54 protein-coding genes (1 of these 54 cut by a window edge) are annotated in these 56,644 nt (G+C 53.2%); 30 read left to right on the top strand and 24 right to left on the bottom strand.

Features of this window, described 5'->3' with window-relative positions; all coding sequences use genetic code 11:
- From ACLGL1_RS03765 to dnaA, 13 genes are all read right to left on the bottom strand, one after another.
- Positions 1–955, bottom strand: partial view of an NAD(P)/FAD-dependent oxidoreductase gene (locus ACLGL1_RS03765; protein ID WP_411007456.1) — the 5' portion only. The gene continues 284 nt to the left of window position 1, outside the view; the window shows 955 of its 1,239 coding nt (coding positions 1–955); its start codon is at positions 953–955; its stop codon lies beyond the left edge, outside the window.
- An 11-nt stretch (positions 956–966) separates the two neighbouring features.
- Positions 967–1,866 carry a ParB/RepB/Spo0J family partition protein gene (locus tag ACLGL1_RS03760; protein WP_411007455.1) on the bottom strand — a complete coding sequence of 300 codons (900 nt, stop codon included), beginning with the start codon at positions 1,864–1,866 and terminating at the stop codon, positions 967–969.
- Positions 1,853–2,614: a ParA family protein gene (locus ACLGL1_RS03755; protein WP_411007454.1), complete on the bottom strand. Its 762-nt coding sequence runs from the start codon at positions 2,612–2,614 to the stop codon at positions 1,853–1,855. Before ACLGL1_RS03755 ends, ACLGL1_RS03760 begins: the two co-directional genes overlap by 14 nt.
- A gap of 321 nt (positions 2,615–2,935) precedes the next feature.
- Entirely contained in the window at positions 2,936–3,808 is an 873-nt protein-coding gene (locus tag ACLGL1_RS03750; protein ID WP_411007453.1) for an NAD(P)/FAD-dependent oxidoreductase, read from the bottom strand.
- 227 nt (positions 3,809–4,035) lie between these two features.
- Complete coding sequence (gene rsmG, locus ACLGL1_RS03745) at positions 4,036–4,749, bottom strand: 16S rRNA (guanine(527)-N(7))-methyltransferase RsmG (protein ID WP_411007452.1); 714 nt, start codon at positions 4,747–4,749, stop codon at positions 4,036–4,038.
- Complete coding sequence (mnmG, locus tag ACLGL1_RS03740; RefSeq protein WP_411007498.1) at positions 4,739–6,628, bottom strand: tRNA uridine-5-carboxymethylaminomethyl(34) synthesis enzyme MnmG; 1,890 nt, start codon at positions 6,626–6,628, stop codon at positions 4,739–4,741. The genes rsmG and mnmG overlap by 11 nt, the downstream gene beginning before the upstream one ends.
- 14 nt (positions 6,629–6,642) lie before the next feature.
- A complete protein-coding gene (gene mnmE, locus ACLGL1_RS03735; protein ID WP_411007451.1) occupies positions 6,643–8,007 on the bottom strand; it encodes a tRNA uridine-5-carboxymethylaminomethyl(34) synthesis GTPase MnmE in 1,365 nt (454 codons plus the stop codon).
- 130 nt (positions 8,008–8,137) lie between these two features.
- Complete coding sequence (locus tag ACLGL1_RS03730; RefSeq protein ID WP_411007450.1) at positions 8,138–8,419, bottom strand: hypothetical protein; 282 nt, start codon at positions 8,417–8,419, stop codon at positions 8,138–8,140.
- Positions 8,419–10,848, bottom strand: coding sequence for a DNA gyrase subunit A (gene gyrA, locus ACLGL1_RS03725; RefSeq protein WP_411007449.1), 2,430 nt, complete (start codon positions 10,846–10,848; stop codon positions 8,419–8,421). The genes ACLGL1_RS03730 and gyrA overlap by 1 nt, the downstream gene beginning before the upstream one ends.
- A 30-nt stretch (positions 10,849–10,878) precedes the next feature.
- Complete coding sequence (gene gyrB, locus ACLGL1_RS03720; protein ID WP_411007448.1) at positions 10,879–12,801, bottom strand: DNA topoisomerase (ATP-hydrolyzing) subunit B; 1,923 nt, start codon at positions 12,799–12,801, stop codon at positions 10,879–10,881.
- Positions 12,802–12,997: 196 nt separating this feature from the next.
- Positions 12,998–14,119 carry a DNA replication/repair protein RecF gene (recF, locus tag ACLGL1_RS03715; RefSeq protein ID WP_411007447.1) on the bottom strand — a complete coding sequence of 374 codons (1,122 nt, stop codon included), beginning with the start codon at positions 14,117–14,119 and terminating at the stop codon, positions 12,998–13,000.
- Positions 14,119–15,231, bottom strand: coding sequence for a DNA polymerase III subunit beta (gene dnaN / locus ACLGL1_RS03710; protein WP_411007446.1), 1,113 nt, complete (start codon positions 15,229–15,231; stop codon positions 14,119–14,121). The genes recF and dnaN overlap by 1 nt, the downstream gene beginning before the upstream one ends.
- Positions 15,232–15,624: 393 nt before the next feature.
- Entirely contained in the window at positions 15,625–17,010 is a 1,386-nt protein-coding gene (dnaA, locus tag ACLGL1_RS03705; RefSeq protein ID WP_411007445.1) for a chromosomal replication initiator protein DnaA, read from the bottom strand.
- 635 nt (positions 17,011–17,645) lie between these two features.
- On the opposite strand from dnaA, the gene rpmH reads away from it, so the two are divergent.
- The 5 genes from rpmH (at position 17,646) to jag (ending at position 20,122) form a co-directional block, all read left to right on the top strand.
- Positions 17,646–17,780 (top strand): 50S ribosomal protein L34, encoded by a 135-nt coding sequence (rpmH, locus tag ACLGL1_RS03700; protein WP_411007444.1) that lies wholly within the window; start codon positions 17,646–17,648, stop codon positions 17,778–17,780.
- A gap of 80 nt (positions 17,781–17,860) precedes the next feature.
- Positions 17,861–18,223 carry a ribonuclease P protein component gene (gene rnpA / locus ACLGL1_RS03695; protein WP_411007443.1) on the top strand — a complete coding sequence of 121 codons (363 nt, stop codon included), beginning with the start codon at positions 17,861–17,863 and terminating at the stop codon, positions 18,221–18,223.
- Positions 18,195–18,431, top strand: coding sequence for a membrane protein insertion efficiency factor YidD (yidD, locus tag ACLGL1_RS03690; RefSeq protein WP_411007442.1), 237 nt, complete (start codon positions 18,195–18,197; stop codon positions 18,429–18,431). Before rnpA ends, yidD begins: the two co-directional genes overlap by 29 nt.
- A 24-nt stretch (positions 18,432–18,455) precedes the next feature.
- A complete protein-coding gene (gene yidC / locus ACLGL1_RS03685; RefSeq protein ID WP_411007441.1) occupies positions 18,456–19,337 on the top strand; it encodes a membrane protein insertase YidC in 882 nt (293 codons plus the stop codon).
- A gap of 29 nt (positions 19,338–19,366) precedes the next feature.
- On the top strand, positions 19,367–20,122 hold the full coding sequence (jag, locus tag ACLGL1_RS03680; protein ID WP_411007440.1) for an RNA-binding cell elongation regulator Jag/EloR: 756 nt from the start codon (positions 19,367–19,369) through the stop codon (positions 20,120–20,122).
- 91 nt (positions 20,123–20,213) lie between these two features.
- Here the strand turns inward: jag and ACLGL1_RS03675 are convergent, their stop codons facing one another.
- Positions 20,214–20,609, bottom strand: coding sequence for a helix-turn-helix domain-containing protein (locus ACLGL1_RS03675; RefSeq protein WP_411007439.1), 396 nt, complete (start codon positions 20,607–20,609; stop codon positions 20,214–20,216).
- A gap of 478 nt (positions 20,610–21,087) precedes the next feature.
- Between ACLGL1_RS03675 and ACLGL1_RS03670 the strand changes: the two genes are divergently transcribed.
- The 11 genes from ACLGL1_RS03670 to ACLGL1_RS03620 all read left to right on the top strand — a co-directional run bounded on the left by ACLGL1_RS03670 (position 21,088) and on the right by ACLGL1_RS03620 (position 32,209).
- Complete coding sequence (locus ACLGL1_RS03670) at positions 21,088–22,356, top strand: Glu/Leu/Phe/Val family dehydrogenase (RefSeq protein ID WP_411007438.1); 1,269 nt, start codon at positions 21,088–21,090, stop codon at positions 22,354–22,356.
- Between the two features lie 786 nt (positions 22,357–23,142).
- On the top strand, positions 23,143–23,892 hold the full coding sequence (locus tag ACLGL1_RS03665; protein WP_411007437.1) for an ABC transporter ATP-binding protein: 750 nt from the start codon (positions 23,143–23,145) through the stop codon (positions 23,890–23,892).
- Positions 23,893–23,922: 30 nt separating this feature from the next.
- Positions 23,923–25,029, top strand: a complete 1,107-nt coding sequence (locus ACLGL1_RS03660) for an ABC transporter substrate-binding protein (protein ID WP_411007436.1) — start codon at positions 23,923–23,925, stop codon at positions 25,027–25,029.
- A gap of 70 nt (positions 25,030–25,099) precedes the next feature.
- Positions 25,100–25,912, top strand: a complete 813-nt coding sequence (locus ACLGL1_RS03655) for an ABC transporter permease (RefSeq protein WP_411007435.1) — start codon at positions 25,100–25,102, stop codon at positions 25,910–25,912.
- A 12-nt stretch (positions 25,913–25,924) separates the two neighbouring features.
- On the top strand, positions 25,925–26,740 hold the full coding sequence (locus tag ACLGL1_RS03650; RefSeq protein WP_411007434.1) for an ABC transporter permease: 816 nt from the start codon (positions 25,925–25,927) through the stop codon (positions 26,738–26,740).
- A complete protein-coding gene (locus tag ACLGL1_RS03645) occupies positions 26,716–27,489 on the top strand; it encodes an ABC transporter ATP-binding protein (RefSeq protein ID WP_408977623.1) in 774 nt (257 codons plus the stop codon). The genes ACLGL1_RS03650 and ACLGL1_RS03645 overlap by 25 nt, the downstream gene beginning before the upstream one ends.
- The gene (locus ACLGL1_RS03640) at positions 27,489–27,626 is read left to right on the top strand and encodes a hypothetical protein (RefSeq protein WP_411007433.1); all 138 of its coding nucleotides are present in this window, start codon (positions 27,489–27,491) and stop codon (positions 27,624–27,626) included. The genes ACLGL1_RS03645 and ACLGL1_RS03640 overlap by 1 nt, the downstream gene beginning before the upstream one ends.
- A gap of 24 nt (positions 27,627–27,650) precedes the next feature.
- Positions 27,651–28,721 (top strand): ABC transporter substrate-binding protein, encoded by a 1,071-nt coding sequence (locus tag ACLGL1_RS03635; protein WP_411007432.1) that lies wholly within the window; start codon positions 27,651–27,653, stop codon positions 28,719–28,721.
- Between the two features lie 108 nt (positions 28,722–28,829).
- The gene (locus tag ACLGL1_RS03630; RefSeq protein ID WP_411007431.1) at positions 28,830–29,933 is read left to right on the top strand and encodes an ABC transporter substrate-binding protein; all 1,104 of its coding nucleotides are present in this window, start codon (positions 28,830–28,832) and stop codon (positions 29,931–29,933) included.
- Between the two features lie 392 nt (positions 29,934–30,325).
- Positions 30,326–31,402, top strand: a complete 1,077-nt coding sequence (locus ACLGL1_RS03625; RefSeq protein ID WP_411007430.1) for an ABC transporter substrate-binding protein — start codon at positions 30,326–30,328, stop codon at positions 31,400–31,402.
- Positions 31,403–31,468: 66 nt separating this feature from the next.
- Complete coding sequence (locus ACLGL1_RS03620) at positions 31,469–32,209, top strand: alpha/beta hydrolase (protein WP_411007429.1); 741 nt, start codon at positions 31,469–31,471, stop codon at positions 32,207–32,209.
- Positions 32,210–32,245: 36 nt separating this feature from the next.
- Here the strand turns inward: ACLGL1_RS03620 and ACLGL1_RS03615 are convergent, their stop codons facing one another.
- A complete protein-coding gene (locus ACLGL1_RS03615; protein ID WP_411007428.1) occupies positions 32,246–33,655 on the bottom strand; it encodes an alanine/glycine:cation symporter family protein in 1,410 nt (469 codons plus the stop codon).
- A gap of 261 nt (positions 33,656–33,916) precedes the next feature.
- Between ACLGL1_RS03615 and ACLGL1_RS03610 the strand changes: the two genes are divergently transcribed.
- The 3 genes from ACLGL1_RS03610 to ACLGL1_RS03600 are packed head-to-tail and all read left to right on the top strand — an operon-like array spanning position 33,917 to position 35,591.
- The gene (locus ACLGL1_RS03610) at positions 33,917–34,102 is read left to right on the top strand and encodes a hypothetical protein (RefSeq protein ID WP_411007427.1); all 186 of its coding nucleotides are present in this window, start codon (positions 33,917–33,919) and stop codon (positions 34,100–34,102) included.
- Positions 34,103–34,125: 23 nt separating this feature from the next.
- The gene (mscL, locus tag ACLGL1_RS03605; protein ID WP_411007426.1) at positions 34,126–34,581 is read left to right on the top strand and encodes a large-conductance mechanosensitive channel protein MscL; all 456 of its coding nucleotides are present in this window, start codon (positions 34,126–34,128) and stop codon (positions 34,579–34,581) included.
- On the top strand, positions 34,578–35,591 hold the full coding sequence (locus ACLGL1_RS03600; protein WP_411007425.1) for a copper amine oxidase N-terminal domain-containing protein: 1,014 nt from the start codon (positions 34,578–34,580) through the stop codon (positions 35,589–35,591). The genes mscL and ACLGL1_RS03600 overlap by 4 nt, the downstream gene beginning before the upstream one ends.
- Positions 35,592–35,752: 161 nt before the next feature.
- On the opposite strand, the gene rsmI is transcribed toward ACLGL1_RS03600, so the two are convergent.
- From rsmI to ACLGL1_RS03570, 6 genes are all read right to left on the bottom strand, one after another.
- Positions 35,753–36,586 carry a 16S rRNA (cytidine(1402)-2'-O)-methyltransferase gene (gene rsmI, locus ACLGL1_RS03595; RefSeq protein ID WP_411007424.1) on the bottom strand — a complete coding sequence of 278 codons (834 nt, stop codon included), beginning with the start codon at positions 36,584–36,586 and terminating at the stop codon, positions 35,753–35,755.
- 21 nt (positions 36,587–36,607) lie between these two features.
- Entirely contained in the window at positions 36,608–37,309 is a 702-nt protein-coding gene (locus tag ACLGL1_RS03590; protein ID WP_411007423.1) for a tRNA1(Val) (adenine(37)-N6)-methyltransferase, read from the bottom strand.
- Positions 37,293–38,438: a regulatory iron-sulfur-containing complex subunit RicT gene (gene ricT, locus ACLGL1_RS03585; RefSeq protein WP_411007422.1), complete on the bottom strand. Its 1,146-nt coding sequence runs from the start codon at positions 38,436–38,438 to the stop codon at positions 37,293–37,295. Before ricT ends, ACLGL1_RS03590 begins: the two co-directional genes overlap by 17 nt.
- A 68-nt stretch (positions 38,439–38,506) precedes the next feature.
- Entirely contained in the window at positions 38,507–39,532 is a 1,026-nt protein-coding gene (locus tag ACLGL1_RS03580; protein ID WP_411007421.1) for an ATP-binding protein, read from the bottom strand.
- Positions 39,533–39,585: 53 nt separating this feature from the next.
- Complete coding sequence (locus ACLGL1_RS03575) at positions 39,586–40,401, bottom strand: CPBP family intramembrane glutamic endopeptidase (RefSeq protein ID WP_411007420.1); 816 nt, start codon at positions 40,399–40,401, stop codon at positions 39,586–39,588.
- Positions 40,402–40,472: 71 nt separating this feature from the next.
- A complete protein-coding gene (locus tag ACLGL1_RS03570) occupies positions 40,473–41,828 on the bottom strand; it encodes a hypothetical protein (protein ID WP_411007419.1) in 1,356 nt (451 codons plus the stop codon).
- 118 nt (positions 41,829–41,946) lie between these two features.
- On the opposite strand from ACLGL1_RS03570, the gene ACLGL1_RS03565 reads away from it, so the two are divergent.
- The 3 genes from ACLGL1_RS03565 to ACLGL1_RS03555 all read left to right on the top strand — a co-directional run bounded on the left by ACLGL1_RS03565 (position 41,947) and on the right by ACLGL1_RS03555 (position 45,215).
- A complete protein-coding gene (locus ACLGL1_RS03565) occupies positions 41,947–42,498 on the top strand; it encodes a hypothetical protein (RefSeq protein ID WP_411007418.1) in 552 nt (183 codons plus the stop codon).
- Positions 42,491–44,086: a DNA alkylation repair protein gene (locus tag ACLGL1_RS03560; RefSeq protein ID WP_411007417.1), complete on the top strand. Its 1,596-nt coding sequence runs from the start codon at positions 42,491–42,493 to the stop codon at positions 44,084–44,086. Before ACLGL1_RS03565 ends, ACLGL1_RS03560 begins: the two co-directional genes overlap by 8 nt.
- Before the next feature lie 121 nt (positions 44,087–44,207).
- Positions 44,208–45,215, top strand: a complete 1,008-nt coding sequence (locus ACLGL1_RS03555; RefSeq protein ID WP_411007416.1) for a M23 family metallopeptidase — start codon at positions 44,208–44,210, stop codon at positions 45,213–45,215.
- Between the two features lie 104 nt (positions 45,216–45,319).
- On the opposite strand, the gene ACLGL1_RS03550 is transcribed toward ACLGL1_RS03555, so the two are convergent.
- Positions 45,320–46,687 (bottom strand): MATE family efflux transporter, encoded by a 1,368-nt coding sequence (locus tag ACLGL1_RS03550; RefSeq protein ID WP_411007415.1) that lies wholly within the window; start codon positions 46,685–46,687, stop codon positions 45,320–45,322.
- 137 nt (positions 46,688–46,824) lie between these two features.
- Here ACLGL1_RS03550 and ACLGL1_RS03545 point away from each other — a divergent pair, with 137 nt between their 5' ends.
- The 5 genes from ACLGL1_RS03545 (at position 46,825) to ACLGL1_RS03525 (ending at position 51,449) form a co-directional block, all read left to right on the top strand.
- Complete coding sequence (locus ACLGL1_RS03545) at positions 46,825–47,262, top strand: MarR family winged helix-turn-helix transcriptional regulator (RefSeq protein ID WP_411007414.1); 438 nt, start codon at positions 46,825–46,827, stop codon at positions 47,260–47,262.
- A 242-nt stretch (positions 47,263–47,504) separates the two neighbouring features.
- Positions 47,505–48,128 carry a TlpA family protein disulfide reductase gene (locus tag ACLGL1_RS03540; RefSeq protein ID WP_411007413.1) on the top strand — a complete coding sequence of 208 codons (624 nt, stop codon included), beginning with the start codon at positions 47,505–47,507 and terminating at the stop codon, positions 48,126–48,128.
- Entirely contained in the window at positions 48,125–48,274 is a 150-nt protein-coding gene (locus ACLGL1_RS03535) for a CD1871A family CXXC motif-containing protein (RefSeq protein ID WP_411007412.1), read from the top strand. The genes ACLGL1_RS03540 and ACLGL1_RS03535 overlap by 4 nt, the downstream gene beginning before the upstream one ends.
- Positions 48,267–49,154, top strand: a complete 888-nt coding sequence (locus ACLGL1_RS03530; protein ID WP_411007411.1) for a 4Fe-4S binding protein — start codon at positions 48,267–48,269, stop codon at positions 49,152–49,154. Before ACLGL1_RS03535 ends, ACLGL1_RS03530 begins: the two co-directional genes overlap by 8 nt.
- Before the next feature lie 24 nt (positions 49,155–49,178).
- Entirely contained in the window at positions 49,179–51,449 is a 2,271-nt protein-coding gene (locus ACLGL1_RS03525) for an S-layer homology domain-containing protein (RefSeq protein WP_411007410.1), read from the top strand.
- A gap of 70 nt (positions 51,450–51,519) precedes the next feature.
- On the opposite strand, the gene ACLGL1_RS03520 is transcribed toward ACLGL1_RS03525, so the two are convergent.
- Positions 51,520–52,086, bottom strand: a complete 567-nt coding sequence (locus ACLGL1_RS03520; protein ID WP_411007497.1) for a beta-class carbonic anhydrase — start codon at positions 52,084–52,086, stop codon at positions 51,520–51,522.
- A gap of 139 nt (positions 52,087–52,225) precedes the next feature.
- Here ACLGL1_RS03520 and ACLGL1_RS03515 point away from each other — a divergent pair, with 139 nt between their 5' ends.
- Positions 52,226–52,540, top strand: coding sequence for a hypothetical protein (locus tag ACLGL1_RS03515; protein ID WP_411007409.1), 315 nt, complete (start codon positions 52,226–52,228; stop codon positions 52,538–52,540).
- A gap of 56 nt (positions 52,541–52,596) precedes the next feature.
- Here the strand turns inward: ACLGL1_RS03515 and ACLGL1_RS03510 are convergent, their stop codons facing one another.
- Positions 52,597–53,982 carry an SLC13 family permease gene (locus tag ACLGL1_RS03510; RefSeq protein WP_411007408.1) on the bottom strand — a complete coding sequence of 462 codons (1,386 nt, stop codon included), beginning with the start codon at positions 53,980–53,982 and terminating at the stop codon, positions 52,597–52,599.
- Positions 53,983–54,103: 121 nt separating this feature from the next.
- Here ACLGL1_RS03510 and ACLGL1_RS03505 point away from each other — a divergent pair, with 121 nt between their 5' ends.
- Positions 54,104–54,793 (top strand): Crp/Fnr family transcriptional regulator, encoded by a 690-nt coding sequence (locus tag ACLGL1_RS03505; protein ID WP_411007407.1) that lies wholly within the window; start codon positions 54,104–54,106, stop codon positions 54,791–54,793.
- A 233-nt stretch (positions 54,794–55,026) separates the two neighbouring features.
- Positions 55,027–56,505, top strand: a complete 1,479-nt coding sequence (locus ACLGL1_RS03500) for an aldehyde dehydrogenase family protein (RefSeq protein ID WP_411007406.1) — start codon at positions 55,027–55,029, stop codon at positions 56,503–56,505.
- Positions 56,506–56,644: the final 139 nt, after the last annotated feature.

Below are 56,644 nucleotides of genomic sequence, written 5' to 3'. Positions count from 1 at the left end.
CAGGTAAAGCTGCGGCCGGGTCGGTCATTTTCCCCTGGACCAGCTGGCGCAGGAGGGGCAGGCCCAGAGGCTTGGGCATGAGGCCGGATAAAAAGTCCTCAATCGGCCGGAAGGCCAGGTTGGCCTGGCGGTCGGTCATATGGGCCAGGAGCCAGTCCCGGTCTACATCCGGCAAGAGATCCAGGACCAAGCTGCATTCACCGGGACCAGCTACACCAATTGCATAGGCTAAATCAAAGGCCAGGGGACCACTGAGCCCGTCTTCATTAAATAAAAACTCCCCATTGGCCAGCAGGTCCCTCCCGCCTGCCTGTAAATGGGCCTGGGCCCACCAGCGGACCCCCTGGCAGCCCCGGATGGGGTCTTTTTCCGTCAAAATGGGGCAGATGGCCGGGTGACGGGCCGTTGACCGGTGGCCAAAGCCTTCCAGGAGCCGGTAACCATCGCTGGTCCCCCCAAGCTGGGGCGCCGCTTCCCCGCCACAGGCCACCAGGGCTGTGGTCCCCTGGATGGCAAAGCCCTGGCCCCGGGCAGTAAAGGCTCCATATTGGCCCTCAAGGGCAGTGACCCGGCAGTCGGTCTTGATGGTCACCCCCAGCTGGAGGGCCCATTGACGGAGGGCATCGGTGACCATGGCGGCCTTCCGGGCATAGGGGTAGACCCGGTCCCGGTCATCAATATAAGGGGGAAGGCCCAGTTGGGTGAAAAAATCCATCACAGCTCCTTCGTCAAAGCCGGTCATAGCCGGCAGGAGGGCATAGGGGGCAGTGGTATGGTAGTGGTCCATGCTGATGGTCCGGTGGGTATAGTTGCACCGGCCATTGCCACTGGCGGCAATCTTCCGCCCAACCCGGGGGCCGGCCTCCAGGAGGCAGACCCCTGCCCCCTCCTGGCCGGCGGCAATGGCTGCCATCAGGCCTGAGGCCCCGGCCCCGATAATAATTAGATCTGGCATATGGCCGCCTCCTAGTGGATATCCTGTTGCAAGAGGTCCAGGATCCGGGTCAGGTCTTCCTCACTGTAAAACTCAATCTTTAATTCCCCCACCCGGCCCTTTTTCTGGATTTGGACCTTGGTTTGGAGAAAATCGCTCATTTGCCGGCTGACAGCCGGGTAGAGGTCCTTGCCGGGCGCGGTCTTGGCCTTTTTAGGCGCCGGCTGGGGAACCGGTTCTGAGTCTTCCTTGAGCCGGCGGGCCAGGTCTTCTACCTGGCGGACGGAATAGCCCAGCTGGGCTGCTTCCTGGGCCAGGGCCACCAGGTCCCCTTCATCGGGAATGCCCAGAAGGGCCCGGGCATGGCCGGCAGATATTTTTTGTTCAGCCAGGAGGTCCAGGACCGGGGCCGGCAGGTCCAGGAGGCGGACCATATTGGCCACATGGGCCCGGCTTTTCCCGACAGCTGTCGCCACTTGGGCCGCACTCTGGCCACTACTTTCCATGAGCCGGGCATAGGCCCGGCCCTCTTCCAAGGGGTTGAGGTCGGCCCGCTGGATATTCTCCACCAGGGCAATGGTGGCCATGGCGTTGTCATCCAGGCTGCGGACGACGGCCGGTACCGTTGCCAGGCCGGCAATTTTAGCGGCCCGGAGCCGGCGTTCACCGCTCACCAGGAGGGTTTGGCCCTCCCGTTCAACGACCAGGAGGGGGGATAAGACCCCTTCTTGCTTGATGGAATCGGCCAGGTCGGTCAGGGCCTCTTCATCAAAGGTCTGCCGGGGCTGCCAGGGGTTGGCCCGGATGGCCTCAACTGGGATTTGCTGGATGGTTTCCAGTTTTTTCCCCCTCTGCAGGTCAGAAATGTTTTCATTTAAGTCAGGAATCAGGGCGCCCAGGCCCCGTCCTAAGCCACCTTTATTCTTTGACACGGGCGATCACTTCCTTTGCCAATGCTTTATAGGTCCAGGCCCCCTTGGACAGGCGGTCATATTCGAAGATGGTCTGTCCATAGGAAGGGGCTTCCGACAGGCGAACATTCCGCGGAATCAGGGTTTTAAAGACGGCCTGGTCAAAGGCATTCTTCACTTCTTCAACCACCTGCTTGGCCAGCCGCATCCGGCCATCATACATGGTCATGACAATGCCAAAGATGTGCAGGTTGGGGTTGGCACTCGCCTGGACCTGTTTAACGGTTTCCATCAGTTGGCTTAATCCCTCCAAGGCATAGTATTCACATTGGATGGGGACCAGGAGGCCATCTGCGGCAATCAGGGCATTGATAGTGAGTAGGCCCAGAGAGGGCGGGCAGTCAATTAAGATAAAATCGTAGGCCGATTCAAAGGGGGCCAGGCATTTTTTCAAGCTCAAGGCCCCTTCTGCCGACTCGCCCAGGTCCTGCTCAGCAGCTGCCAGGTCAATATTGGCCGGCATGAGGTCCAAGTGGTCTCGGACAGCCACCAGGCGGCAGGCCTCGCCATCGACTTCGCCAATGAGGCCATGGTATATGGTATGTGTCAGCTCATTTTTATCAATGCCTAGGCCACTGCTAGCATTCCCCTGGGGGTCCAGGTCCACTAAAAGGACCTTTTTCTTGGCCCGGGCCAGGCCGGCGGCTAAATTCACCGCTGTCGTCGTTTTGGCTACGCCACCTTTTTGATTGACCAATGCCAGTATCATCACATCGCCTCCTCAATGAGGCCATTATACCATAGAGATGGCCCTGCTTCATCTGCTTAAGGTAAAAAAGGTCTGTTTCACGTGAAACGATTCCTTATTTCATCCTTTCGGCTGGACCTGTTTCACGTGAAACATAAAAAGAGACCGACAAATGTCGGTCTCTTTTTGAAAGGGTCATGCAATGACAAAAGCAAAAAAACGAAAGGAAGTTTAACCACTGACTACATTATACCACAAGCCAGGATGAATGCAAGCGCTTTCTTATCAGCGAGGGCATATGCCTGTGAAACCGGTTGAAACCGGCGATTGCAGCGGATTTTCCTATTTACAGGCCATGATGCCGGCCAGGCAACCATCGGCAACGGCTGTAGCAATCTGCCGGACGGCCTTGACCCGGATATCCCCAGCAAAGAAAAGGCCTTCTGTTTGAGCAGCCAGGTCTTCAACCAAGAAGTTGCCCTCCACTTTGGCAAAGGGGGCCAGGAGGTCGGTATTCCCATTTTGGCCGATTTGGACATAGATTTCAATACCGTCTTCATCAGTAATTTCTTCCTGCCCTAGGTTGACAGCCTGGCAAACCCCATTTTCTACCTTGATATCCCGGACTTCGCAGCCGGTATGGACCACGATATTATCAGCGGCCTCGATTTGCTGCTTAAATTCATCAATGCAGAGGAGCTTGTCTTGGTTTTGGACCATATGGACCACCTTGGCCTTTTGGGCCAGGTAGAGGGCCTCCTTGCTGGCCCCGTCAGAGCCCCCGTTGATGACCACGGTCTTACCGGTATAGCTGGCCTCCTGGCCCAGGGGCCAGTGCTTGGTCGCAAAGCCGGCAGGCAGGTCAAGGGGGAGTTCTTTCAGGCTGTTCCCGGTGGCGGCAATGACCTTCTTGGCGGTATGGCTGCCCTGGTTGGTTTGAACGCTAAAGCCTTGGTCGGTTTTTTCAATAGCGGTGGCCTCTTCAAAGAGGACCGGGATGTCAGAGTACTTGACCTGGTCGGCCAGGCGGTTGGCGAAAGCCGGGCCGGTTTCCCCATCGCCAACACCGGCAAAGTGGCTGACCTTGGACACATTGGCAATAAGGCCACCGATTTTATCCTTTTCTAAAAGGAGGATGTCCTTGCCTCTGGCCTTGGCATAGAGGGCTGCGCTCACGCCAGCCGGGCCGGCACCGATGATAATAATATCTTTCATAAATACACTCCTTACTAAATTCACATTTCTTCTACTGTATACCTTTCTTGGCCCCTTTATTATCCGCCTCTGGGAACATTTTCGCCAATTTAAATTTGTTATAACTAACTTAACTTGTTTTTCTAGCCGGTGCAAGGGCCAGCCAGCCAAAAGGCATAAAAAAGCCCTACCAGTGTCCGGCAGGGCCTAATTTTCTAGTCAATCAATGAGCTGGTGGGCGGTCTTCATTACAGGAGGGGCTTGTTTTTTATGGCCTTGGGCCGGCGGGGGTAGCGGTCGGGGCTGGCGGCCAGCTTGTCAAAACGCCAGAGCCGGCGGCTATCGCCGGCCGGGAGGGCATAAGTCAGCTGGTCCCGGTAGGCCCCGCCCAGGGTCTCTGCGGCTGCACGGATGGCGGCCAGGCCCCCTTCTTCCCCGGGCCCTTTCATGACCGCCACCAGGCCACCGGTTTTGACAAAGGGGAGGGCGTACTCTAAAAAGCCCCCCATCCCGGTGACAGCCCGGCCGGAGGCCAGGTCATAGGCTGCCCGGTGGTCGGCCTGGTGGCCCAGGTCTTCGGCCCGGCCATGGAGGGGGTGGACTCGGTCAACCAGGCCCAGGTCAAGGGCCAAGCCCTCTAAAAAGTGAACCCGCTTTTGCAGACTATCTAAGAGGGTAAAGGTCCATCCGGGCCTTAAAATAGCCCAGACCATGCCCGGAAAACCGGCCCCGCTGCCGATATCGATGACCTGCTGGGGCTCTTCCGGCAGGTAGGGGAGGACCAGGGCACAGTCAATAAAGTGTTTTTCCAGGACCTCTTCCGGAGCGGTAATGGCGGTGAGGTTGATGGCTTGGTTGGCCGCCCGTAAAAAGGCATCATAGGCCAGGAGCTGGTCGGCCTGGGCTGGGTCCAGGTCCAGGCCAGCCCGGTCAAAGGCCTCCAGGATATCTTTAGTGGTCATGGGCACCTCCCTGGCCGGCTTTCTTCAGGCCCACGAGGAGAACGGTGATATCCGCCGGGTTGACCCCGGAAATTCGGCTGGCCTGGCCTAAGGTCAGGGGCCGGATTTTCTGCAGCTTTTCGCAGGCCTCTTTACGGAGACCGGTCACCTGGCTGTAATCAAAGTCAGCCGGCAGCTGTTTATTTTCAAGTTTTTCCTGCCGGGCGACCTGGTCGGCCTGCTTGGCCAGGTAGCCTTCATATTTTATAGAGGTTTCCACTTCCCGCCAGACCCGGGCCGGGAGGTCAGGGTCCCCATAGCCCAGGTCAACCAGGTCGGTATAGGTGATTTCCGGCCTTTTTAAGAGGTCAAAGGCCGTCACCTTCTGTCTTAAGGGGCTGGACCCCCGGCTGGTCAGCTGGTCAGCCAGGCGCCGGTCATCTGTCGGAACGCCCAGGGCCTTGAGCCGGTCCTTTTCGGCGGCCATCTTGTCCCTATCCGCAGTGAACCGGGCCCATTTGTCATCATCAATCAGGCCCAGGTCTCGGCCGTAGGGGGTCAGGCGGAGCTGGGCATTGTCCTGGCGGAGGAGGAGTCTGTATTCACATCTTGACGTTAACATACGGTATGGTTCTTCAGTCCCCTTGGTAATGAGATCATCGATAAGGACCCCAATATAGGCCTCGTGGCGGCGGAGGATAAAGGGGTCCTTGCCCTCCAGGCTCAGGACCGCGTTGATTCCGGCCATGAGGCCTTGGGCGGCGGCCTCTTCATAGCCGGAGGTTCCGTTCATCTGGCCAGCAAAGTAGAGGCCCTTAATGTCCTGACATTCCAGGGTGGGGTGGAGCTGGAGGGGGTCTATAAGGTCATACTCAATGGCATAACCCATCCGGACCACCGTGGCCTTTTCCAGGCCGGGTACCGAATGGACCATCCTTTCCTGGACATCCGCCGGTAGGGAGGTGGCAAATCCCTGCATATAGTAGAGGGAGCTATCCAGGCCTTCCGGCTCAATAAAGAGCTGGTGGCGGCTTTTATCGCTAAAGCGGTGGACCTTGTCCTCAATAGAGGGACAGTAGCGGGGCGGGGCCCCGGTAACCAGACCGGTCTGCATAGGCGACCGGTGCCAGTTTTCCCGGATGATGTCATGGGTCTGGGCCGAGGTATAGGTCAAGTAGCAGTCCCGCTTGTCCAGGCCATTGGCCGCATCGGACCAGTGGGAAAAGCGCCGGTCCGGGGCATCCGGGGGCTGGGGGACCATGACGGTCCGGTCCAAGGTCTGACCGGCCACCCGGGGTGGGGTCCCTGTTTTAAAGCGCATGGTCTTTAAGCCGGCATCTTCAACCAGAGACCGGGAGAGCTTTTTGGGCGAGGTATGGCCACCGGGGCCGGCATCCGTGGTCAGGAGACCGATAATGATCTGGCCGCCTAGGTAGGTCCCGGTGCAGACAATGACCCGGGGGGCCTCCCAATGGCTGTCATATTCATCAACCACCCCGCGAACGACCCCTTCTTCAATGAGAAGGCGGTCAACGACCCTTTCCAGGACCGTAATATGGTCTTCCGCCTGGAGCCGGTTCCGCATATAGGCCGAATACCGGGCCTTGTCAACCTGGGCCCGTAAGGCATGGACAGCCGGGCCCTTATTGGTATTTAAAAGGCGCATCTGAATTTCAGTGGCATCCGCTGCCTCCCCCATGACCCCGCCCAGGGCGTCAATTTCCCGGACCAGGTGGCCCTTGGCCGGCCCACCGATGGAGGGGTTACAGGGGAGGAGGGCGATATGGTCCAGACTCAGGGTCAGGAGAAGGACTTCCTTGCCCATATGAGCAGCTGCAAAGGCTGCTTCCAGGCCGGCATGGCCGGCACCTACCACAATTACATCATATGCACTTGGCATTGGATTCACGCTTGTCACTTCCCTAAGCAAAACTGTGAAAAAATCTGGTCTAAGAGGTCATCGGCAGCGGTTTCCCCGGTGATGAGGCCCAGGATTTCCCAGGCGTGTTGTAGGTCAATGACCAGGAGGTCATCGGAAAGGCCTTGGTCCAGGGCGGTGATAAATTGCCGGATATCCTGTAAGGCTGTTTCCGCCAGGGCCAGCTGCCGGGTATTGGTTAAGTAGAGGCCATTATCTGCTGCCGGAGCTTCCTTTAAGGCGGCAGCCTTCAGGGCCCGGCCCAGGTCATCCATGCCGGTGCCGGACAGGGCACTGGTGGTCACCACCGGCCAGGGGCTGGCGGTCACACGTCCTTCAGCCAGGTCGGTCTGGTTGATAACCAAAAGGCCCACCTGGTCGGCATGGTCGTCGATAAAGGCCTTATCCTCTGCGGTCAGGCCGGTAGGCGCATCAATACAATAGGCGATAACATCAGCCCCCTTGACGATATCCCGGGCCCTGTCGACCCCGATTTGCTCAACCAGGTCATCGGTTTCCCGGAGGCCAGCGGTATCAACCAGGCGGAGGGCCATCCCTTCCACCTGGACGGTGGCCTCGACCGAGTCCCGGGTGGTCCCGGGGATATTGGTCACAATGGCAGTATTGCGGCCGGTTAAGGCATTGAGGAGGGAACTCTTGCCGACATTGGCCCGGCCACAAAGGGCCACGGTAATCCCCTCCCGGTAGAGCCGGCCCCGGGCGGCTGTATCCACCAGCCTGGCCAGGTCCTTTTCCAGGGCCTCGGCCCGCTGGCGGTAAGTCGCCCGGTCCAACCTTTCAATATCATCTTCCGGAAAGTCCAAGTCGGCCTGGATATAGGCGATGAGCTCTAAAATCCTCGCCCGGAGGCCATCGACCAGCTGGGCGGTGGCCCCGGACTTTTGCCGGGCGGCCAACTTTAAGGCCCCGTCGCTTTTAGCCTCAACCAGGTCCATAATGGCTTCAGCCTGACTCAGGTCCAACTTACCGTTTAAAAAGGCCCGGCGGGAAAATTCCCCGGCTTCAGCCAGCCGGGCCCCATGGGCGCAGGTTTCCCGGAGGATTTCCCCCAGGGCCACCGGTCCGCCATGGCACTGGACTTCAACAACATCTTCCCCGGTATAGGACCGGGGGCCCCGCATGACCATAAAGAGGGCCTCATCCAGTGGCTCGCCCTGGCGGCCAGCCACCCAACCGTAATGGATGGTGTGGCTGGCCGCCTGGCTTATTTTTCCGGATCCACCGGCTAGGGTATCCGCTATGGTTAGGGCTTGATCCCCGGAAATCCGCACAATACCAACAGCCCCCTTGCCCGGTGCGGTAATGATTTGAGCAATGGTCTGGCTTTCATTGATGTGCAAAACCGGTCATCCTTTCTTTGAATACGTCGCTAGGTCGTTTTAATGCTTTCATCCAATAGGAACTGGCTATTAAGTACCCATAAAGCCATCATTGAAAAACGGAGACAGGGCCTGTCTCCGTTCATGGTACTTATAACCGACCGCTCTTGCAGCGCTCGGCGAGTTGGTCGATGTAACTTTCAGCAAAGGCCTGGCCATGAAGGGTCTTCCGGCGAAAAAGCCGGATGGCCCCGTCCCGGTCCCCATACTGGAGCTGGGTACAGAGCTGCTGAACCAGCTTGCCGGTGATCATGACCTTATCGTAGTCGGCCTGGTGGCGGTTATCAAGGCTGTGTTTAATCCACAGGATGGCCGTTACCAAGACGACAAGGCCTACAACAATAAAAAAGCCATTCCAAAATGTTGGTCCCATTAGTCTTCCTCTTCAATGATTCTTGCCATACCGACCACTTCATCATCGCCTTCCAGGTGCATCATGGTAACGCCCTGGGTGGCCCGGCCGGTTTGAGAAATATCGTTGACAGCAAAGCGGATGAGGGTGCCCTCCCGGCTGATGGTCATAACTTCTTCCCCATCGCGGACCACCAGGGCTTGGACCAGGCCCTGGCCCCGCTTGCCGAGTTTTACGGTAAAGACACCCTTACCGCCCCGGTTTTGCAGGTTATATTCGGTCAGCTTAGTCCGTTTACCAAAGCCCTTTTCGGTAATGACCAGGAGGCTGGCGTCTTCTTGAACGATGTCCATATTAATGACCTGGTCCCCCTGGCCCAGCTTAATGCCGATGACACCGGCAGTATAGCGGCCGGTCGGGCGGACATCCTCTTCATTAAAGCGGATGGCATAGCCCCTCTCGGTGACGATAATTAGTTCATCATGGCCAGCGGTCAACTTCACAGCCACCACTTCATCGCCATCATCCAGGCGGATGGCTAAGATTCCGTCCTTGCGGTTGGTATCGTAGTCCTTCAGGGCCGTTTTCTTAACCTTACCCAACTTGGTAACAGCGGTCAGGTAGCGGTCATCAAAGTCCCGCAGGGCGATAACGGTGGCCACTTTTTCCCCTTCATTGAGGTTGAGGAGGTTGATGATGGCCATCCCCTTACCGGTCCGGCTGCTTTCCGGAATATCAAAGGCCCGGAGCCGGAGGACCCGGCCGGTATTGGTGAAGAAGAGGAGCTGGTGGTGGGTGGTGGTGATGAAGATTTCCTCAATCCAGTCCTCTTCCTTCATCTTGGCCGAAGAAACCCCCCGGCCGCCCCGTTTTTGGCTCTTATAGGTATCCATGGGCATCCGTTTGATGTAGCCGTCATGGGAGAGGGTGATGACCATGTCCTCATCGGCGATAAGGTCATATATATCCATATCCTGGTCATCAAAGGAGATTTCCGTCCGGCGGTCATCGCCGTATTTGTCGGTGATTTCCGAGAGTTCTTCGGCGATGATCTGCCGGACCAGGTTGATGTCAGCCAGGATGGACTTGTAATAGGCAATCCGCTCTCGTAATTCGGCCAGTTCTTCTTCTAGCTTAGTTACATTCAAGCCCTGTAACCGACGCAGTTGCATTTCAATGACAGCCTGGGCCTGGCGGTCGCTCAGGCCAAAGGCCTCGCCCAGCCGGGCCTTACTTTCAGCGTCATCATAGGAGGACCGGATGATCCGGATGACCTCGTCAATGTTATCGACGGCAATCTTTAACCCTTCAACGATATGGGCCCTTTCTTCCGCCTTGCGGAGGTCAAACTTGATCCGGCGGATGATAATATTTTCCTGGTGGTCCAGGTAATAGGCCAGCATCTGCCGGAGGTTGAGGATTTTCGGCTCGCCGCCGACCAGGGCCAGGTTGATAACGCCAAAGTTTTCCTGGAGCTGGGTGTGCTTGAAGAGCTGGTTGAGCATGACCCGGGGGTTGACATCCCGGCGCAGCTCGACCACGATCCGCAGGCCCTTCCGGTCACTTTCGTCCCGGAGGTCAGTGATCCCGTCTAAGACCTTATCCCGGGTCAGTTCGGCTATTTTGGTGATGAGCCGGGCCTTGTTGACCTGGTAGGGGATTTCCGTCACCACAATCCGGTGCTTGCCGCCGCTCATCTTTTCGATGCCGGTCCGGGCCCGGACGGTAATGCTGCCCCGGCCAGTTTTATAGGCATTCCGGATGCCGTCAGTCCCCATGATAATGGCCCCGGTCGGAAAGTCCGGGCCCTTGATTTTTTGGTAGAGGGTCTCATCCGAGACTTCCGGGTCTTCAATCATGGCCAGGACCGCATCGGTCACGTTCCGGAGGTTGTGGGGGGGCATATTAGTCGCCATCCCTACAGCAATCCCCGAGGACCCATTGACCAGGAGGTTGGGGAATCGAGCCGGTAGGACCACCGGCTCTTCCATGGTATTGTCATAGTTGGGGGTATAGTCGACCGTTTCCTTGTCGATATCCCGGAGCATTTCCCGGGCCAGCCGGCTCATCCGAGCCTCGGTGTACCGCATGGCTGCGGCCTGGTAACCGTCAATATTCCCAAAGTTTCCCTGGCCGTCTACCAGGGGATAGCGCATGGCAAAGGGCTGTTCCATCCGGACCATGGCATCATAGCAGGCGGAGTCGCCGTGGGGATGGAGGTGACCCAGGACATAGCCGACAATATTGGCACTTTTAACAGTGGGTTTATCCGGAGTAAAGCCGGCCTTGTGCATGCCGAATAAAATCCGCCGGTGGACAGGCTTGAGCCCATCCCGCACATCAGGTAAGGCCCGGGAGGTGATAACGCTCATCGAGTAGTCCAAAAAGGACGTTTTCATTTCTTCTACAAGGTGGATGGGCCGAATACTCCCATGGGTATAATTTTCCAAAAGACTGCCTCCTTATATAAAAAATTCGATTTAAGTATCGATATTTTTAACATACTTGGCATTAGTCGTGATAAAGTCCCGCCGGGGGCCGACCTTTTCCCCCATGAGCATACTGAAGACATCGTCTGCATGGGCGGCATCTTCCAGCTGGACCTGGAGGAGGAGCCGGTTTTCATTATTCATGGTGGTTTCCCACAATTGTTCGGCATCCATTTCCCCGAGCCCCTTGTAACGCTTGAGGTTCTTTTCCAGGGTCTCGCTGCCCTTTTCCTCCCGATATTTTTCCAGAGATTCATCATTGTACAAATAGGTGAGTTTTTTCCCCTCTTTAACACTGTAGAGGGGAGGCTGGGCGATGTAGATGTAACCCGCATCAATAAGGGGCGCCATATACCGGTAAAAGAGGGTCAGGAGCAGGGTCCTAATGTGGGCCCCGTCGACGTCGGCGTCGGTCATGATGATAATCTTATGGTAGCGGGCCTTGGCCAGGTCAAACTGGTCGCCCACCCCGGTACCGATGGCAGTGATGAGGTTTTTGATTTCCTCACTGTTTAAAATCCGGTCCAAACGGGCTTTTTCAACGTTTAAAATTTTCCCCCGCAGCGGTAAAATCGCCTGAAAACGGCGATCCCGGCCATCCTGGGCCGACCCCCCTGCAGAGTTCCCTTCGACGATGAAGAGTTCGGAAAAGGCCGGGTCCTTGACGGAGCAGTCCACCAGTTTCCCCGGTAGGGAGGTGGATTCCAGGGCACTTTTCCGCCGGGTCATATCCCGGGCCTTCCGGGCGGCTACCCGGGCCCGTTGGGCATCAATAGCCTTATTAATGATGGCCTTGGCCTCGCTGGGGTGTTCTTCCAGGAAGGTGGAAATCCCATTGCCGACAATGACATCGACAATGCCCCGGACCTCGCTATTGCCCAGCTTGGTCTTGGTCTGGCCCTCAAACTGGGGCTCAGGGACCTGGACACTGATGACCGCGGTAAGCCCCTCCCGGATATCATCCCCGGAAAGATTATCTTCTTTTTCTTTTAAAAGGTTCATCCGCCGGGCATAATCATTAACGGACCGGGTCAAGGCTGTTTTAAAGCCTACCTCATGGGTTCCGCCTTCCACCGTATGGATATTATTGGTATAGGAATAGATATTTTCACTGTAGCTCTTGGTATATTGCATGGCAATATCCACGATAACCCCATCCCGGTCCCCTTCAAAGATGACCGGCTCCTTATGGATAGGAACCCGGTTCCGGTTGAGCCAGGGCACATAGTCGGCCAGGCCGCCGGGGTGGTGGTAGCTTTCCGAATATACCTCTTCCGGCCGTTCATCGGTTAAAAGCAGGGTCAGGCCACCGTTTAAGAAGGAAAGTTCCTGGAGGCGCCGGGCCAGGATCTCATACTCGAAAGTGATCCCTTCTTTAAAGATTTCGATATCCGGGTGGAACCAGATGGTGGTCCCAGTATGGGCACATTCCCCGACCACTTCCAGTTCACTTTTAATTTTCCCTCGGGAAAAATGCTGTTCATAGACCTTGCCATCCCGGCAGATCCGGACCCGCATGGCGTCAGATAGAGCATTCACCACGCTCATCCCAACCCCGTGCAGGCCCCCGGAGACCTTGTAGCCCCCTTCGCCGAATTTCCCCCCGGCGTGAAGGACGGTCATGACCACTTCTGAAGTGGGCCGCCCCATTTTCGGGTGGATATCGACCGGGATCCCCCGGCCCTGGTCCCTTACAGTGATAGAATTATCAGTATGTATGGTGACCTCAATGGTATCCCCGTAGCCGGCCAGGGCTTCGTCAATGGAATTGTCTACAATCTCATTGACCAAGTGGTGTAAGCCGGCGCTATCCGTTGTTCCGATATACATCCCCGGTCTTTTCCGGACCGGTTCCAAGCCTTCCAGGACTTGAATCTCATTAGCTGTATAATTGCCTTCCAAAGGTGTTACCAAGGAAGCACCTCCTTATAACAAAATAAAGGCGCCACCAGGTGCGCCAGTTGTAAAATAAGTAGGGTAGGCTTAATTGTTTGAATGCAAACAATTAACCTGACCCGGCGGAAAGGCAGGCCAGCTGCTTTCCCATACCCTTCTAATTATACCAAAAACCCCCGTTATTTGCAAAAAATACAAGCAAAAAACGGGGGTTTTAGCCTTTTTGAATGATTTTGCCCTCCTGAACCGAAAAAGCCTTGCTATTTTTGAATAATTCATGGCTGAGGTCCAGGTGGGTACTGCTGATAAAGGTCTGGAGCCCCTGATCCACGACCGCCTCCAGGAGGAGCCTTTGGCGGATGGGGTCCAGTTCACTCAAGACATCGTCTAAAAGGAGGATGGGCTGGCTGCCGCAGCGCTGGCGGATGACATCCACTTCAGCCAGTTTCAACGCTAGAATGGCCGTCCGCTGCTGGCCCTGGCTACCGAAGGTCCGCAAGTCCTCCTGGCTGGCGTAAAAGACCAGGTCATCCCGGTGGGGGCCAATGCTGGTGCTGCCCGCCCGGATGTCGTGCTGGTGTTGGTCAGCCAGAGCCTCTAGGAAAAGGCGCTCCAGGTCCTCTGCCCCTTCATTTTTGACCTGGGCCCCCAGGGAGGCCTGGTAGGTGATGTTAAAGCCGGCCTTCCGGGCCATGTGCTCATGGACCTGCCGGGCCCGAGGAACCAGGTGGCGCAAAAAATCCAGTCGGTCAGCAATAAGCCTGGCCCCGGAATGGGCCAGGTTCCGGTCCCATACCGACAATTGACCGGACTCGGCCCGGCCGGCCCGGATATCCTTTAAAAGCTCATTGCGCTGGGCCAGGAGCTTGCGGTACTTCCGCCTTTCCAGGTCATAGCAGGGGTTCACCAGGCCCAGTTCCCGGTCTAAAAACCGCCGCCGTTCGTCCGGCGACCCCTTGACCACAGCTAGGTCATCCGGGGTAAAGAGGACAGCCAGGAGCCGGTCCGGCAGGTCCTGAATCTGCCGGTAGCTGACCCCATTGAGCCGCCAGCGCTTGGCATGGCCGTTAAAGGCCAGTTCCAGGGGCAGCTGGCGGCGGCTCCCTTCTGCCTGGATCGTGGCCTTGAGCCGGGCCGCCTCAGCCCCGTGGTAGATCAGGTCCCGGTCCTTGGCCGCCCGAAAGCCATGGCCTACAGAAAGGGTGTAGAGGCTTTCGATCAGGTTGGTCTTGCCCTGGCCATTAGGCCCAATGAGGAGGTTTAAGACCGGGGCCGGACTGATATCAACCCGCCGGTAGTTGCGAAAGTAGGCCAGCTGGAGCCCTCGTACCAGCATTAGCGACGCAGGGGCAGGATGAGGTAGAGGTAGTCCTCGCCGGCCTGGGGCTTCATGACACAGGGGCCCATGGACCCGTTAAAGGTCACATCCAGGTGGCTATCATCCATGGCCTTTAGGGCATCAATCAGGTAGCGGGCATTAAAGGAAATATCAATGACCTCGCCCTCCTGGTAGACCGGCAGGTGCTCATCAACCTTCCCATAATCACTGGCCGTCGAAATATGCAGGAGGTTGTTCTCAATATGGAAGGTGACCACAAAGGTCCCGTCCTTTTCCCGGCTGAAGAGGGTGGCCCGGTCCAGGGCATCCAAGAGGGGCTTGCGCTCCAGCTTGACATAGGTCTGCCAGCCGGAGGGGATGACCTTGTCAAAGGGGGGGAAGTCGCCCCGGATCCGCTGGGCCAGGAGGCGGATTTGGGCAGTTTTAAAGAGGACCTGACGGTCGGTAATTTCCAGTTCGACCGGGTCTTCGCTGCCGGAAACAATCCGGGCCCATTCATTCAGGGCCCGGACCGGGATAATCAGGTCATGGTCGGCCCCGTTTTTATTATTGAGGACGGTGATTTTCTTGGCCAGGCGGAAGCTGTCCGTCCCGACCACAGTCAGCTCATGGCCTCGGATTTGAAAGAGGAGGCCGGTAAAGACCGGGCGGACTTCGTCAGCATTGACGGCAAAGGCTGTATGGCTGACTGCTTCACTGAAGTCCTTGGCGGTCAGGGTCACTTCAGCCGGGGATTCAGCCGGTGGAAAAGTCGGGTATTCCCGGCCCGGCCAGCCGTATAGGTCGGCGGTGTTATCCCCATAGCTAATGGTCATATGGTCGGCCCCGTCCTTGCTGGTATTGTGGAAAATAATCCGGCCATCAGGCAAGCGGCGGACCAGGTCAGTAAAGCCCCGGCCCTGGACGACCGTCTCCCCTGGTTCAATGACTTCCACAGGGACAGTCACCTCCAGACGGACTTCTAAGTCCGAGGCCGTCATGGTGAGTTGGTCCCGGTCACAGGTCAGGTGGATGCCGGACAGGATGGCCATGGTGTTTTTTGAGCTCAGTGCACGTTGGACAATTTGCAGGGCATCGGTGAGGTTTTCCTTAATGGCTGAAAATTGCATGGCAGGCTCCTTTCTTCTTCTTCTTCTTCAGGATATATCTTAGTAGCAGTAGTAGTAGGCAGGGTGGATATGTGGATAAATCCATTGAAGACCGGCTGATTCCCTCAAATCGGCTGGGGAAAAGCCTATGGATAAAGGGACCTTATTATCCACAGTATCCAAAGACCATAATTGTTTTGTGGATAATAAGGGGTTTTTCCACAAACTTTCCCCAGTTATCCCCACAGGGTTAAAAAGAGCGGTTTGTAGATAAACATACTTTAAAATATATGTTTATTTATTTATCCACACGGTTGTGGAAAATAATGTGGATAAGAAAGGGCTTAACCAGGTGTTTTATAGGATTTTTCCACTTGTTGTGTAAAAAATGAGTGAAAAAATACTTTTCCACAACTATTCCCCGCGTAATATTTTAATCAGGTTATTGACTGTTGCCTTAACAGCCGGGTCTTTTTTGATTTCTGCATCGATTTTTTCAATGGCGTGGATGACCGTCGTATGGTCCCGGCCGCCAAATATTTCCCCAATTTTGGGCAGGCTCATATCGGTCAAGTCGCGGCAGAGGTACATGGCCACCTGGCGGGGGAAGACAATGTTTCGGTTCCGGCGTTTGCCCAGGAGTTCTTCCAGGCGGACCCCGTAGGTATCGCAGACCTGCTTTTGGATGCTTTCGCCGGTAATGGCCTTGTCGACCCCGATTTCAACGTATTGTTCCAGGAAGTCCTTGGCCAGGTCCAGGGTCAGGGGGAGGTTGTTCATGGTGGCATAGGAGGTCAGGGAGAGGAGGGCCCCCTCCAGTTCTCGGATATTGGTTTCCATATGCTCAGCCATAAAGGCGGTGATATCGTCAGAGACTTCCTTATGGTCCATCTGGGCCTTTTTCCGCAAGATAGCGATCCGGGTTTCCAGGTCCGGCGGCTGGATATCGGTGATGAGGCCCCATTCAAACCGGGTCCGTAACCGTTCTTCCAGGGTCGGGATTTCCTTGGGTGTCCGGTCTGAGGAAATGACGATTTGCTTATTTTTTTCATATAATTCGTTAAAGGTATGGAAGAATTCTTCCTGGGTCCCTTCTTTTTTTGCTAAAAATTGAATATCGTCAATTAAGAGGAGGTCCGCCTTCCGGTACTTATCGCGGAAGGTATTGGGCCGGTTATCCCGGATGGAATCGATGAGTTCATTGGTAAATTTTTCACTGGATACATAAATAATATTGGCCCCCGGCTGGGCCTTGATAATATGGTGGGCGATGGCGTGCATGAGGTGGGTCTTGCCCAGGCCGGACCCGCCGTAAATAAAGAGGGGGTTGTAGACCTTTTTATCATTTAAGTCCATAGCCATCCCCTCGGCAATGGCCAGGCTGGCCGCATGGGCGAACTGGTTGGACTTGCCGACCACAAAGTTTTCAAAGGTATTTTGGGTATTGATCCGGTAGCGGCCCATGAGGAGCATGGGCTCTTCTTCTTTTGGGGCGGGTCGGGCGGATTCGGCAATTTTAGGGAGGTCCATCTTGTTCAGGTCTTCGGCAAAGGCGATGATTTTGACCTTGACGTCTTTTTCGCCGCTTTCCTCACTGATGAGGCGTTCTAAGGTTCGTAAATGAGCCGGCGGCATCATTTCAGCCTTCATGGCATCGCCGGCCGCCAGGATATAGGTGCCCTCGTAGTAGCCGGCCAAGGTCATATTTTTAAAAAAGGTGTCATAAGTCGGTCCGTTGACCTCATTTTCAAGTTTGGCCATGACCCCTTGCCAAATGCCCTGATAGTGCTCGTTGGTCATAGGTGCTCCTTCTCTCTTCATCATTGCAGGGGCCGGTTAGCCAGTTAAGCCAACCGGTGTTGATTAGATATATAGGTATGTACTAAATTATCCACAAAGAAGGGTCTTATGTGGATAAAATTATAAAGTGAATGAGTTTATCATAGCAAAATGCTGGAGACTTATCAACAAGTAGGCGGTTGGATCCCTTAAAAGATTCTTTATATTAAAAAGGAAAAGCCTCCGATTAAGGGCTGTAGAAGGCGGTGTAAATAGGGAAAAAAGCATAAAATAAGCTTTTTTTCCTTATTTAGGGGGTAAGGACTGGTTCCTCATTTAAAAAAAGAGGTTAAAATCAAGGAAAAAGGGGCTTATACACATTATGCACAGCCTGTGCATAAGTCAAAAATGGCTCAATAGAGCTGGTTAAAACATTTGAGTTATCCCCAATTCACAATAAAAAATCTGTGGATAATGTGGATAAGCTTAGTGGATTTCGGTCCTTTCCCTCTTTTTAGCCTTCTGACTTTGGGGATAAAATGTTAATTAAGAGAAAAAGGCTCTTTTCCTGGATAAATACGTACTTTTTTCTTGACCAGGTATTTTTATTGAAGTATAATGTACGTCGTATGTAAAATTGGTCAGGAGGTGTCATAATGAAACGTACCTATCAACCGAAAAGAAGAAAACACCAACGCGTTCATGGTTTTCGCAAACGTATGTTAACTAAAAGTGGCCGTAACGTTTTAAAAAGAAGAAGAGCGAGAGGCAGAAAACGTTTAAGCGCATAACTTTCATACTTGAAGGCCCGGTGTGGCCTTTTTTTTCTCATTTTCAAATGTATTGAGCAAAATTTTAAAGAAGGGATATTGTGCTGCCAAAAGCCAACCGCTTGAGAAGTGATGCTTCATTTCAAAGGGTCTACCAATATAAGAAAAGTTTGGCCAACCGCTACCTGGTTTGCTACCAATATCCTCGAGCTGATGAAGGTCCTACGCGGATAGGATTTTCTATTTCTAAAAGGGTCGGTAAAGCCCATACCCGCAATTATTTAAAGCGGGTCTTAGGGGAAGTAAGCCGGCTACATTTCGACCATATCCCCCGGGGGTATGACATCATTATTATTGTCCGCCAGCCGGCCGCCCAGCTCGCCTATGATGGGCTTGAAAAAAATTACCTATCATTACTTAAAAAGGGAGGACTCTATGACGCTCCCAGCAAAAGCGGCAGTTAAAATGATCGGCCTCTACCGCCAGTATATTTCTCCATTAAAACCGACGCCGACTTGTCGCTTTATTCCAACCTGTTCCCAATATGCCTATGAGGCCATCACCCGCTTTGGTTTCCTACGCGGGGGCCTATTGGCTCTTTGGCGGATCTTGCGCTGCAACCCCCTTTGTAAGAGCGGCTATGATCCGGTGCCTAAAAAATTCGGGAGGTGAATGCCTCATTTTTGAGGCGGGTATTTGAATACACTAGTTCAATTTATGACAAGCGTCATTGGCGCTTTTTATGACTTTACACAAACCATTGGCTTTCCCAGCTATGCTTTAGCCATTATCCTTTTGGGGATTGTGGTCAGGATTTTACTCTTCCCCCTATCTTTAAAGCAAATGAAGTCCATGCTGGGGATGAGTGAAATCCAGCCGGAGCTCAAGGAAATCCAGGCCAAGTATGCCAGTAACCGGGAAAAAATGAATGAAGAAATGCAGCGGCTCTACGTCGAGTACGAGGTCAACCCCATGGCCGGCTGCCTGCCTATTCTCATTCAAATGCCTATTTTATACGCCCTCTTCCGGGCCTTGCGGACCTTCCAATTTACAGAAAATGACAGTTTTTTCTGGATTGAGCACTTAAACGACAAGGACCCCTACTTTATCCTGCCGGTCGTTCTGGCTGTGGTCATGTTCCTCCAGCAACGCCTGTCTATGCCCAAGGGCAGCCCTATGGCAGATAACCCTTCCATGAAGGCCATGCTCTATGTCATGCCGGTCATGATGGGGGTTTTTGCCCTCCAATTCCCGGCTGGCCTTTGTGTATACTGGGTGACTACATCTGCCCTCATGATTTTCCAACAAATCATTATGAATAAACAGCGGAAGAAAGAGCAGGAAAGACGGGCTGAAGAACGGGCCAAACGTCAGGCTGAACGGGAACTCAAGGCCAAAGAAGAACGTTTAAAGGGCCACAACCCCTCTAAGAAAAAATCTAAAAAAGAACTCAAGGCCATCCACAAGGCCAAAAAAGGAACCGGCTATAAGGCCCCCAGTCAAGCCGGCAGCACCAAGGGTTTTGATCCAAACAATCCAAAAGCCGTTTATAGACCAGCAAATAAAAAGAAAAAGTAAGGACCTTTTTTTAGATAGGAAGGGATATTATGAGACGTCAACAATTTACTGGCAAGACCCTTGCCGAGGCTGTTGCAACAGCTGCGCGTGAACTTGGCCTCTCGGAAAATGTATTGGACTACACGGTCTTAGAAAAAGCCAGCAAGGGATTTTTGGGTTTTGGGGCTAAAGAGGCCCGTATTGAAGTGGCAGTAGATGACCTGGCCGACAAAGAGGTTTCCGCAGCTCCGGTCAGCCAGCCCAGTGCGCAGGACAAAGCCCCGGAAGCACCCCAGGCAGCGGGCCCCGTCCTTACAGAAAGCCCTGCAAGTGACTCGGCTGACCAGGATAGCCTGCTGACTCCGGAAAATATAGGCCTTGAATTTCTGGCCCCTATTTTTGAAGCCTTGGGCGTTCAACCCACCGTGGAAATTCAGGAAGATGATGACCAGATCACCTTTGCCATGTATGGCGAAGAGGTTGGCATCTTAATCGGCCGGCGGGGCGATACCTTAAATGCCCTCCAGTTTTTACTGTCATTGGCTATAAACCGCCGGCTAGGTGGTCATAAGAGGGTTATCTTAGACTGTGAAGACTACCGGGCCCGTAGGGCAGAGACCCTCAGCAGTCTGGCCCACCGGATGGCTGAAAAAGCACGTAAAACCGGCCGCCGGGTGACCCTGGACTCCATGAATGCAGCTGAACGTCGTCTTGTCCACCTGGCCCTGGAAAAAGAACCGGGTGTTAAGGCGGAAAGTTATGGGGAAGACCCCCATCGTAAGATCGTTATTTATCCGCAAAATTAATAAAAAATATCAGGGCCCCTAGCTTGCTATCAGTCAACTAGGGGCCCTGTATTTTTTAGATTTTATTTATGAATAGGCAGGAGGTCATTCGTTACTCCTTATTATTGAGGACGGCATCCTCTCCTTCGCTAGCTGGATCCTTAGAGGCTAGCGGATTCAGAAGACTTTTTTGTGCATTGACCCGGTTTAATTCGACTTCTGCAATGACCCGGACGGCTTCTTTACCATGGTCATCTAATTGCTTATAAAGGGCTAAGATTTCTTCTTCTTCAATAGAACTATCCTCTGTTTGGCCAGTAGCAAAAAAGTCCAGGGTTACATTTAAATTTTCAGCTAAAGCTTGCAATATACGGATATCTACCTTGGTATTATCTCTCTTAATAATGCCGTAAATGGTTTGTGGGCTAATATCTGTTTCTTTTGCTAATTTATTCACATTTGTGTCACGATAGTCAATCAGTGTCTTTAATTTTGTTCCGATAGCCATCCGGAACCCTCCTTATAATAAAACATTAATAAAAAAGGAAATAAATAATTTTAATGTTATATAACTATCTTTTTCATTATAATACCATATGAGTAAGGAATATTCTATACATAAAAATCAAAAAATAGCTAAAATAAGATAAGAGTTATCAAATGAATATGCACTTGTAAATGAGAAAAATGATGAGGGAATCTTTATAGAGGATCACTAGGAACCATCATCATTATAAATATAATAAAATCAATCAATGTAGAGAGGGGTATATAAATAATCATTTATAATCAATGATATTAAATTAAAGGGTAAGAAAGGCTAAAATGTCTTCTTTATAGCTAAAAAATGATTCATAAAAAAATTTAAGGTATAAAGTGGCTAAATTCCTTTAAATTTGCCTATTTTTATTTTTCAAAATCTTTGCTTTGTGCTATACTGAATTTAGTAAGTGGTTTCCATTACTAAATTTTAGGAGGTTGCTAAATTGGCTACTGAAAATCTAAATCCTTTTGAGAGTGCACAAGCCAAAGTTAAACACGCTTGTGAACAACTCGGACTCGACGACAACGTTTATCAATTCCTTTCTGAACCTCAACGTGTCATCGAAGTTAATATTCCTGTTCATATGGATGACGGTTCTTTGAAAATGTTCAAAGGCTGGCGGTCCCTGCACAACAATGCCATTGGGCCGGGCAAGGGCGGCATCCGTTTCCATCCGGGCGTTAACTATGACGAAGTTCGTGCACTGTCCATCTGGATGACCTTCAAGTGCGGCATTATGGGCATTCCTTACGGCGGTGGTAAGGGCGGCGTCATCTGTGACCCCCTCACCCTCTCTGATAAAGAATTAGAACAAATCGCCCGTGGTTATGTTCGTGGTTTGCACAAATACATTGGTGAAAAAATTGACGTGCCGGCACCTGACGTAGGAACCAACGGCCAAATCATGAGCTGGATGACTGATGAGTACATTAAATTAAATGGTGACCAAGCCTCTTTAGGCGTATTCACCGGTAAGCCTGTTGCTTGGGGCGGTTCTGAAGGCCGTAATGAAGCTACCGGTTTCGGGATTTATGTTATCGCCCGTGAAGCCGCTAAGAAAATTGGTATTGATATTGCCCACGCTTCTGTTGCCGTCCAAGGCTTCGGGAACGTTGGCCGTTTCACCTGCAAAAACATGTTCCGTCAAGGGACCAAAGTGGTTGCAGTATCTGAATGGGAACCGAAAAACGGCGCATATGTCATCTATAAAGAAGATGGCTTAAACTACGAAGAAATGGTTGAATACGTAGAAAAGAACCACAACCTGCTAAACTTCCCTGGCTCCAAGTCCCTGACCATGGACGAATTCTGGGCCCTGGATGTTGATATCCTCGTACCGGCTGCCCTTGAAAACGCCATCACTGCAGAAGTTGCTGAAAAGATCAAAGCTAAATTGGTCTGCGAAGCAGCTAACGGCCCGACCACCCCGGCTGCTGATGAAGTCCTTAATAGAAGAGGCATCATCTTAACTCCGGACGTTCTGACTAATGCCGGTGGTGTTACCGTTTCCTACTTCGAATGGGTCCAAAACCTCTATGGCTACTATTGGACTGAAGCCGAAGCTGAATCCCGTCAGGAAGAAGCCATGGTTTCTGCTTTCAATGATATCTGGGCTATCCGCGAAGAACACAAGGTTACCGTTCGTGAAGCTGCCTACATGAACTCTGTTAAAAAAGTAGCAGACGTCATGAAATTACGCGGCTGGGTATAATCTAATCTTTACAAGCACCCGAAAGGGTGCTTTTTTATTTACTGTGGATGGCACTGGATAAAATACACTTTTATAAAGGTGTCCTATACCAGTAGAGGTTCAGGTCATTTAAAATAAAAAATTAGAAGATAATATCTCTTTCTAATTTGATCATTTAAATAGTGCTTGTGGACTAAGCTTTCATGGAACAATTTCTTAACCAATGGTAGAAAAAGTTGGTTTTATTGCAATAAAATAATGAAAGATTAATAATGATGCCGTAAATAATTGAAAGACTTTATTGATATATAATAAACGAAAAAGAATATAAAATTAAAAATAAGGACGGTAAAATGATATTTTTATAATTGTTTGCATAAATTTATAGGGAAGTGCTTTTTACCCCTTATTTTATTAAAGTTAGCCTTTATTTTATTATAAAATATCAAAAAATGGTAACAATTGCTTTAAAATCGGAAATTTTAGGAGAACTGTTATATATAAAAGTTAGTAAATCTTAAAGTATTATATAAATATCTTAAAATAACCTTTTTTAAAGTATATAAATACATATAACATAACTGAATTGTTTTAAAATTTTGATATTACCAGAAAGATAATTGACAGCCAGCGAACAACACTATAAAATTGTATAAAAGCGAATATAAAATTTATTAATAGAATAATTAAAAAATCGTTAGCAACTTATTGATAAATATATTCGCTTATTGCAACGATAGCAATCCTATGGGCAGGGTTGACTATCATTGTTTAGTGAAGCCCAGGTGGCGTGAAAGGAGAACGCCTATGATTGACCAAAGGCGCGACAAGGTGGTCGTGCGCAATTTAACGAAGTCTTTTGATGATTTGTTGGTGCTCAATGATATTAACTTTACCGTTAAAGAGGGGGAGTTTCTTGTTATTGTTGGACCGACCGGCTGTGGGAAAACAACCTTCCTTAATTTACTATCAACTTTGTATACCCCGACAAAAGGGCAGATCCTTATTGATGGTGAACCGGCTGATCCAAAAAAGCACAATATCAGCTTCGTTTTTCAGGAGCCCTCCTGCTTGCCTTGGCGGACGGTAAAAGAAAATATTGCGTATGGCATGGAAGTCAAGAAATTTCCTAAGGATAAAATGGAAGAGCAATTGGATAAGGTTATGAAATTAGTCGGTTTAACTCAAACGGCGGACTTATACCCCAATCAGATTTCCTCGTCTATGGAACAGCGGGTAGCTATAGCCCGGGCCTTTGCGGTAAATCCGGACTTATTACTCATGGATGAACCCTATGGACAATTGGATGTGAAGTTGCGGTTTTATTTGGAAGATGAGTTGGTGCGGATTTGGCAAGAATTTAAGAATACAGTTATTTTTATTACCCACAATGTTGAAGAAGCAGTGTATATTGCAGAACGGATTTTAGTATTGACCAATAAGCCAACGACGATCAAAGAAGAAATTCCAATCAATTTAGCTCGCCCCCGTAATTATTTAGATAAGGACTTTGTTCATTTGCGGGAGCATGTCACTGAAGCCATTCGCTGGTGGTAGACCGGTAGATATTTGAAGGAGGAATATTTTATGAAACGCAAGGTATTGGCCATGGTATTATTGGCAGCATTTTCTGTAGCGACTTTTGCTGGTTGCGGCGGAGGCGGTGCAGACAGCAGCTCGGCTGCAGGCGGTTCTGCAGGGAGCGGCGACTTGGTTTTCGGCTTTTTAAACCAGATTGATACCTGGCCGGCTTATTCGGCTATTGAAGATGGGACTGCTGAAAAATACGGCTTAACTGGCCTGTCTACTTCAAACTCTATGGAACTTTTTGACTCAGGGATGCCCATGGTTGAGGCTATGATTTCCGGTGCTTGGCAGATCGGTGATGCCGGTTCTGTACCGGTACTTATGGCGGCCCTCCGCTATGATGCCGAGGTCGTGGGGATTGCTTCTAACGAATCACCGGCCAATGCCATTGTGGCCCGGGAAGATAACCCGGCCCTGAAGGTGACCAACCCTAAATTTGAAACAGCCAAGGGGGATGCGGAAACCGTTAAAGGGAAAACCATTTTAGTGGCTACCGTTTCTTCCGCCCACTTTGTCGTTGACCAATGGCTGAAATCCATGGACTTAACAGACAAGGATGTTACCATTAAGAACCTGGAACAACCCCAGGCCATCAAGGCTTTTGAATCCGGTGAAGGGGACTTCCTGGCCCTCTGGAGTCCGGAACTCTACCAGGCCTACGGTAAGGGTTGGAAAGACGTTGCTACCGGTAAGGATGTCAATGCCAACACCCTCATGCTCTACTTTGCTCCGAAAGATTGGGCCAAGGAAAATAAGGACACCATTGCCCGCTTCCTGGCTATGACCTCTTCTAAGGTAGACGAATACAATAGTAAGGGCGAAGCACTCGTCCCTGACTTGCAAAAATTCTTCCAAGACTTTGGGGCTATGAAATTCAGTGAAGAAGAAACCAAGCTGGATATTGAACGCCATGAACTCTATACCGTCGACCAACAGCTTCAATTAATGTCTTCCGGTGATGTTGAAAAATGGATGATCGACATTGGGGACTTCTTTGTTCGCCAAGGGAAGTTTACGGAAGATGAATTAGCCCAGTTAAAAGAAAAACACTTCAATATTACTGATGAATATTTGAAGGCAGCTAAGGACGTCAGCCCGTCTGAATAACATGTGACCGTGGCTTGTGGCCCAGTGCTGCAAGCCACTCTTTATTCATCGGTTGGTTAGGAGTGAAAGTATGTCAACCAAGAACATCACTCGGCCGCAACGTAAAAGGTCTTTCTATACAGCAATTTCAATTATTACGGTCATTGCATTCTTCTGTTTTTGGGAAGGAATTGTACGTTTCGGGATTGTTTCAGAATTTTACCTGGCGTCACCGACCCAGGTGGTAGAGCTCTTTATTTCCAAGTTAAGCAATGAAGCACCGGATGGGGCCCTGCTGGTTACCCATATCAAGGTGAGCCTGACAGAGGCCTTAACAGGCTACTTCCTGGCCCTGGCCATTGGGATCCCCCTGGGCCTGGCCATGGGCTGGTTCTATACCTTTGATGGGCTGGTCCGGCCGATTTTTGAATTGGTCCGGCCGGTGCCGTCTCCGGCCTGGATTCCGCTGGTTATTATTTGGTTTGGGACCGGCCTGGTCAGTAAGGTCTTTATTATCTTTGTAGGGGCCCTGGTCCCCTGTGTTATTAACTCTTATTCTGGGGTGGCCCAGACCAACCCCACCTTTATCCGGATGGCCCGGACCTATGGGGCCAGCAACTGGGAAATATTTAAAAATATCTGCGTCCCTTCGGCCCTGCCCATGGTCTTCGGCGGCCTCCAGGTGGCCCTGGCTTCGGCCTGGACCTGCCTGGTCGCAGCGGAATTGGTTGGTGCTGATGCGGGCCTGGGTTTCCTCATTCAGATGGGCCGCCGGCTCCTCATGCCGGATATGATCATTCTAGGGATGGTCATGGTGGCCCTGACCGGGGTGGCTGTCACCATTGTTATTGCCTTTGTTGAGCGGGCCCTGGTTAAAGGGATGCGCCGCGGCGAAGATCGATAGGAGGGGATTCCTTTGTCTAGTCAAGTAGAAACAGTAAAGGGCCCCAATCCCTTGGTGAAGGCCCTGCGCAACAAACGCGTCTTAAATGCCATCTCTATTATCGGATTTTTACTGATTTGGGACCTGGCTGTCCAAAGCGGCCTCTTGGCCATCATGCCCCGGCCCCATGAGGTCCTCTTACGCTGGGTAGAGCTTATGCATGAACCCTATGCCGGCCATACCCTGCCCATTCATGTGTGGATTTCCTTCCGCCGGGTCATCATCGCCTTCTTACTGGCAGCAGCTATTGGGATACCCACCGGGGTCATCATGGCCTTCAGTAAGTTCGCCCATGCGGTGATCCGGCCTATTTTCGAATTTTTCAAGCCCATGCCGCCCATTGCCTGGATTTCCCTATCTATCTTATGGTTTGGCCTAGGGGAAACCTCTAAAATTTTCCTGATTTTTATCGGCTGCGTGGTCCCCTGTATCTTGAACTCCTATAATGGGATCCGCCTGGTGGACCCGGAATTATACGATGCCGTCCGTAACCTGGGGGCCAATTACTGGCAGGAACAAACCCAGGTCACCTTCCCGGCCTCCCTACCGGCGATTTTCGCCGGCCTCCAGGTGGCCCTGTCCTCCGGCTGGACCTGCGTGGTCGCCGCAGAATTGGTCGGCGCCCGGGAGGGGATTGGCTATCTCACATTTGTCGGTATGAAGCAGGATGATATTGCTATGACCATTGGCGGGATTTTAACCATCTGCCTGGTCAGTTTCCTGTCCTCGCTCTTTTTAACCTATCTTGAAAGGTGGTTGTGCCCATGGAAACGCAACATCAGCGAATAGAAGATGGGGATCGGGTCATCACCTGTACCAATATTTCCAAGGATTACGGTAAGAAAAAAGTCCTGTCACCGATGGACTTTGAGGTCTATAAAAATGAATTTGTGGTCATCCTGGGCCCGGGGCAGGCCGGTAAAACAACCCTCTTCCGCCTGATTGCCGGCTTTGAAGGGCCGACAACCGGTAAAGTGGTCGTTGGTGGCGAAGAAGTCAAGGGCCCAGGCACCCAGGTGGGTTATGTTTTCCAGCGCTATATGCTCTTCCCCTGGCAGACGGTCATGGGGAATGTATCCATGGGGCCCAAGCTGCGGGGGGTTAAAAAGGAAGACCGGCTGAAAAAGGCGCAAAAGTACATCGACCTGGTGGGCCTGACCGGCTTTGAAAAGAGCTACCCCCACCAGCTTTCCGGGGGGATGAAGCAGCGGGTCGGGATTGCCCGGGCCTATGTCAATGAGCCCCAGCTCCTTCTTTTAGACGAGCCCTTCGGCCAGCTGGATGCCCAGACCCGGATTTTAATGGAGCAGGAAATCGAACGGGTCTGGCAGGCGGAAAAGCGGACCATCCTCTTTGTGACCTCGAATATTGACGAGGCCATCTACCTGGCAGACCGGATTATTATCCTGGATGGTAAGCTGCCCAGCCACCTGGCTACCACCTTTACCATTGACCTCCCCCGGCCGCGGGACCTGCTCAGTGAAGAATTCCTGCGCCTGCGCCAGGAAATTTCCGACAGCATGAGTTTGGTGCTCTAATGGATCGCTTATTCGACTTAACCCAGGGCAATTGGTTCACCTTGGCGGTGGCTGCAGGAATGGTCTTGGCCTTTATCCTCTTCAGACGGTTAATCTTCTTTTTGGCCGCCTGGCTGACCGGCCGCTACGGTGGCTGATTGCTCAATGAAAAGGAGTTGCCTATGAAAAGAATATCCTCTCTTGTAGCGGTCCTCTTAGCAGTGACCTTGCTGGCCAGTGCCTGCGGGACTTCAGCGCCTTCGTCAGAACCGGCGACCAGCTCTAGCCCGGCTAAGGTCCTCCCCATTAAGGTGGCTACCCTGGCCCAGATTGATGCCTGGCCCCTGGTTAACGCTGTCCAGGATGGGGAAGCAGACCGTTACGGTTTACAAATAACAGATAAAAATATGATGATTTTTGATTCGGGGATGGAGGCCGTTGAAGGGATTCCCGCCAAGGCCTTTACCCTGGCGGATATCGGTCAGCTGCCGGCCCTGATGGCGGCTAGCCGCTATAAGGCTAAAATTGTGGGCGTGGCTGCTGAAGAAAGTGCAGCCAATGCCATTTTAGCCCGGGGAGACTCTCCGGTATTCAATGAAGGCAATAGCGCCGAGGCAGTAAGAGGGGCTACAGTTTTAGTGACCTCCGTCTCTTCCGCCCACCAGTTATTGGCGGCCTGGCTCCAGGACCTGGGCCTCGCAGAAAACGATATTACCATCCGGACAGTGGAACAACAGACGGCCATTTCCGCCTTTGAAGCAGGGGATGGGGACTTCCTGGTCCTTTGGTCGCCGGCCCTTTACCGGGCCCTGGATAAGGGCTTTAAGGTCGTGAAAACCGCAGCAGACCTAGGCCTACCCTCCTATATGTTCTATGTCGTACCGGAAAATATTTCTGCTGATGAAAGTGAGGCGGTGGCCAGGTTCTTAGCTATGACCGATGGTCAAGTGGCCAGCTACCAGGCCGGTGGTGATGCCATCCACACCAGTGTCAAAGACTTCTTTAAAAGTTATGCCGGGATGACCATTTCTGATAATGATGTGACCGAAGAAATCAACCGGCACAAACTCTACCGGTTGGATGAACAGCTGGCCCTTTTTGAAGATGGGAGCCTGGAAAAAACCCTAGCATCTTTGGCAGATGCTCAAGTAGCAGATAACAAGTTAGATGCGGAAGAAGTCAATCTTGCTAAAGAAAAGCACTTTTACCTGGACAAAAGTTTCTTGGAAGCAGCCCAGGGCTATGTAAAGTAATGGATAATAACCCTATAGGATAGATACTTGGCTGAAGTGTATATCTATAGTGGCAGGTGCGCACCTCGGTCACGCGAGGTGCGCTTTTTTACAAAGGGAGAAGATAGTATGTTGAAAAAAATAGTAGCGGTCAGTTTATCTCTTGCCTTTTTGCTTGGTATGACGGCCTGCGGGACTACTGATCCCAGTGCGAGCACCAGTAGTGTAGATAAGGGTAGTGCCGCCCCCTCCTCCATGCCTGAGCAGACCAGTGGCTTAACGATAGCCACCCTCAACCAATTGGATGCCTGGCCTGCCTACCATGCCAGGGAGGACGGGGTAGCCAATGCCTATGGCATTTCTTATAAGCTCCAATCTTACACCGCAGGCTTTCAATTGGTAGAAGATGCTTCCTTAGGTAAGTGGCAAATTGGTAATGTGGGCGGGGTCCCGGCCCTATTAGGCGTTCTTAACCGCCAGTTGACCATTATCGGTATTGCTGCTGATGAAAGCGATGCCAATGCCCTCCTGACCCGTAAGGATAACCCAAATTTCAATGAAGAAAATGATGGTGTATTCGGGACGGCTGAGCAATTACGGAATAAGGCTATTTATACCACCCAGGCGTCCAGTGCCCACCGGCTAATAGACGCCTATCTGAAAAAACTGGGTCTTACAGAAGCGGATGTGAACTTACAATATGCCTCTCAAGCTGAATGCGTTGAGGCCTTAAAAGACGGTCGGGCAGAGCTGGCATCCTTATGGGCCCCCTACACCTATGAAGCAGAGAAGGCTATCGGTGAGGTCAAAACGGTTGCAAAAGGCAGCGACCTTGGCGTGCGCAATTACATGGTCTATGTAGCTAATAAGGATTGGGCTAGCAATAATAAAGAAACCATCGCCCGCTTTTTAGCAGCGACCGGTGAAGAGGCGGCAGCAATTGACCAGGCCAGAGAAGGGGAATTGGCGACCTTCTTTACCAGCTATGGGAAGGCTAATTTAAAGAGCCAGCATATTGCTGAAGAGCTTCAATCGCATAAACTCTTTTCTGTTGACGAGCAGTTGGCTCTTCTGGAAAATGGCGATTTACGTCAAGGCATGGATGACGTAGCCAGCTTCTTTAAGGGGATTAACCGCTTTGCCCAGTCGAATTATGACCAATTATCAGAAATGAATTACGGCATTGATGATAGCTATCTGAAACTGGCTAAAGAAATGAAAAAAAGGGCCTAGACGAGTCTTCTATCTTTAAAGCTAAGGCTATTGAAAAATAGCCCCCAAAAAAGCACAAGCCCCGTCTCATTTTTTTTGAGACGGGGCTTTGTCGAATGTTTTATTCGTTCTGACAGAGCCCCTTTTGTATATGATATTTGATTCAATACCTGGGAGATTTTTGGAATTATTTATTTATTCTAAAAAGACAATAAATTACATTGACACAACCCATTAAATAAACTAATATATAAATGAAAAATCCTTTCTCATCCTTGGTGATAATAAATTAGACCAGCTGTCTGGATGAAGGCATAGCTTGTCCCTATAGGCCGCTGCTTACCGGCTGAGCGGCCTATGGAGTGGTGGCTCTCCGGTAAGCGGGGGCATTTTTTATAGAAGGGAGAATTATTATGTTTAAGCGGCTATTGCTTGTCGGCTTATCGCTGACCTTATTGATGACGATGGTAGCTTGCGCTTTAACGCATTCCGAGCCGACATCAAGTCAACCGTCGGCAGATGGACCAGCCCTTACGGTGGCAACTTTAAACCAGCTGGATGCCTGGCCGGCCTATGCAGTCCTGCAAAAGGGTCAGACGCAAGGTTATGACCTGGACTATGGACTAAAAAGCTACCAGACAGGGATCAAACTCGTTGAAGACGGGGCCCTGGGAAAATGGCAAATCGGCGATGTGGGGGCGGTCCCGGCCTTACTAGGGGTCTTAAACCGCCACTTGACCATTGTCGGGGTGGCTGCTGAAGAAAGCGACGCCAATTGGCTCCTGGCCAAGGCCGGCCATCCGGTTTTAGAGGGCAAAACCGGGGACTTGGCCGGGACAGCCGAAACCGTCCGGGGTAAGACCATCTACGTCACCCAGGCCTCCAGCGGCCATGCCCTGGCCCATGCCTATTTGAGCCATCTGGGCCTGACGGAGGCGGATGTCAACCTCAAATATGGGTCACCGAAAGAGTGCCTCAGGGTCCTTGGTGACGGCACAGCTGACCTGGTAGCCCTCTGGGCCCCCTATACCTACCAGGCGGAAAAGATTGCTGGTGGGGTTGAGCAGGTGGCCAAGGGCAGTGACCTGGGTATCCACCAGTACATGCTTTATGTGGCGGATACCAGCTGGGCTGCGCATAATAAGGAGGTCCTGGTAGCCTTCCTAGCAGACGTCAGCCGGGAAGCTGCCGGCATTGATGAGGTGGCTAATAAGGACTTACTGGCCTTTTTCAAGGACTATGCCGACACCAGCCTAAGCCAAGACCAGCTGGCTACTGACCGCAAGACCCACCGGCTCTTATCCCTCGAGGACCAGCTGGCCCTGATAGATAGTGGCCACTTGGCCCAGGGTATGGACGAAGTGGCCCGATTTTTCACCCAAATCAACCGTTTTGCAGACCGGAATTATGAGGAATTGGCGGAGCAGAACTTCGGTATAGATGACAGCTATCTTAAAGCGGCCCAGGCCCTGCACCAGCTGGATAAATAAAAAAACCGCCGTCGCCAGGCCTTTTGCAGAGAAGGGCTGGATGACCTATTATTGGGAGTTGATGGTGTGGCAAAAGCCAGGTTGCTCTTGATTCATGGCTGGTTGCACAGCCGTAAACGGTATATCCCTTTGGCCCAAGCCCTAGCTGGCCAGTATGAAGTGGCCCTCCAGCCCCTACCGGGCTATGATGACATCGGCCGACCGACCTGGACCGGCGGTCACCTGGCCTGGTATGCCGACCAGGTAGCCAGCCGGATCCGCCAGCAGCGGCCGCAAGTGGTCGTGGGCTTTTCCATGGGCGGGCAGATCTTGCTCCGGGCCTTACAGGACCAGACCCTGACCCCGGCCTGGGCGGTTTTTTCCAATACCCCCTACCCGGCCCTGGCCCCCTTAAATGGCCTGGTCCGGTGGGGCTGGCCGGTGGCCTGGGGACTCCGGGCGGTGCAAAAGGCCCCCCGGCCCCTGGGCAAGGGGCTGGTGGACTTCTTTGCCAGCCAGACGGTCCGGGCTGGCCGGCTGGTCGATGACCTCTTTTATGAGGATGCCTGCCGGGTCAAGCCGGCGGTGGCAGCGGCCTCTGCCCGAGAACTGGCTCGGGGTATCGACCGGGTGGGGCCTCTTAAGCATACGGCGGCCGTGGTGACCGGGTCAGGCCATGACCGGCTGGTGCCCCTGGCCCAGGCCCGGCGCCTGGCCGGGGACCTAGCAGTGCCCCTGGTCACCTTTCCGGAAGCCGGCCATACAGTGGTTTTAGACGCCCTGGCCGACTATGCGGCCTTCCTAGGCCTCCTGGCCCGCCGCCTATAAAAAAAGCGACCTCTTAAGAGGTCGCTTGCGGAATGCTTACCGGTCCCAGGCTTCTAAGTGGGTGGTAATGCTCTTGATCCGGCCGGAATGGAAAACAGGGTCTTGACCGGCCTTGAGCTGGGTCTTGTAGTCCCTGTAGGTTTCCAGGGCGATGCCGCCAATTTTCAGGATGACCAGTAAGTTGATGATGGCCATGATGCCCATGAAGATATCGCCGAAGTTCCAGACGATGGAGAAGTCGCCGACAGAGCCTAAGAAGAGCAGGCAGCAGCAGAGGGCCCGGAAGATGTTTAGGTGCTTCTTCTGGCCGCCCATAAACTCAATGTTGGATTCGCCATAGTAGTAGTTCCCGATAATGGAGCTAAAGGCAAAGAGGAAAATACAAACAGAGAGGAAGGGAACCCCCCAGCTGCCTACCTCATTGGCCAGGGCCTGTTGGGTAATTTGTAGCCCTTCCAAGTCGCCACCGTAGAAGTCTTCCCCGCCTAAGAGGACGATGAAGGCCGTAGCGGTGCAGACAAACCAGGTGTCCACATAGACCCCTAAGGATTGGACAAAGCCCTGCTTGGCCGGGTGAGAGGTATCTGCCGTAGCGGCCGCATTGGGGACAGACCCCATACCGGCTTCGTTAGAGAAGAGCCCCCGCTTGACCCCCTGCATGATGGTTACCCCTAGGGCTGCCCCGCCAAATTCCTGGAAGCCAAAGGCATTTTTAAAGATCATGGCAAACATTTCAGGGACAAAGCCGATATTTTTAACAAATACGAATAAAGCGACAAAGATATACATGACAGCCATGACCGGGACAATCTTACCGGTGACATCGGCAATCCGATGGACCCCACCGAAGAAAATCCAACCGGCTAGGCCCATTAAGATGAGGCCGGTGGCCCAGGTCGGTAAGTGGAGGGTCGTTTTGGCTGCGCCGGCTAAGGTATTGGCCTGCATGGCGTTAAAGCAGAAGCCATAGGTAATACAAATAATAATGGCGAACAGGTAGGCAATCCGCTTACTGCCGAGCACTTGAATAATGTAATAGGCCGGGCCGCCCCGGAAGGTGTTATCCGGATTTTTGACCTTGTAGATTTGGGCCAGGGTGGATTCAATAAAGCTGGATGCCCCACCTAAAAAGGCCAGGACCCACATCCAAAAGACCGCCCCGGGCCCACCCAGGGAAATGGCTACCGCCACCCCGACAATATTTCCGGTCCCAATCCGGGATGCAGCTGAAATACAAAAAGCCTTGAACGGGGTAATCCCGTTGTCGTGTTGAGCGGTGCTGGTCGTTTCCCCCAAGAGCTTAAACATATGGGGCAGGTTGGTGACCTGGCCACAAGCTAAGCGGATGGTGAAGTAAAGTCCCGTCCCACTCAAGAGGAATACCAAGATATAGCTGTAGAGCCAGCCACTGATGGTATCTGTAAAGTTTGCGATAAATTCTTGCATGATTAAACCTCCCCTTTTTAAGATATTTATCCTGGTCCATTATAGCATGGTTGACCAATTTACGATACTTATACACCCTATTTTCTATAAAATAGTAGAGGCTTGGGCGCTGGGAAGGAGGTATCTATTTACGGATTTTTTATAAGAAAAATCTATAAAAACCATCTTAGATGGGTAATTAAAAAGAAGTAGGCCATCAAAAGTTAGCTATTATTTTTTAAGATTTAATTTATAGATAAAAAGAGAGGAAGAGGATTGATTATGGTTGCTAAATTAATGAAAGCGGTTGTTTTGATTAAAGGGATTCCCATGCTTTTAGGGAAGCTCTTTAAGTTGATTTTCGGTGGACTGGCCCTTATTGGTGGCTATAAGGTTATCAAAAAATATAACTTGACAGACTACTTGCCGGATTTCGATATCATTAAGCGTGTCTTTGACATCAAATAGAGAAGAGGTGAAATCAACCAGCAATGACTTCATTTGTAAAAGACTTTAGAGACTTTATCAACCAGGGTAATGTCGTCGATATGGCCGTTGGTGTCATCATCGGGGGCGCTTTTGGGAAAATTGTCAGTTCCCTGGTGACGGATGTCATCATGCCCCTCATCGGGGCCATCACCGGTGGGATTAGCTTTAGCGATATCAAGTATGAGCTGACCCCGGCCATTGTTGAAAATGGCCGGGTCATCCAAGAGGCCAACACCCTCAATATCGGTACCTTTATCGATACCATCATTAACTTTTTAATCATTGCCCTCTGTATTTTTACCGTCATCCGTATGTTGCAACGGAGTAATGAACGCTTCATGAAGGCGGACCTTCCGCCGGAAGAAGCCCCGGCCCCCTCTACTGAAGACTTATTGACGGAAATTCGCGATTTGATGAAAGCTAATCAGGAAGTCAAAAAGAGGAGGAATTTAAGATGAAAAAAGTCATTCTATCGGTCTTGTTCAGCCTGTTGGCGGCGGCTCTTTTCTGGCTACCGGCGGATGTGTATGCGGCAGACCGGCCGGCCTCCTGGGATGTGAACCTGGTGATTAATGACCAGCGCATTGAGACCAGTCAGGACGCAGGGGCGCCCTATATTAATGAGCAGGGGCGAACCATGGTGCCTATCCGCCTGGTAAGCGAGACCCTGGGCTTTGATGTCTATTTTTCAGAGGCCCCGGAAGGCAATGAAGTTTATCTAAATAATAAAGAATGGGGCGTTAATGCCAGATTTTTCTTCAATAAAAATTATTATGATGCCAATGGCCGGCGCCATACGATGGACAGCAAGATGGTGATCAGCGATAAAGACCGGGCCTATATTCCCCTTCGGGCCTTAGCCAGTATTTATGCGGATGTCATCTGGGATGGGCAAACGCGGACGGTTTATGTCAAAGGAAGGGCTCTGGAGCAAGGGCTGAATTTACCGGTCAACCTGGACAGCTATCATTTGCTTGCCGATAGGGCAGAAGGCGGCCCGGCTGTTAAAGTGGATATGCCTGACGGGGCTCAGGCGCGCTATTTCGTCTTTTCCGCTGAAGATGGAAAATTTATAGGAGGAAAAAGTCGGATTGAAGCAGTGAAACAAATTGCCGGCAAGGTCTATATTGGCATTTGGAGCGGCGCAATGTTAGATTTTTCCCTTACTTATTATGAAGTACCGACAGACGGGTCGGATATGCTCGCTTATCTGGGCCTGGTATCTAAAACATCAGACTTTGTTCTGAGTGACCGCTTTATTTATTCCAGCTCTGGGAGTTTTGAAGGCAATACCGGCTCTGATCGCAAGTTGATCTATAAAGATCCCATCGGCCAACGAGGGGCAAGGGGAGAAAAAATATCGACAGAGGTAGAGGTCAACAACAGCCGCTTGCTTATTAATGAAGCAGGTCAATTGTGGGCCTATGCGCCGGATGGCAGTAAAACTAAAATTTTAGACCAAGCTTAACTCCTTTATCAGGAAGTGCCGGGATTTCCCGGCGCTTCTTTTACTGTAAAAGGCTTAAAAGAGGGGCTGTGTCTCAATGCGTAAATCATTGGACACAGCCCCTCTTTTATAGACCTGTAGATGACGTTCGCTTACAGCCGGAGGACAAGTTGCTAAAGGCTTTAGTCCCTCTTGTTCCGACTATCGGCAATAAGGCCCTGGTAGATTTGCCGACTTGAGCAAGTGTATTTTTCAGCGGCGGCCTTGGCGGCTTCTTTGGTGCGCATACCGCCACTGACCAGGTCGGCGGCGTAGGCCAGGGCGGCAGCCCGGTCAGGGGCTTCATCCGGAGCCCCGGCCAGAACGAAGACAAACTCTCCCCGGGGGGCGGTGGCGGAAAAGTGAGCGATGAGATTTTCCGCTGTATCGCAAAGGACTTCTTCAAAGCGCTTGGTCAGTTCCCGGCAGACGGCGACTTGTCGCCGGGGGAAATGGGCCTGGAGGTCGGCCAGGGTGGCTAAGACCCGATGGGGGGCTTCAAAAAAGACGATGGTTCGCTTTTCTTTTTCCCAGCCTTTCAGCCGGTCTTTTCTGGCCTTGCCGCTTTTGGGCAGGAAGCCGTCAAAGACAAAGCGGTCGGTTGGCAGACCGGACAGGACCAGGGCGGCCAGGACTGCAGAAGGGCCGGGAATAAGGGTGACCGGGTTGCCGGCTTCCCGGGCTGCCCGGCAGAGCTCGTAGCCGGGGTCGGAAATGGAGGGCATGCCAGCATCGGTTAAGAGGGCGAGGTCGCCCTCAGTTAATAAATAGTCGATAAGCCGGTCGGTTTCCCTGGCCTTATTGTGGTCATGGTAGGCGGTCAGGGGGGTATGGATATCATACCGGGCCAGGAGGGTGGCACTGGTCCGGGTATCTTCGCAGGCAATGAGGGAGACCTCATTGAGGGTGCGGATGAGGCGGAGGCTCACGTCTTCTAAATTGCCAATGGGGCTGGCACAGAGATAGAGGGTATACATGGGGCTCCTTTCCGGCAAAGCCTAGTCTAAGAGGATGGGTGGTCGGATGCTGAAGTCCCCCCGACCTTCAAATTGACAGTCCAGGACAACCAGGCTGGTCCGGCCGGACCGCTTGGAGGCATAGGGCTGGAGGGCCAGGGGCTTTAGGCCGGCGGCGAGGCAGGCGGCAATGAGTTCATCGGCCCGGGCGGCCCGGTAGACCAGGCAGAACCGGCCCTTTTGCCGTAAATAATAGCGGGCGGCCCGGCAGAGGGCCGGCAGGTCCAGGTGGATTTCATGCCGGGCGATGCTGCGTTCATCGGATTGGGCGGCGGCCCCATGGCCGACCCGGTAAAAGGGTGGGTTGGCCACGACCAGGTCGGCACTGTTGGCCAGGTCGGCTGAGGGGGTCCGGAGGTCTTCCTGGCGGAAGGTCAGCCGGTCCGGGGGGATGCCGTTGCGGTCGGCGCTGGCCCGGGATAGGGAGACCAGCTTGGCCTGGAGTTCCAGGCCAAGGACCCGGCTTTCCGGCCAGGCGGCGGCCAGGAGGTGGCTAATAATACCGGTACCGCTGCCCAGGTCGTAAATCGACCGGGGCAGCGGCAGCTGGTCAGTGACATACCGGGCCAGGAGGTAGGCATCAATGGTATGGCGGAGGCCGCCGGCCCTTTCGTAGAGGGACCAGCCGGCCACACCGATGTCAGTCCAGAGGCAGTCGCCGGGGAGGTCACTTGCTCTTGTCATGGTTTTTTTCCTTGGAAAAGGGCCGCTTTTTATGCTGGCGGTCGCCTTCTTTCCGGTTATCCCGGTTGTCGGACCGGGGCGGTTTATTGGTCTTATTCTTTCGGTTGCCCCTGTGCTGGTGGGGGCGGTTATTTTTCCGGGGCCGCTTTTCTTCTATAATGGGTTCGGCACTCTCGATAATGATTTCCGTGCCATTATCCTGGGGGCGGTTTTTTTTTGTCGGTCGGTGGCCCTTTCCGGCCGATTGGTTATACCGGTCCTTGGATTGGGGCTTTTGTGGACGCCTACCGGGGGTCTTTTTCCCTTCTTCCTCTGGATGGTGCTTGGCCCCACTAGGGCTGTCTTCCCGGTTTTTGTCAGTAATAGGGGAAGAAGACATGTGGGCGAAGGGGTCCTTGGTCGCATTTTGTTTATTTTCCTCTTCCCGGTCAGCCCGCATTTTAGCGGCGACATCTGCAGCGGTACAGCCGGGACAGGTCTTGTGCCATTCCAGGTAATTGTCATTTTCAAAGTTGAGGCAGCAGAGGAGGCGGCCACAGCAGCCGCTGATCTTGGAGGGGTTGAGGGATAAGTTTTGCTCCTTGGCCATCTTGATGGAGACCGGGGAAAACTCAGTCATAAAGCTGTGACAGCAGAGGGTCCGGCCACAAATGCCAATGCCGCCGATAAGCTTGGCTTCATCGCGGACGCCAATTTGCCGGAGCTCAATCCGGGTGTGGAAGATAGAGGCCAGGTCCTTGACCAGGTCCCGGAAGTCTACCCGTTCTTCAGCAGTAAAGTTAAAGATTAGCTTGTTGCCGTCCAGGGTCCGTTCCACCTCGATGAGCTTCATATCCAGGCCATGGGCCTGGATTTTTTCTTCGCAGATGGCAAAGGCTTCCGCACAGTGGCTTTCATTTTCCCTGGCCCGGATCAGGTCCTCGACGGTGGCCTCTCTGACGATGGGCTGGAGGGGGTGGTCCAGGCTTTTTTCATCAACCTGGTGGGGGGACTTGACAACGGTGCCCAATTCAAGGCCTCGGTCGGTTTCCACAACGACCTTGCTGCCCGCTTGAGGGGGCAGGTCCGGGGCGACAAAATCATATATTTTTCCTGCAGGTCTTAATTGGACTGCAATGGCTTCAGTCATAAACATTCTCCTATCTTAAACCGGCTACATCCTGTCGGCGGCCGATGGGCTTATTATACCAAAAAGGCCTAGCCCTTGCCAGCCTCGCCCGGGGCCAGGAGTCGGCGGATGGCCAGGAGGGTAACGAGAAAGACCAGGCCCGGGTCGGCACCGGTTTCCAGCTGGCGGAGGCCCTGGCGGAGCCGGGCCAGGACCTGGCTGCCTAGCTGGGCTGAGGGCAGGGCCGGGGCCGGGATATGGGGATTGGCAGGAATGGCCAAAAGGGTTTTTAACCCGTTTAAGTAGTAGCTTTCCGCATAGGTTAAAAGGCGGCGCAAGCGGCCCTTGACTAGGCCCCGGCTGGGTCGCTTTTCCCCGGGCACCTGGCCAAGGGCCTGGACATCTTCGACCAGGAGGCCAGGATGGCGCTGGGGCAGGGCATCCAGGAGGCGGAAAAAGTCCTGCCTTTCCTTGACCAGGCCGTCGTCCTGGAGCAGGCGCCGGCCCCTGGCGACAGAGCCGCCCGAGAGGCCGGCAGCCAGGTCAACCTGGGCCGACCGGTAGTCAGGATATTCAGCGGCCAGGATGGCGGCCACCTCTTCAGCCGGCAGGGGGTTGAAGAGGTAGCTGGCCAGACGGGACTGGACTGTTTCCGGCAGGGATTCGGCATGGCTGGCCGTTAAAATAAAGGTGATGTCTTCAGCCGGTTCTTCCAGGGTCTTTAAAAAGGCATTGGCTGCTTCCCGGCTGAGCCGGTCGGCCCCTTCAATGACTACCACCGTTTGTCGGCCATGGCTGGTGGTAGCCAGCTGGTCCAGGAGCTGGCGCAGGCGGGCAATGCCGATGGTCTGGTCCGGGCCCAGGTCCTTGGCCGGCTCCAAGAGGTCCGGATGGGCCCCGTTAGCGATATAGCTGCAGGCCGGGCACTGGCCACAGGCATCAATCCCCTGGGGATTGTCGCAGAGGAGGCGGGCGGCCAGGGCCTGGGCAGCAGCCCCCTTCCCGACCCCCTCCGGGCCAACAAAAAAGAGGCCGTGGGGGAGGGTGCCGGTGGCCAGGGCCTGGCTTAACTGACGGATGACCCGGTCTTCACCGCGTAATTCAGATAGCTGCATAGGGAACACCTCCAAATTAAAGGAAGGCTAGAGGAAAGTTTCATCACTAAAGGTCACTTTATAGAGAAGGGGCTGCTGGTTTTTTTTCTCATTTGGAATAAGTAGTAAAAAAGGAGAGGAATGGCAACCAGGGTTAGGATATTGTAGACCGTATTCGCACCGGGCAGGACCTTATTCAATTCAGGAACGACAGAGGAGATAAAATTATTGATAAAATGGATGGCAATCGTAACAGATAGCTTGCCGGTCCGTTCATAAATATAGGAAAAGAGGATCCCCCCGACGATGGCGTAGATGGACTGAACCAAGAGGGCATGCCAAATGCCGAAAATAATTCCGGTGGCTAGGATGGCAAAGAGGGGGGAGCGGGAAAAATTTTTCAGGCTGTTATGGATAAGCCCCCGAAACAGTAATTCTTCCATTAAAGCTGCAAGGACGGTGCTATATAGCAGGGCTAGGATCAAAGAAGATTCGCCGCCATCACCCATGACCTTCATAAAAAAGTCAAAACTTTTCTTGATAGCCGGGATGACCAGGAGGTAGCCTTCTACCAAGGATAGCCAAAGGCCGGTCAAGCCACTGAAGCCAAGGGCAATCAGGAAAATGTGCCGGGGCTTCAAGTGGACAAGTGATTTAGGGGCTTGGCCAAGCGTTAGCCGGTCCGGGTGCTTCTTGAAAATGAAAAAGAAGAGCAGGGCGTAGATGGCTAATTGAAAGGTTGAAGAGAGGACCCCGATAAAGTTCGGGTCCGAGCAGATTTTGTCGGTATAGGCCGCTAGGGGGCCGAAGAAGAGGCCCATGGTGAGATAGTTAAATAGGTAGATACCTACCGCTAGGGCTAAAAAATAAACTTGTGTTTTTTTGATCATATAATCCTCCTAATAAAATGGTCTTTTAGCATTTTATTAGGAGGGGAAGCATATGTAAAATACAGAAAAAGTTAAAATCTATTGCTATGAGCTAAGACGCTTACCAGCTTGTCGGATGAGAGGCCAGCGGCCAGGGCGGCCTCAATAATGGCCGGGCTGATTTTTTCTCCGGGCAGGACCAGGGGAATGGCCGGCGGGGTTACTTCCAGGCTGGCAGCGGCAATGGCACCGGCGGCCTCGGCCAGGGGGACCAGCTTGCTGGGCGCAGCCAGGGCTACCTGGGGCGCCAGGTAGACCTTCGGCAGGGGGAGGGGGGCCAGGGGCGGACGCTGGTCGGGCCCCGGCGTTAACTGGTCGGCCAGGATCTTGAGGGCTTGGGCGCCGCCTGCTTGCGGACCGGTCAAGGGCCAGAGGAGGAGGGCCGTCCGTCTATTGGCCAATTCGACATCCAGGCCGGCGGCAGCCAACCTTTCGGCCAGGGCCAGGCCGGTCAGGCCGGGGGCAGAGACCGTCCAACGGAGGGGGTCATCATAGACGGTGACGGCCAGGGGGGTCCCGGCCAGGTCCCGGCGGAGGCCGGCTAACTGAGCCAGGCCCTCGGTCATCTGGGCCTGGGCCTCTGCCCTCGGTAGCCAGTCATAGGCCGCCTCCAGAGAGGCCAGCATCAGGTAGGAGGGGGAGGAGGTCTGGACCATCTGCAGGGCCCGGTCCAGGGCCGGGGCCTGGGCCGGAGACTGGCCTAAAAGGAGGCTGGCCCCGGTTAAAACCGGCAGGGTCTTATGGCTGGAGACCACCCGGATATCCCCTTCAGCCGGCGGGGGGTAGGCCGGGTGAAAGCCGTAATGGGCGCCATGGGCCCCGTCGGTCAGGATAAAGAGGCCGGCCGCCCGGGCCGCAGTTAGGGCTTCCGGGGCCCTGGCCCCATCATAGGAGGGGTCAATATGCCAGAAGACCCGGGCCTCAGGGTGGGCGGCCAGGGCCGCCTCCAGGCTGGCCTTAGAGACCCCCAGAACGGCCCCGGTTTGGGGATCGATGTCCACCGGTAGGTCAATGGCCCGGGCATCGGCCAAGACCAGGCCGTTGCGAATGCTGTGGTGGGCATGCCGGGGGACCAGGACGGTCTTCTGCCGGCAGAAGGCCAGGCACATGGCCAGGATCCCCGCCGTTGACCCGCCGACTAGGTAGCGGGCAAAGGCGGCCCCGTGGCAGGCGGCCACCTCGGCCTGGCTTTGGGCCAGGACCCCGTCTGCTTCGGCTAAAAGGTCCAGGCCCGGCAGCTCAGTCTGGTCATAGCGAAAGATGGCCTCGCCCCAGGCCGCGGCTAGGCGGGGGGGGACCACTTGCCCGGCCCCATGGCCCGGGGTATGGGCGGACTGTCGCTTTTTGTCGGTATAGGCCCTTAAAGCCTGCCATAAAAAATTCCCCATGGCGATTGCTCCTTTATCTTGTATAATAGGTTTATTGTAGCATAAGCTGACCGGGAAGATAAACTGTCCTTGCCCGGTGATGGACAGAGATGCTAGCGAACGATGGAGGGGGTAGACCATGAAGAAAGCCTTGATGATTATAGCCAGCCTTTGCCTGGTCGCCGGTGTGGTCCTGGTGGGCCTGGGGGTCCAAGCCTTTGTTGAAGCCCCTAAAGAGCCCCAGCTCAGCCCTGAGGACCGCCAGGCCATCCGGGCCAGCGGGGAGGCCTTTATTAAAGACCACTTTTCGCCTATTGCCGACCTGGTCACCAGCGCTGAAGACAATACCGCCCCGGATGCAGCTGCCCTCCGGGACCTGGTTGCCTACCGGCTGGACAAGTATGAGCCGGCCGGAGCCCTCAGCTTTGTTGACGGCAAGGCCCGGGCCCTGGATGACCAATCGGCCCAGGCCCAATTCTTATTCGACTGGACCCTTGGTCCGGAAAAAAAGGGAACTTGCAGCTACCAGCTCCTCATGGTCCGAAATGGGGCGGGCTGGCAGGTGGCCAAGGCCCTCTCCCATGATGGCCTTCCCTCACCGGGCCAGGCCGATGAAGGCCTAGCCGACTACCCCTGGGCCAACTATGACAGGGATGTCGCCGCGCTGATTGAGGAGGGGGCCCATGAGTGACTACCTAGATAATATGACCCGGGCCTTAGAGGAAGCTGCCGAGCCAGACTACAAGGCCTTTAGCGAGGGGCTCTTCCAAAGCCTGCCGGCAGCCCCCATCCTGGGGGTCCGGGCCCAGACCCTGAACCGCCTGGCCCGGACCCTAGGCAAGGAACCGGCGGCCCGGGCTGCCTTTATGGCCGACCTGCCCCATGCCAGCCATGAAGAAAACCTCATCCACGCCTACCTTATCAATGCCAATGAGGAGGCCCCGGCCACCCTGGCCGAAGTCGAGGCCTTCCTACCCTTTATTGATAACTGGGCCGTCTGCGATGCCCTCCGCCCCCGGTCCCTGGTCTGGGCGCCGGACCTCCTGGCCGGCCCCCTCCGCCGCTGGCTGGGCAGCCCGGCCCCCTATACCGTCCGCTTTGGCATTGGGATGATGGAGCGGTTTTTCCTGGATGAGGCCTTCCAGCCCGGCCACCTGATCCAGGTGGCCGCTGTACCTACCGACCACTACTATGTCCACACCATGGTGGCCTGGTATATGGCCACCGCCCTGGCCAAGCAGTGGGCAATTGCCTACCCCTTTATCCAGGCCAGCACCAGCCTGGCCCCGGCCACCCGCCGCCTGGCCCTGACCAAGGCCTGCGAAAGTCGGCGGATTCCCCCGGACCACAAGGCCCTCTTAAACCGCCTGCGGCAAAAGCCCCGGCTCTTGACCGTTGTCGAGGCCCTAAGGCGGCTCAAGGCCTACGCCCCCTGGCAGGGGGCCCTGGCCGGCCAGCCCCTCAGCTTTTATAGGGGGGAGGACCGGGCCCTGACGGTGGTCCGCTTTTTCTATGAAAACCAGGTCATTATCTGCCGGCTGGCCTTTGGCCTGGCCGGGGCCTGGGCCGACCAGGCTGCCCAACGGGAGGATGCCGTTGGCTACGTGGCCGCCCAGGACCTGGACCGGCTGGAAGTCCGGCTGGCCAAGGACCTGCCCATGGTTATTGAACGGCGGCAGCCCGGTGAACCCAGCCGGCCGGCCAGTCCGGCTGAAGAAGGCCGGTTAAGGGAGCTCTTAACGGCAGTCCTGGACCTCTTCAAGCAGGGGGTCTTAAAAAATGGACCGGTCGTCCTCCAGGCCCCCAGACGCTTTATCCTAGACCAGGACCAGGTGCGGCCGATAGACCAGCCCCTGGCGCCGGCCCCGGCCTCGCCCCTCCTGGCCCCCTTTACCCTGGCCCGGGTCCGGGCCCTGCCTGAAGCCGACAGCCATTGGGAAATCTTTTTCTTCTACCTCTTTAGTCCGGTGGCCGACGGCCGCCAGCCCCGGGCCGTCTACCTGGTCGACCTGGACACCGGCAGCGTTGAATGGACCGATGTCTTTATCGACCGGGAAGAGGCGGATAGGCCCAGCTGGCCGGTCCGGCTCCTGGACCGGCTCATGAGCGGCTTTATCCAGGCCGGCCGGCGCCCGGGCGAGATCATCACCGCCCAGGGCAGCCTCTACGCCCGGCTCAAGGCCGACTTCCAGGCCGCCGGCATCCGCTTTAACTACCAGGAAGACAGCTATGTGGCCGACGACCTCCTGGCCTTTTTACGCCAGGGGCCCATCAAATAAGTATATTTTGCGAACGCACCGGTTAAGACGGAACAAAGTGGTTACAAATGCCCTCTTTTCCGCCGGTTGCGTTTTTTTTGTGCTACACTAGCAACAAATACTGGAAAGGATGTGGCTTCATTTGCGTCAAAAGTACCTGGCGGTCCTTCCGGCTCTTTTGTGTGCCCTGGCTATCCTGCTGGCACCGAGCACCCCGGGCCAAGCGGCCCAACCGGAATACGCCTATATTCCTTTAAAGAGTGCAGCTGTCGTCCAAAATGACGGGATCTGGCTGCCGCTCCGGTCAACCTTTACGGATTTGAACATGGCCCTAGAATGGCGGGCTGAAGGTCAGGATAAAATCAAGCTCACCCAAGGTCAAGAAAACTATGAAATGCAGCTGTCCCAGAAAAATACCCTGGTCACAGTGGCCAACGGCCAGCAATTCCCCCTGGTCATCAAAAATGGTTCAGCATATGCACCTCTTAGCCTATTTGAAAGTATTGTGAACCGGAATATTGGCCTTTCAGGGAATCAAATGTTGGTCCTGGTCGACGGTGACCCCAACTGGCAGCTGATTGGCGGCATCTGGACCAACCAGAAGCCCATGTGGGCCCATTTGAATGCCTACCAGGCCCCCCAAGCCGCCCAGCTGGCCCCGCCCAGCACCACCAACCCCAAGGCTACCTCACCGACACCGGCTGTCGCCCAGCCCAAGGCCGCTACGACGGCTAAAGTCACCACCGGTGACCAACTCATCTGGCCGACCACAGCCACCTACATTTCTTCCCCCTTTGGCGAGCGCATCTTTCCGCTCGGCAATGGTATTGAAAAAGACTTCCACACCGGGGTCGATATTGCCGGCCGGGCCGGTGACCCGATCTTTGCCGCTGCCAGCGGCACCGTTACCCGGGCAGAAGTTTTCTCCAGCTATGGGAATTGTGTGGATATAATCCACCCCTCCGGTCTCGTGACCCGGTATGCCCACCTCGCCAGCATTGGCGTCCAAGTGGGCCAGCAAGTGGGCCAAGGGCAAACCATTGGCACCCAGGGGATGACCGGCGCAGCAACCGGGCCCCACCTCCACTTTGAAACCCGTGTCAACGGCAAGGCTGTCGACCCGGATGCCTTTATCCACTACCGGTCCTAAAAATTAGTCTCCTGTCCGGCAAACCCTGCCGGGCAGGTTTTTTATTAGCTGGAAAAACTATAAAAGGGCAGGCGCCTGCATTCAGACGCCTGCCCTTTTATATCTTATTGGCGGGGTTGGCCCCGTAATTCGTGCCGGTAACGGAAAAGAAAGTAGGTTACTAAAATTGTCGAGGCCAGGTCACTGGCGGGATAGCCCATCCAAACCCCGGTCACCCCCCAGAGCCGGGCGAAGATGACCACACAGGGTACCAGGATGATCAGTTGCCGGGTCAGGGAGAGGAAGGTGGCGATGGCTGCCCGGCCGGTGGCCTGGAAGTAGGTCCCCCCGACGATGCCCAGGCCCAAGATGGGCAGGAAGAGGATATTGATCCGCAGGCCCTGGCGGGTGTAATCGCCAATGGCCGCCAGGGTTTCCGGGTTGCTGGCAAAAACGCGGACGATATCATCGGTAAAGACCATAATCAGGATAAAACTGGCCAGGGCAAAGCAGGTCCCGGCGCCGATGGCCTTAAAGAGGGCCTCCCGGACCCGGTGGAGCTGGCGGGCCCCGAAGTTAAAGCCAATAATGGGCTGGACCCCCTGGTTGATCCCAAAGAGGGGGAAGAAGCAGAGGGTGGACACGCTATGGATAATCCCCATGGCCGCCAGGGCATTGTCGCCCCCGTAAATTTTTAACTCATAATTGATGACCGTGATGACCAGGCTATTGGCCAGCTGCATCCCGAAGCTGGGAATGCCCAGGGCCATAATCCGGCGGACCAGGGCCAGGTCCAGGCGGAAGTAGCCGGCCCGGAGCTTTAAGAGGGACCGGCCGGTGAGGAAATAAAAGAGAATCCATAGGCCACTGACCGCCATACCGGCTACCGTTGCCCAGGCGGCGCCGGCCACCCCCCAACCCAATTGAACGATAAAAAGATAGTCTAAAACCACATTGACCAGGGTCCCAACCATCATGGTGACCATGGCCAGGGTCGGGTTGCCCTCGGCCCGGATGACACTATTTAAACTGAAGGACACCATCTGTAAGGGCAGGGCCAGGCAGACAATCCGCATATACAAGGCGGCCAGGGGCAAGAGGGAGGGCGTCGCCCCAAAGACCCTTAAAAGGGGGTCTGCAAAAAGAAGAATCACCAGGCTGATGACCAGGGACATGACCATCATGATGATAAAGGCATTGCCTAAAATCCGCTCCGCTTCCTGATGGTTATCCTCACCCAGGCGGATGGAAATCAGGGTGGTGGCCCCAATCCCGACCAGCATGGACAGGGCCATAATGACTAGGATAATGGGGAAGGTGATATAGACCGCCCCAATGGCCTGGCCGGAGACCATGCCCAGGAAAATCCGGTCGACAACATTATAGAGGGCGCTGACAATCATCCCGATAATGGCCGGCACTGAAAAGCGCATCAATAATTGACCCACCGGCATGTCGCCCAGCATCCGGCGTCTATCTTCTGCAGTATTCATCCTCTCGCCTCCTCCCTGCCATCTTATCATGGCCCCTAGCCATGAACAAGGGCCATGATAAGATGGCTTTCATTTGACAGGGCCCTGCCTGCTGGGGTACGATGTTTGCATGCCAACTGAATATGGGAGGAATCGTCATGACTGAACAAGATCAATTGGCCCTGCGCCTTTTTTATACGGTCCGTGAAGTAAACGGCCTCATGCAGAGCCGGCTGAGCGAGACCTTAGAAGCCTGGGATATTACACCCCAGCAATTTAGCGTCCTGGGTGCCGCTCGAGGGAAGGGGACCATCCACAATAGCGATATCTGTGACCTGCTGAGCCTGTCCAAGGGGACGGTTTCAGGTATTTTAAACCGGCTGGTGGCCCGGGCCCTCTTAAGCAAAAACCGGGCAAATGGAGACCGCCGGGCTACAGGCTATACCCTAACGGAGGAAGGGGAAAGGCTCATCCGGACCTTGGAGGCGGAGGTCCTCTCCTTCACGGCCCCCCTGTCCGCTGACCGGACCCGGGCCGACCTCCTGGCCTACCTCCGGAGTATGGGGCGGCTAGCCGAGGCCCTGGGCCAAAAGTAAAGCTCTGAGATAAGAGGTAAATGTTAAGAAAAAATCCGTCACAGATATTTTGTGGCGGATTTTTTAGTGGATTTATATGCACGGGCAATTCAAAGACGATTTTCTTAAAGATTTATGGGTGAGTTTTCGTGATTTCGTAACATACGCTTAATCATGAAGACAAGATAGGTTGCCCTGTGCTACAATGCGAACAGTTCTCAAATAAGGACGAATGCTTGCATTTTATTTTTAGGAGGAAAATAATGAAAAAGAAATTAACAGCTATGGTTTGTTTGTTGGGTTTAAGTGCCGCCTTCTTAGCCGGATGCGGTGGCGGGGCTACAGAAAGCTCGACCCCCGGTTCTGCAGATAGCAGTACTACCAGTTCTGCCCCTGTAGATAAGGGGCCAAAAACAACAACGAACTTTTCCGAACTCGGCCAATTTAACATGGAGACTATTGACGGCAAGGCCTTTACTTCAGATGACCTCAAGGGGCACAAGCTGACCCTGGTCAACTTAATGGGGACCTTCTGTAACCCCTGTATTGCCGAAATGCCGGACCTCGAAAAGCTCAACCAGGAGATGAAAGACAAGGGGGTTCAAGTTATAGGCGTGGTGGTAGATACAACCGATGGGGGCAAGGATGTCCCTGAAAGTATTGAGAAGGCCCAGAAAATTAAAAAAGAAACCGGGGTTACCTACCCCCTCTGCAAGCCGGATGATGTGATTCTCGGTCAAGTTTTAAAGGGGGTTACAACCTTCCCATCCAGTTACCTGGTTGATGAAAACGGAAAAGTAGTTGGCGAAGGCTATGCCGGGGCTAGAACTTTTGACCAGTGGAAAGACATTGTCAATAGCGCCCTGGCCCAGGTCGAAAGCAAATGAAAAGCCGCTTAAATGATTGGTATACCCGATTCCTTTTAGTGGCCTTGGGTATGGGATTGGTCCTTGGCGGTCTTATGCGGAATGAAGCGGCCACTGTTTTCACCAAGGCCTCTCGGATTTGTTTGGAGTGTATCGGCATTGGCTAAAAAAAGATATTCAGATAAGAGGCGGCACCTGGGCCAGGGGGCCTGGACAGCCCTGACCAATGCCCACTTTGCCGGTTTTGTATCCGGGCAAATCTATACTGGCCCCTTGAAAAAGGCTTGCGTCCCCGGGCTCAACTGCTACTCCTGCCCGGGGGCCCTGGGGGCCTGCCCTATTGGGGCCCTGCAGGCCGTTATCGGTAGTGCCGAATATAAGGTCTCCCTCTACCTCATGGGCTTTTTTGTCTTGGTGGGGACCTTCCTGGCCCGCTTTGTTTGCGGTTGGCTCTGCCCTTTTGGCCTCATCCAGGACCTCCTGCATAAGATTCCCTTCGTTAAAAAGATTCATACCTTCCCGGGGGATAAATGGCTCCGCTATCTTAAATATATTATTCTGGCCGTCTTTGTCATTATCCTACCCCTGACCCTGGTCAATGTCATCGGGTCCGGGAATCCCTACTTTTGTAAATTAATTTGTCCAGCTGGGATGATAGAGGGGGGCTGGCCCTTGGTTGCCCTGAATCCTGAACTTAGAGCTACCCTAGGCCATTTATTTATCTGGAAGAATGTGGTCCTAGCCCTAATGGTTGTGGCTTCCATTATCCTCTACCGGCCCTTCTGCAAGTACCTCTGCCCCCTGGGGGCCATTTACGGGCTCTTTAATAAGGTTTCCTTCTACCGTTACCAGCTGGATGACAACCGCTGTATTTCTTGCGGTCAATGCCGCAAGGCCTGTGGGATGGCCATTGACCCGGTGGCCGATATCAATAGCCCGGAATGCATCCGTTGCGGCCGGTGTAAACAGGTTTGTCCGACGGAGGCCCTTTCTGCCGGCATGAAAGTCGGCAATGGGGAAAAAAGTAACCCTGATGCCCTCGCTTAATCTTAAATAAGAAAGAGAGAAGAGATGATGAATACAGGTATTTTCAAAAAAGGACTAGCGGCCCTTGTTACCCTGGGCCTGCTTTTAAGCACCATGCCTCTCCCGGCTAGAAGCGCTGATGCCGAACCAACCTTGAAGGTTCAGTCTAAACGCTTTCAAAATGGCGATGTAGAGCTGACTGTTCAGAAAGCTGAAGGCGGTCAATTTTCTAAAGATAGCCAAGTGTATATTCTAAATTATGAAACCAAGTCAGACCATGACCTGATGATTAATGACCAGGGGAAGATTCTCTTAAAAAATGGTCAATTGCCCGCCCGTCAAGCAGGTGAAGGGTTATCAGACCTGGTTATTGTTGAAAAGAATATCCCTTACAGCAGTCAATTTGCGACTCCTTATCGAAAAGACTTTACCCTAGTGGACTTGTCCGTCTGGCAGGGGGATGTAGTCAATTACAGTAAGGGCGTTATCCTCGAGCGAGCTGATCAAGATGGCGCCCACATAGAGGACGCCGGTAACCGGACGACTGACAAAGAAGGCACGCATGAAGGCCCTTTAGCGGTCTCCTTTAAAGATGGGTCTCAAGCCCGGCTGGATGGTCACCGATTAACCGTTGTCCGGAATAAAATAGATGGGCAAGAAGCGGCTAATAAGTTGATGCCGGAAGGGGCTTGCTATGTTACCTTTGTCCCCGGCGAAGGGGTATCCGCTGACTTCCAAGGGAAAACCATCCTCGTCAAACCGGGCACTGTCCTGACGGACGCTGACTTTCCAATGGTCAAATCTGCAGCTGGCTACGAGACCCCGGTCTGGTCTGGCCAAAGCAGGACCATTACCGGGAATACGACCTTTACCGCTAGGGCATCACAAGAGGGTTATTCATTCCGGCCGACTGTAACCGCAGGAAGGACTGCAAAGGATACCCTCATTCAAGGCACCGGGACGCCGGGGGCCGTCATCAGCTTTCAACTACGTAAAAAAAATCATAACAATTATGAAGCCTTGCCCGGTCAAGTCACCGTTTCCGCCCAAGGAAAATTCACCTACCTGGTTCCTCAAGGCTTGCTTTTAGAGGCTGGCGATGACTTGCAGGTAACCCAAGAGGAAAAGGGCAAAAAGCCTATGTCTGTCAACCATCAGATTACGCCGGCTATTCCAGGACAGGAAGCCTCTGCTAGGCCACAAAATCTCCAGGTGGATAAGGACGGTAAAACCGTTCGCGGGCAAGGCGTGCCTGGCGCCACTGTTGACCTGTACGTTTACCGGCAGGGAAAGGCTGGCCAAGGCCAGGCCCAACAGGCCCATTACAGTGCTCGGACCCTGGTTGACCCACAAGGTCAATTTACCTTCACCCTAGCTAAGGGCAAGGGGTTAGAAAAAGGTGACCTTTTACGGTTTGTCCAAAAAGAGGCTGAAAGAGACTTTTCTAATGAACAAGAATTAACCTATACAGTCAAAAACAAGTCAAATAGCGGAAGCAGTGCCGGCAGCGCTAGTAGCGGGTCAAGCCCTTCCAATAAGAAAAAGGAAAATACCGATAAAAGCAAGGCGGACATCAATAAGGATAAGAATAAGTCCGACAGCAAGGCAAAAGAAAAAGATAATTCCAAACAAATGCCTGACCTTCCAGCTGTAAACCAACAGGAAGCCTACGTTTCTGGTTACCCGGATGGCAACTTCCGGCCGGACCAGTCCATTACCCGGGCTGAAGCGGCAGCCATGTTCGCCCGGTCTTACCTGAAGGACAAGGCTATTACCCAGCAGCTCCCCCTCTTTAAGGACATCACCTATACCGGGGCCTGGTACGAAAATGCCATTATCAGCATGGTGAATACCCATATGATGTCCGGCTACCCGGACCAAACCTTCCGGCCCAATGCCCCCATTAGCCGGGCTGAATTTGCAGCCATTCTCAGTGGGAATGAAAAAAGTCCCGTGTCCCCAGCCCCCTTTACAGACCTGACAGGTCACTGGGCCAAGGAGGCCATTAGTCAGGCTTATGCTAAAAAATACCTGAGCGGCTACTCGGATGCCAGCTTCCGCCCGGATGCCCCCATCACGCGGGCCGAGGCCTGCGCCATGGTTAACCGTTTCCTGGGCCGCAAGCCCCTGCCGGCCCAAGAAAAGCCGACGACTACTTTTAAAGACCTGCCAACCAGCCACTGGGCTTATGACGAGGTCATGACAGCAACCCATACCTATTCTCTTGACCAGACAAAGACTGATACACAGAAGGCCGGATCTTCTGCGCTAGATCAAAACCCGAAAGAGAAGCCCCACAAGCAAAAGGCTGCCTAATAGATGTTGTAACTACAGCAAACCGCCCTTCCGAATGCCTCGGAAGGGCGGTCTTTTTATTTAGAAGGGCTTAAGCCTGGCATGAATCACAGACAATGACTCGTAAGGCCCCACTATCCGGCCGGATGGCCAGGCCGTGGACAGGGATATCCCCGGGCATCAGGGGGTGGGTCTTAATCCTGGCCACCGTTTCCCGAACAGCCTCTTCAACATTCTCAAAGGGGGCCAGCCAGGCATGTAAGTCAATGCCGGCCCCGGCCAGGGTCTGGAAGGTGTCCTCGCTGATCCCCCGGTTCCTCATCTTGGCCACCATGGTCTCGGCGTTTAAGGCCTCTGCCCCGCAGTCATCGTGGCCCACCACAAAAATTTCACTGACATTCAAGTCATACACAGCGACCAGGAGGGACCGCATAATACTCCCAAAGGGGTGAGAAACCAGGGCCCCGGCATTTTTAATAATCTTGGCATCCCCGTTGGCCAGGCCCATAGCGGCGCTGAGTAGGGTGGACAGGCGGGCGTCCATACAGGTGAGAATGGCCACCTGCTTATTGGGGTACTTATCCGTTAAGAAGTATTCATACTGCTTTTTTTCCACAAATTGTTGATTATAGGCTAAAATTTCATCAAGCATCCTGATGCCCCTCCTTAATAGGGCTAGTATAGCACTTTATCGGCCAAATACAAATGGATGACAGGCAATTCTTCGCCAAAGGGTGCAATTCTTCCCGGTCTCTGCTATGCTTGAACTAGCTTTTGTCTTGATAAGGAGGGAAGACATGATTCGTTTAGAAGCCATCCCCAAAGAATTGCGCCGCCGCCTGCCCAAATTAGAAATCGGCGGCGCCATTGAAATCCTAACCTATAAAAGGAACCGGGGCCTCATCATCACCCTGCGGGATGAGGGCCTTTACCATGTTCGCGAACACGGTTACCACCGAGAGGAATTTGAAGCCATCGGCGAAGGGGCCCTCTTAAAGCTGGTGGCCCGGATTGCCAAGCGGGAATTCCCCCGGTCCACCAATGTCCGTCTCTATACCCATGCCCCCGGCGAGCAGCTTCTCATTAGCGACCACCCGGATATCCGCATTTGACAGCCTACACCGCCGGTTAAGCAAAAAATAAGGTGCCCAGGCGGACACCCTATCTTTTATGCAAATAGGCCGAGCAAGTACCAGTAAGGAACAGAGACCAGGAATAAAATCGCAAAGGCTCCAATCGTCCGCAGGCATAGCGCCTTAATGAGCATCTTGTTGTCCATTAGACCGAAGCCTGTACACATTAAGAGGATAGCATATTCATAGGGGAAGACATAGACATCTGTCCCAAAGCACAGGGCATAGGCGATGGGGAGAGGGTTATAGCCAAAGGCCAGGGCCATCTCGGTAATGGCCTCCGTTAAGGTGAAGACAATGGCCAAGGGCGTCAGGGCAAAGTTGGCGACCACCGCTAAAATAAAGGTCGCAATGGTCATTACAATCGGCCCCCGGCCCATAATGGGCTCTGACGACTGAATCAGGATATCCACCAGGCCTACCGCCCCGGCCACGGACCCGATGGACATGGCTCCGGTCATGACAAAGAGGATTTTTAAATTGGCTTCTTCAAAGTCATTGGCCTCTAAAACGCCAACAGAAGGCAGGAAGAGGAGGGCCATGGGTAGGGCGCTCAATAAGAAGGGGTCTAAGTCAAACATAGGTGCCAGAATATAATCGGCCACCAGGACTAGGAGGACGATTAAGGTTGTCCACTCCTGTCGGTTCATAGGCCCTAGGGCAGCCTTCTGGGCCAGCAGGCTTTCCCGGGCATCCAAGCAGCGGCTGTTGTCCAAGCGGAAAAATTTGAGGACAATGAGGACAGAAATCAGCATCCAGGCCAGGCTGGGCAGGATATTGCCCAGGAGCCACTGGAAGTAGTCAATATTGCCCGCCACATTCCGGTAGACACTGTTGATGTAAATCCCATTACCGGAAGTATAGAGCATGAGGCCGGGCCCACTCATGGCAAAGAAGGCGGCCAAGCCCAGGGCTGTACTTTCCCGACTTTTTAAGGGAATATCCAGGGCCCGGACAATCCCCAGGGCAATCGTCGTAAAGATCATGGCCCGGGCCATGGGGTCAATAATGACGAAGGCCATGACCACCCCGGCCCCCATAAAGGCCCAGACCAGGCCCTTTAAGTTACAGTCAAAGCGCAAGATAATGCTGTAGGCCATCCGCTTGGCAATGCCGGTCTTATCTGTTGCATAGCCAATGAGGAGGATGGAAATCGTCCCCCAGATTAGGCTGTTAAACCAGGGAGCATAAGCCAGCTCTGCCGGGGCCGCCCCAGAAAAGAAAAATAGAGAGGGCAGGACCGCCCCGACCACCCCGGCCGGGACAATAGAGGTCATCCAGGCCAGGACCCCCCAGAGGGCAATAGCCAGGAAGTATTGCATTTTAGGGGCCATGTCTAAGGGAAGCAGGCCAAATACAAGGGGAATACCAAAAACAAATAACCACAATAAGTACTCTTTGTTGCGTGATAGGGTAGACATACTCTTCCTCCTTTTGTTCCTTTTTTCGTTAAGTTGATAATATCATTCATAAAAAGGACTGATAAGCAGTTGCCGCTACAAACACTCGTTTTATTCCCGCATATTTTAAGGAAGTGGACCCATGAATGAAGAACGCCTCACCGGTAGCCCCTTTTTAACCCTCCACCCCCTGGATGCTAATTTTTCGCCTTGGGCCGGTGCTTTAGCCTCAATTGCGACCGTCAGTTATTTTCCAAAAGGGACGCACCTGAGTGCTGCCGGTGACATTTTAAGGGATATTGTCTTTCTCGTTGAAGGCGGTATCTTGGATAGTGTGGCGAATATTAATGGATTGGAGAAGTGCACCCTGACCTTTGCGCCCTATCCACATTGGCTCTTCCCAGCCTGGCATGGGATGCCTCTACTCTATTCCAGTCTTGCCTACACGGATGTTACCCTGTGGCACCTGCCAGTGGAGGATTTTATTAATATAATGAAGGAGTCCAAGGCCTTTTTATCCTTTATCATGCGCTTTTCTGCCTTAGAAAGCCGGCGGCTTTACCACCAACAGTACCTGCAATACGCCGTCCCCACGACCCTTAAAATTGCTCAAGTCTTAGCCTTTTATCACTATCTCCGCAGTCAGGCTATCATTCCTGAACTGCGCCTTACTCAAAACCTTATAGCCCAGCTCAGTGGCGTACACAGGACCAGCGTTGCCCAAGGTCTGACTGATTTGCGGTGTAAACAGCTGATTCAAAAAAGACCTGAAGCCCCCCTGTCTGGTCAAGCCTATAAGGCACTGGAAGCCTATGCCTTTAGTGGTCAGTAATCCTTGGAATAGGGGGAAAGCGCTATAAAAAATAAGAAAAAGGTAAAGATGATGATGGAAGAAGGGGTGAAAGTATGGCATACTAGATGTGAAATGGTTAATAAATTCCAGCGGCAGGACTAACCAGCCTAATTTTCAGAAGAATCCGTCAAACACCTTTTTTTCTGTAGACGGCGAGCGTATATTTTTCCGGTGAGAGGCTGGCAGTATTTTTTTAGGAGGGAATAGACAGAATGGATTACAGAACAGACTACATTGAAGTGCAAAATGTCATCAACGGGATATGGGGCAGAGAAGTGGGCGTTGAGACCCTACCCCTCTATAACCCGTCCACTGGCGAGAAGATCGGTGACCTACCCCTGACGACAGAGGCTGAAGTCAGGCAAGCAGTTGCAGCAGCAGCAGAGGCCTACCCGGCCTGGCGGGACTTGGCCGTAGAAAAGCGTATTAAGTATATCTTCGCCATTCGTAATAAAATGGTGGCCTATCAAGAAGAGTTGGCCCAGATTATTGCCCGTGACCAAGCCAAGCATATTGCTGATGCCCGGGGCGAAGTCAGCCGGGTTATCCAAATTGTGGAAAATGCTTGCGGTCTGCCGAATATGCTCATCGGCGAAACTTTCCTCATTTCTGATACGACCCGGGGGCAAGTCTTGCGGAAACCCCTAGGTCCGGTAGCAGGTCTGTCGCCCTTTAATTTTCCGGCCCTGGTTTTTGGTTGGTTTATCCCTTATGCCATCGGTTGCGGCAATACCATTGTTTACAAAGCGAGTGAACAATCCCCTCTTTTTATGCAGCGGATGATGGAAATCTTTGATGAAATTGACCTCCCCAAGGGGGTTGTTAACCTAGTGAATGGCGATTACCGCGTCGGCGAGGCCCTCTTACAGGCAGAGGAGATCAAGGGTGTTTGTTTTGTCGGCTCAACCAAGGTGGGGCAACACATTGCTGAAGTCGCCGCCAATACCGGCAAGCGGTCCATGGTCTTAGCCGGTGCAAAAAACAGCCTCCTGGTTCTCAAAGATTGTCATAAGGAAGGCTTCCTCGCTCAGTTGAAAAATTCCGCCTTTGGTGCTGCCGGCCAGCGGTGTATGGCCGGTTCCAATGTCGTCATTGAAGCGGCCTGTTACGATGAAATGGTCCAGGCCATTGTGGAAATGGCCAAAGCCGTACCCGTCGGTGATGCCCGGGATGAAGCCGTTTACATGGGCCCGGTGATTTCCGACAAGAGCGTCGACCGGATCCACCAGTATATAGACGGAGCCATTAAAGAAGGGGCTAAAGTCGTCTTAGATGGCCGCAATCCAGATATGGGCCCGGATTTAGCTGGTGGCTATTTCGTGAAACCGACCATTTTAGCCGATGTTCGCCCGGAAATGACGATAGCCCGGGAAGAGGTTTTCGGACCGGTTCTTTCTATTATAAAAGTCAAAAATTTTGAAGAAGGCTTGGCCTTTATGAATAGGTCCCGTTATGGAAATGGTGGCGCTATCTTTACCCAAAACGGCTACTATGCCGAACAGTTTTTAAACCATATTGATGTCGGGATGGCTGGCGTCAACGTAGGTGTCCCAGCTGCCATGCCCTACCTCCCCTTTGGAGGCACTAAAGACTCCCTCCTAGGTTCAGGCCTAAAAGCCCAAGGCCATGATGGTATCGAATTCTTCACCCAACGGGCGGTGGCCACCATTCGCTACTTTGAAGAAGACTAAGTTTTCTCCTGAAGGTTCAAGAGCCCCCTGAAGCTCGACTTCAGGGGGCTTATTTTTCCTGTACTAGGATGATCCAGGGATTTTCAGCCCCTTTGACCTGCTTTTCAGGATTTTTTGGAAAAAAAGTCCAAAAAAAGCT

This window comes from Peptococcus simiae (genome assembly GCF_046569735.1).
Classification (GTDB): domain Bacteria; phylum Bacillota; class Peptococcia; order Peptococcales; family Peptococcaceae; genus Peptococcus; species Peptococcus simiae_A.
Note: the sequence above shows the minus strand (reverse complement) of the source record. Positions and strands in the feature narration are given on the sequence as shown.

What these genes read in the sequence shown, in the direction of transcription:
- ACLGL1_RS03755 (WP_411007454.1), bottom strand. Translation starts at nt 2,614, where the DNA reads ATGATACTGGCATTGGTCAATCAAAAAGGTGGCGTAGCCAAAACGACG.
- ACLGL1_RS03750 (WP_411007453.1), bottom strand. Translation starts at nt 3,808, where the DNA reads ATGAAAGATATTATTATCATCGGTGCCGGCCCGGCTGGCGTGAGCGCA.
- rsmG (WP_411007452.1), bottom strand. Translation starts at nt 4,749, where the DNA reads ATGACCACTAAAGATATCCTGGAGGCCTTTGACCGGGCTGGCCTGGAC.
- mnmG (WP_411007498.1), bottom strand. Translation starts at nt 6,628, where the DNA reads ATGCCAAGTGCATATGATGTAATTGTGGTAGGTGCCGGCCATGCCGGC.
- ACLGL1_RS03730 (WP_411007450.1), bottom strand. Translation starts at nt 8,419, where the DNA reads ATGGGACCAACATTTTGGAATGGCTTTTTTATTGTTGTAGGCCTTGTC.
- recF (WP_411007447.1), bottom strand. Translation starts at nt 14,119, where the DNA reads ATGCTGGTACGAGGGCTCCAGCTGGCCTACTTTCGCAACTACCGGCGG.
- dnaN (WP_411007446.1), bottom strand. Translation starts at nt 15,231, where the DNA reads ATGCAATTTTCAGCCATTAAGGAAAACCTCACCGATGCCCTGCAAATT.
- dnaA (WP_411007445.1), bottom strand. Translation starts at nt 17,010, where the DNA reads ATGACCAACGAGCACTATCAGGGCATTTGGCAAGGGGTCATGGCCAAA.
- rpmH (WP_411007444.1), top strand. Translation starts at nt 17,646, where the DNA reads ATGAAACGTACCTATCAACCGAAAAGAAGAAAACACCAACGCGTTCAT.
- yidD (WP_411007442.1), top strand. Translation starts at nt 18,195, where the DNA reads ATGACGCTCCCAGCAAAAGCGGCAGTTAAAATGATCGGCCTCTACCGC.
- jag (WP_411007440.1), top strand. Translation starts at nt 19,367, where the DNA reads ATGAGACGTCAACAATTTACTGGCAAGACCCTTGCCGAGGCTGTTGCA.
- ACLGL1_RS03675 (WP_411007439.1), bottom strand. Translation starts at nt 20,609, where the DNA reads ATGGCTATCGGAACAAAATTAAAGACACTGATTGACTATCGTGACACA.
- ACLGL1_RS03665 (WP_411007437.1), top strand. Translation starts at nt 23,143, where the DNA reads ATGATTGACCAAAGGCGCGACAAGGTGGTCGTGCGCAATTTAACGAAG.
- ACLGL1_RS03660 (WP_411007436.1), top strand. Translation starts at nt 23,923, where the DNA reads ATGAAACGCAAGGTATTGGCCATGGTATTATTGGCAGCATTTTCTGTA.
- ACLGL1_RS03655 (WP_411007435.1), top strand. Translation starts at nt 25,100, where the DNA reads ATGTCAACCAAGAACATCACTCGGCCGCAACGTAAAAGGTCTTTCTAT.
- ACLGL1_RS03645 (WP_408977623.1), top strand. Translation starts at nt 26,716, where the DNA reads ATGGAAACGCAACATCAGCGAATAGAAGATGGGGATCGGGTCATCACC.
- ACLGL1_RS03640 (WP_411007433.1), top strand. Translation starts at nt 27,489, where the DNA reads ATGGATCGCTTATTCGACTTAACCCAGGGCAATTGGTTCACCTTGGCG.
- ACLGL1_RS03635 (WP_411007432.1), top strand. Translation starts at nt 27,651, where the DNA reads ATGAAAAGAATATCCTCTCTTGTAGCGGTCCTCTTAGCAGTGACCTTG.
- ACLGL1_RS03630 (WP_411007431.1), top strand. Translation starts at nt 28,830, where the DNA reads ATGTTGAAAAAAATAGTAGCGGTCAGTTTATCTCTTGCCTTTTTGCTT.
- ACLGL1_RS03625 (WP_411007430.1), top strand. Translation starts at nt 30,326, where the DNA reads ATGTTTAAGCGGCTATTGCTTGTCGGCTTATCGCTGACCTTATTGATG.
- ACLGL1_RS03615 (WP_411007428.1), bottom strand. Translation starts at nt 33,655, where the DNA reads ATGCAAGAATTTATCGCAAACTTTACAGATACCATCAGTGGCTGGCTC.
- ACLGL1_RS03610 (WP_411007427.1), top strand. Translation starts at nt 33,917, where the DNA reads ATGGTTGCTAAATTAATGAAAGCGGTTGTTTTGATTAAAGGGATTCCC.
- mscL (WP_411007426.1), top strand. Translation starts at nt 34,126, where the DNA reads ATGACTTCATTTGTAAAAGACTTTAGAGACTTTATCAACCAGGGTAAT.
- ACLGL1_RS03600 (WP_411007425.1), top strand. Translation starts at nt 34,578, where the DNA reads ATGAAAAAAGTCATTCTATCGGTCTTGTTCAGCCTGTTGGCGGCGGCT.
- rsmI (WP_411007424.1), bottom strand. Translation starts at nt 36,586, where the DNA reads ATGTATACCCTCTATCTCTGTGCCAGCCCCATTGGCAATTTAGAAGAC.
- ACLGL1_RS03590 (WP_411007423.1), bottom strand. Translation starts at nt 37,309, where the DNA reads ATGACAAGAGCAAGTGACCTCCCCGGCGACTGCCTCTGGACTGACATC.
- ricT (WP_411007422.1), bottom strand. Translation starts at nt 38,438, where the DNA reads ATGACTGAAGCCATTGCAGTCCAATTAAGACCTGCAGGAAAAATATAT.
- ACLGL1_RS03580 (WP_411007421.1), bottom strand. Translation starts at nt 39,532, where the DNA reads ATGCAGCTATCTGAATTACGCGGTGAAGACCGGGTCATCCGTCAGTTA.
- ACLGL1_RS03575 (WP_411007420.1), bottom strand. Translation starts at nt 40,401, where the DNA reads ATGATCAAAAAAACACAAGTTTATTTTTTAGCCCTAGCGGTAGGTATC.
- ACLGL1_RS03570 (WP_411007419.1), bottom strand. Translation starts at nt 41,828, where the DNA reads ATGGGGAATTTTTTATGGCAGGCTTTAAGGGCCTATACCGACAAAAAG.
- ACLGL1_RS03565 (WP_411007418.1), top strand. Translation starts at nt 41,947, where the DNA reads ATGAAGAAAGCCTTGATGATTATAGCCAGCCTTTGCCTGGTCGCCGGT.
- ACLGL1_RS03560 (WP_411007417.1), top strand. Translation starts at nt 42,491, where the DNA reads ATGAGTGACTACCTAGATAATATGACCCGGGCCTTAGAGGAAGCTGCC.
- ACLGL1_RS03550 (WP_411007415.1), bottom strand. Translation starts at nt 46,687, where the DNA reads ATGAATACTGCAGAAGATAGACGCCGGATGCTGGGCGACATGCCGGTG.
- ACLGL1_RS03545 (WP_411007414.1), top strand. Translation starts at nt 46,825, where the DNA reads ATGACTGAACAAGATCAATTGGCCCTGCGCCTTTTTTATACGGTCCGT.
- ACLGL1_RS03540 (WP_411007413.1), top strand. Translation starts at nt 47,505, where the DNA reads ATGAAAAAGAAATTAACAGCTATGGTTTGTTTGTTGGGTTTAAGTGCC.
- ACLGL1_RS03535 (WP_411007412.1), top strand. Translation starts at nt 48,125, where the DNA reads ATGAAAAGCCGCTTAAATGATTGGTATACCCGATTCCTTTTAGTGGCC.
- ACLGL1_RS03525 (WP_411007410.1), top strand. Translation starts at nt 49,179, where the DNA reads ATGATGAATACAGGTATTTTCAAAAAAGGACTAGCGGCCCTTGTTACC.
- ACLGL1_RS03515 (WP_411007409.1), top strand. Translation starts at nt 52,226, where the DNA reads ATGATTCGTTTAGAAGCCATCCCCAAAGAATTGCGCCGCCGCCTGCCC.
- ACLGL1_RS03510 (WP_411007408.1), bottom strand. Translation starts at nt 53,982, where the DNA reads ATGTCTACCCTATCACGCAACAAAGAGTACTTATTGTGGTTATTTGTT.
- ACLGL1_RS03505 (WP_411007407.1), top strand. Translation starts at nt 54,104, where the DNA reads ATGAATGAAGAACGCCTCACCGGTAGCCCCTTTTTAACCCTCCACCCC.
- ACLGL1_RS03500 (WP_411007406.1), top strand. Translation starts at nt 55,027, where the DNA reads ATGGATTACAGAACAGACTACATTGAAGTGCAAAATGTCATCAACGGG.